The 55244-nt window shown below is 66.2% G+C and carries 58 protein-coding genes and 2 tRNA genes (1 of these 60 cut by a window edge); 39 read left to right on the top strand and 21 right to left on the bottom strand.

Translation table 11 applies throughout. The features are described 5' to 3' along the window. Window positions 1-1653 carry the 3' portion of a DNA topoisomerase VI subunit B gene (locus EGH23_RS03705; protein ID WP_220578668.1) on the top strand. The gene continues 780 nt to the left of window position 1, outside the view, so only the last 1653 of its 2433 coding nucleotides appear in the window; its start codon lies beyond the left edge, outside the window; its stop codon occupies window positions 1651-1653. Window position 1654: 1 nt separating this feature from the next. Next, on the top strand, window positions 1655-2761 hold the full coding sequence (locus EGH23_RS03700; RefSeq protein ID WP_220578667.1) for a DNA topoisomerase IV subunit A: 1107 nt from the start codon (window positions 1655-1657) through the stop codon (window positions 2759-2761). Between the two features lie 47 nt (window positions 2762-2808). Here the strand turns inward: EGH23_RS03700 and EGH23_RS03695 are convergent, their stop codons facing one another. The 4 genes from EGH23_RS03695 to EGH23_RS03680 form a co-directional block, all read right to left on the bottom strand. Next, entirely contained in the window at window positions 2809-3555 is a 747-nt protein-coding gene (locus EGH23_RS03695) for an MBL fold metallo-hydrolase (protein ID WP_220578666.1), read from the bottom strand. A gap of 66 nt (window positions 3556-3621) precedes the next feature. Continuing rightward, on the bottom strand, window positions 3622-5277 hold the full coding sequence (gene ligA / locus EGH23_RS03690) for an ATP-dependent DNA ligase LigA (RefSeq protein WP_220578665.1): 1656 nt from the start codon (window positions 5275-5277) through the stop codon (window positions 3622-3624). 38 nt (window positions 5278-5315) lie between these two features. Then, the gene (locus tag EGH23_RS03685) at window positions 5316-7757 is read right to left on the bottom strand and encodes a type II secretion system F family protein (protein WP_220578664.1); all 2442 of its coding nucleotides are present in this window, start codon (window positions 7755-7757) and stop codon (window positions 5316-5318) included. 1 nt (window position 7758) lies between these two features. After that, on the bottom strand, window positions 7759-9381 hold the full coding sequence (locus EGH23_RS03680; protein ID WP_220578663.1) for a type II/IV secretion system ATPase subunit: 1623 nt from the start codon (window positions 9379-9381) through the stop codon (window positions 7759-7761). A gap of 716 nt (window positions 9382-10097) precedes the next feature. Between EGH23_RS03680 and EGH23_RS03675 the strand changes: the two genes are divergently transcribed. From EGH23_RS03675 to EGH23_RS03665, 3 genes are read left to right on the top strand one after another with little or no spacing between them, the layout of a single operon-like run. Beyond that, window positions 10098-11159 (top strand): tripartite tricarboxylate transporter substrate binding protein, encoded by a 1062-nt coding sequence (locus EGH23_RS03675; RefSeq protein ID WP_220578662.1) that lies wholly within the window; start codon window positions 10098-10100, stop codon window positions 11157-11159. An 11-nt stretch (window positions 11160-11170) separates the two neighbouring features. Then, entirely contained in the window at window positions 11171-11674 is a 504-nt protein-coding gene (locus EGH23_RS03670) for a tripartite tricarboxylate transporter TctB family protein (protein WP_220578661.1), read from the top strand. Next, window positions 11674-13188 carry a tripartite tricarboxylate transporter permease gene (locus EGH23_RS03665; RefSeq protein ID WP_220578660.1) on the top strand — a complete coding sequence of 505 codons (1515 nt, stop codon included), beginning with the start codon at window positions 11674-11676 and terminating at the stop codon, window positions 13186-13188. The genes EGH23_RS03670 and EGH23_RS03665 overlap by 1 nt, the downstream gene beginning before the upstream one ends. A gap of 361 nt (window positions 13189-13549) precedes the next feature. Here the strand turns inward: EGH23_RS03665 and EGH23_RS03660 are convergent, their stop codons facing one another. Beyond that, complete coding sequence (locus EGH23_RS03660; RefSeq protein ID WP_220578659.1) at window positions 13550-14050, bottom strand: TIGR04206 family protein; 501 nt, start codon at window positions 14048-14050, stop codon at window positions 13550-13552. Between the two features lie 121 nt (window positions 14051-14171). Between EGH23_RS03660 and EGH23_RS03655 the strand changes: the two genes are divergently transcribed. After that, window positions 14172-14597, top strand: a complete 426-nt coding sequence (locus EGH23_RS03655) for a DUF5793 family protein (protein ID WP_220578658.1) — start codon at window positions 14172-14174, stop codon at window positions 14595-14597. Window positions 14598-14603: 6 nt separating this feature from the next. Here EGH23_RS03655 and EGH23_RS03650 read toward each other — a convergent pair whose 3' ends face one another. Continuing rightward, window positions 14604-15380: an NAD-dependent protein deacylase gene (locus tag EGH23_RS03650; RefSeq protein WP_220578657.1), complete on the bottom strand. Its 777-nt coding sequence runs from the start codon at window positions 15378-15380 to the stop codon at window positions 14604-14606. Between the two features lie 212 nt (window positions 15381-15592). Between EGH23_RS03650 and sucC the strand changes: the two genes are divergently transcribed. The 4 genes from sucC (at window position 15593) to EGH23_RS03630 (ending at window position 19068) form a co-directional block, all read left to right on the top strand. After that, entirely contained in the window at window positions 15593-16741 is a 1149-nt protein-coding gene (sucC, locus tag EGH23_RS03645) for an ADP-forming succinate--CoA ligase subunit beta (RefSeq protein WP_220578656.1), read from the top strand. Next, window positions 16738-17610 carry a succinate--CoA ligase subunit alpha gene (sucD, locus tag EGH23_RS03640; protein ID WP_220578655.1) on the top strand — a complete coding sequence of 291 codons (873 nt, stop codon included), beginning with the start codon at window positions 16738-16740 and terminating at the stop codon, window positions 17608-17610. The genes sucC and sucD overlap by 4 nt, the downstream gene beginning before the upstream one ends. A gap of 39 nt (window positions 17611-17649) precedes the next feature. Then, window positions 17650-18651 (top strand): sensor histidine kinase, encoded by a 1002-nt coding sequence (locus EGH23_RS03635; RefSeq protein ID WP_220578654.1) that lies wholly within the window; start codon window positions 17650-17652, stop codon window positions 18649-18651. Between the two features lie 180 nt (window positions 18652-18831). Further along, the gene (locus EGH23_RS03630) at window positions 18832-19068 is read left to right on the top strand and encodes a transcriptional regulator (protein ID WP_162316317.1); all 237 of its coding nucleotides are present in this window, start codon (window positions 18832-18834) and stop codon (window positions 19066-19068) included. A 24-nt stretch (window positions 19069-19092) separates the two neighbouring features. On the opposite strand, the gene EGH23_RS03625 is transcribed toward EGH23_RS03630, so the two are convergent. Beyond that, window positions 19093-19530: an SRPBCC family protein gene (locus tag EGH23_RS03625; RefSeq protein ID WP_220578653.1), complete on the bottom strand. Its 438-nt coding sequence runs from the start codon at window positions 19528-19530 to the stop codon at window positions 19093-19095. 60 nt (window positions 19531-19590) lie between these two features. On the opposite strand from EGH23_RS03625, the gene EGH23_RS03620 reads away from it, so the two are divergent. From EGH23_RS03620 to EGH23_RS03605, 4 genes are all read left to right on the top strand, one after another. Further along, entirely contained in the window at window positions 19591-20493 is a 903-nt protein-coding gene (locus EGH23_RS03620; RefSeq protein WP_220578652.1) for an ABC transporter ATP-binding protein, read from the top strand. Beyond that, entirely contained in the window at window positions 20494-22392 is a 1899-nt protein-coding gene (locus EGH23_RS03615; protein WP_220578651.1) for an ABC transporter permease, read from the top strand. After that, complete coding sequence (locus EGH23_RS03610; protein ID WP_220578650.1) at window positions 22385-23473, top strand: ABC transporter permease; 1089 nt, start codon at window positions 22385-22387, stop codon at window positions 23471-23473. The genes EGH23_RS03615 and EGH23_RS03610 overlap by 8 nt, the downstream gene beginning before the upstream one ends. A 66-nt stretch (window positions 23474-23539) precedes the next feature. After that, a complete protein-coding gene (locus EGH23_RS03605) occupies window positions 23540-24517 on the top strand; it encodes an aldo/keto reductase (protein WP_220578649.1) in 978 nt (325 codons plus the stop codon). Between the two features lie 152 nt (window positions 24518-24669). On the opposite strand, the gene EGH23_RS03600 is transcribed toward EGH23_RS03605, so the two are convergent. Both EGH23_RS03600 and EGH23_RS03595 read right to left on the bottom strand, forming a co-directional pair. Next, a complete protein-coding gene (locus EGH23_RS03600) occupies window positions 24670-24954 on the bottom strand; it encodes a DUF8145 family protein (protein WP_236044603.1) in 285 nt (94 codons plus the stop codon). Beyond that, a complete protein-coding gene (locus EGH23_RS03595) occupies window positions 24951-25451 on the bottom strand; it encodes a macro domain-containing protein (RefSeq protein WP_220578648.1) in 501 nt (166 codons plus the stop codon). Before EGH23_RS03595 ends, EGH23_RS03600 begins: the two co-directional genes overlap by 4 nt. A gap of 85 nt (window positions 25452-25536) precedes the next feature. On the opposite strand from EGH23_RS03595, the gene EGH23_RS03590 reads away from it, so the two are divergent. The 7 genes from EGH23_RS03590 to EGH23_RS03560 all read left to right on the top strand — a co-directional run bounded on the left by EGH23_RS03590 (window position 25537) and on the right by EGH23_RS03560 (window position 29124). Continuing rightward, window positions 25537-26232 carry a DUF2071 domain-containing protein gene (locus EGH23_RS03590; protein WP_220578647.1) on the top strand — a complete coding sequence of 232 codons (696 nt, stop codon included), beginning with the start codon at window positions 25537-25539 and terminating at the stop codon, window positions 26230-26232. Window positions 26233-26279: 47 nt separating this feature from the next. Further along, a complete protein-coding gene (locus tag EGH23_RS03585) occupies window positions 26280-26921 on the top strand; it encodes a DUF998 domain-containing protein (RefSeq protein ID WP_220578646.1) in 642 nt (213 codons plus the stop codon). Next, window positions 26918-27109 carry a hypothetical protein gene (locus tag EGH23_RS03580; protein WP_220578645.1) on the top strand — a complete coding sequence of 64 codons (192 nt, stop codon included), beginning with the start codon at window positions 26918-26920 and terminating at the stop codon, window positions 27107-27109. The genes EGH23_RS03585 and EGH23_RS03580 overlap by 4 nt, the downstream gene beginning before the upstream one ends. 37 nt (window positions 27110-27146) lie before the next feature. Then, window positions 27147-27941 carry an HAD-IIA family hydrolase gene (locus tag EGH23_RS03575; protein WP_220578644.1) on the top strand — a complete coding sequence of 265 codons (795 nt, stop codon included), beginning with the start codon at window positions 27147-27149 and terminating at the stop codon, window positions 27939-27941. A gap of 90 nt (window positions 27942-28031) precedes the next feature. Then, window positions 28032-28622, top strand: a complete 591-nt coding sequence (locus tag EGH23_RS03570) for a DJ-1/PfpI family protein (RefSeq protein WP_220578643.1) — start codon at window positions 28032-28034, stop codon at window positions 28620-28622. 99 nt (window positions 28623-28721) lie between these two features. After that, window positions 28722-28955 (top strand): zinc ribbon domain-containing protein, encoded by a 234-nt coding sequence (locus EGH23_RS03565; RefSeq protein WP_220578642.1) that lies wholly within the window; start codon window positions 28722-28724, stop codon window positions 28953-28955. Between the two features lies 1 nt (window position 28956). Continuing rightward, complete coding sequence (locus EGH23_RS03560; RefSeq protein ID WP_220578641.1) at window positions 28957-29124, top strand: DUF8143 family protein; 168 nt, start codon at window positions 28957-28959, stop codon at window positions 29122-29124. A 41-nt stretch (window positions 29125-29165) separates the two neighbouring features. Here the strand turns inward: EGH23_RS03560 and EGH23_RS03555 are convergent, their stop codons facing one another. Further along, window positions 29166-30485: a PQQ-dependent sugar dehydrogenase gene (locus EGH23_RS03555; protein ID WP_220578640.1), complete on the bottom strand. Its 1320-nt coding sequence runs from the start codon at window positions 30483-30485 to the stop codon at window positions 29166-29168. Window positions 30486-30606: 121 nt separating this feature from the next. On the opposite strand from EGH23_RS03555, the gene EGH23_RS03550 reads away from it, so the two are divergent. Next, the gene (locus EGH23_RS03550; RefSeq protein ID WP_220578639.1) at window positions 30607-30855 is read left to right on the top strand and encodes an MTH865 family protein; all 249 of its coding nucleotides are present in this window, start codon (window positions 30607-30609) and stop codon (window positions 30853-30855) included. On the opposite strand, the gene EGH23_RS03545 is transcribed toward EGH23_RS03550, so the two are convergent. Further along, the gene (locus tag EGH23_RS03545; protein ID WP_220578638.1) at window positions 30852-31352 is read right to left on the bottom strand and encodes a metal-dependent hydrolase; all 501 of its coding nucleotides are present in this window, start codon (window positions 31350-31352) and stop codon (window positions 30852-30854) included. The genes EGH23_RS03550 and EGH23_RS03545 overlap by 4 nt on opposite strands. 99 nt (window positions 31353-31451) lie before the next feature. Between EGH23_RS03545 and EGH23_RS03540 the strand changes: the two genes are divergently transcribed. The 11 genes from EGH23_RS03540 (at window position 31452) to EGH23_RS26980 (ending at window position 42187) form a co-directional block, all read left to right on the top strand. After that, window positions 31452-31613 (top strand): hypothetical protein, encoded by a 162-nt coding sequence (locus EGH23_RS03540; protein WP_220578637.1) that lies wholly within the window; start codon window positions 31452-31454, stop codon window positions 31611-31613. Window positions 31614-31677: 64 nt separating this feature from the next. Beyond that, window positions 31678-32367, top strand: coding sequence for a metal-dependent transcriptional regulator (locus EGH23_RS03535; protein ID WP_220578636.1), 690 nt, complete (start codon window positions 31678-31680; stop codon window positions 32365-32367). Beyond that, on the top strand, window positions 32364-33071 hold the full coding sequence (locus EGH23_RS03530; RefSeq protein ID WP_220578635.1) for a TMEM165/GDT1 family protein: 708 nt from the start codon (window positions 32364-32366) through the stop codon (window positions 33069-33071). The genes EGH23_RS03535 and EGH23_RS03530 overlap by 4 nt, the downstream gene beginning before the upstream one ends. Before the next feature lie 42 nt (window positions 33072-33113). Further along, on the top strand, window positions 33114-33704 hold the full coding sequence (locus EGH23_RS03525) for a winged helix-turn-helix transcriptional regulator (protein WP_220578634.1): 591 nt from the start codon (window positions 33114-33116) through the stop codon (window positions 33702-33704). A gap of 132 nt (window positions 33705-33836) precedes the next feature. After that, a complete protein-coding gene (locus tag EGH23_RS03520) occupies window positions 33837-36464 on the top strand; it encodes a heavy metal translocating P-type ATPase (protein WP_220578633.1) in 2628 nt (875 codons plus the stop codon). Window positions 36465-36513: 49 nt separating this feature from the next. Next, complete coding sequence (locus EGH23_RS03515) at window positions 36514-38247, top strand: ABC1 kinase family protein (RefSeq protein WP_220578632.1); 1734 nt, start codon at window positions 36514-36516, stop codon at window positions 38245-38247. 332 nt (window positions 38248-38579) lie between these two features. Then, window positions 38580-39053, top strand: a complete 474-nt coding sequence (locus EGH23_RS03510) for a YeeE/YedE family protein (protein ID WP_236044601.1) — start codon at window positions 38580-38582, stop codon at window positions 39051-39053. Window positions 39054-39088: 35 nt separating this feature from the next. Further along, window positions 39089-39523, top strand: a complete 435-nt coding sequence (locus EGH23_RS03505; RefSeq protein WP_220579217.1) for a DUF6691 family protein — start codon at window positions 39089-39091, stop codon at window positions 39521-39523. A gap of 82 nt (window positions 39524-39605) precedes the next feature. Beyond that, on the top strand, window positions 39606-40307 hold the full coding sequence (locus EGH23_RS03500; RefSeq protein ID WP_220578630.1) for a DUF2270 domain-containing protein: 702 nt from the start codon (window positions 39606-39608) through the stop codon (window positions 40305-40307). A 619-nt stretch (window positions 40308-40926) separates the two neighbouring features. Continuing rightward, on the top strand, window positions 40927-41262 hold the full coding sequence (locus tag EGH23_RS03495) for a hypothetical protein (RefSeq protein ID WP_220578629.1): 336 nt from the start codon (window positions 40927-40929) through the stop codon (window positions 41260-41262). 265 nt (window positions 41263-41527) lie between these two features. After that, window positions 41528-42187 carry a plastocyanin/azurin family copper-binding protein gene (locus EGH23_RS26980; RefSeq protein ID WP_220578628.1) on the top strand — a complete coding sequence of 220 codons (660 nt, stop codon included), beginning with the start codon at window positions 41528-41530 and terminating at the stop codon, window positions 42185-42187. A 257-nt stretch (window positions 42188-42444) separates the two neighbouring features. Here EGH23_RS26980 and EGH23_RS03485 read toward each other — a convergent pair whose 3' ends face one another. Beyond that, window positions 42445-43845 (bottom strand): MEDS domain-containing protein, encoded by a 1401-nt coding sequence (locus tag EGH23_RS03485; protein WP_220578627.1) that lies wholly within the window; start codon window positions 43843-43845, stop codon window positions 42445-42447. Between the two features lie 181 nt (window positions 43846-44026). On the opposite strand from EGH23_RS03485, the gene EGH23_RS03480 reads away from it, so the two are divergent. Beyond that, window positions 44027-45262, top strand: coding sequence for a GAF domain-containing sensor histidine kinase (locus tag EGH23_RS03480; protein ID WP_236044600.1), 1236 nt, complete (start codon window positions 44027-44029; stop codon window positions 45260-45262). Window positions 45263-45882: 620 nt separating this feature from the next. Here the strand turns inward: EGH23_RS03480 and EGH23_RS03475 are convergent. From EGH23_RS03475 to EGH23_RS03465, 3 genes are all read right to left on the bottom strand, one after another. Then, window positions 45883-45956: transfer RNA gene (locus tag EGH23_RS03475), tRNA-Arg, on the bottom strand. Between the two features lie 65 nt (window positions 45957-46021). Continuing rightward, entirely contained in the window at window positions 46022-46342 is a 321-nt protein-coding gene (locus EGH23_RS03470) for a twin-arginine translocase TatA/TatE family subunit (protein ID WP_236044599.1), read from the bottom strand. A gap of 148 nt (window positions 46343-46490) precedes the next feature. Beyond that, window positions 46491-46727, bottom strand: a complete 237-nt coding sequence (locus EGH23_RS03465) for a hypothetical protein (protein WP_220578625.1) — start codon at window positions 46725-46727, stop codon at window positions 46491-46493. A 204-nt stretch (window positions 46728-46931) separates the two neighbouring features. Between EGH23_RS03465 and EGH23_RS03460 the strand changes: the two genes are divergently transcribed. Genes EGH23_RS03460 through EGH23_RS03450 form a run of 3 tightly spaced genes read left to right on the top strand, consistent with a single transcriptional unit; the run spans window position 46932 to window position 48717 of the window. After that, a complete protein-coding gene (locus EGH23_RS03460; protein WP_220578624.1) occupies window positions 46932-47405 on the top strand; it encodes a redoxin domain-containing protein in 474 nt (157 codons plus the stop codon). Window positions 47406-47451: 46 nt separating this feature from the next. Further along, the gene (locus tag EGH23_RS03455; protein ID WP_220578623.1) at window positions 47452-48264 is read left to right on the top strand and encodes an HD domain-containing protein; all 813 of its coding nucleotides are present in this window, start codon (window positions 47452-47454) and stop codon (window positions 48262-48264) included. A gap of 57 nt (window positions 48265-48321) precedes the next feature. After that, window positions 48322-48717 (top strand): hypothetical protein, encoded by a 396-nt coding sequence (locus tag EGH23_RS03450; protein ID WP_236044598.1) that lies wholly within the window; start codon window positions 48322-48324, stop codon window positions 48715-48717. Window positions 48718-48755: 38 nt separating this feature from the next. Here the strand turns inward: EGH23_RS03450 and EGH23_RS03445 are convergent, their stop codons facing one another. The 3 genes from EGH23_RS03445 to EGH23_RS03435 form a co-directional block, all read right to left on the bottom strand. Next, the gene (locus EGH23_RS03445) at window positions 48756-49028 is read right to left on the bottom strand and encodes a hypothetical protein (RefSeq protein ID WP_220578622.1); all 273 of its coding nucleotides are present in this window, start codon (window positions 49026-49028) and stop codon (window positions 48756-48758) included. Window positions 49029-49206: 178 nt separating this feature from the next. Continuing rightward, window positions 49207-49277 (bottom strand) — tRNA-Gly (locus EGH23_RS03440). A 125-nt stretch (window positions 49278-49402) separates the two neighbouring features. Next, on the bottom strand, window positions 49403-50059 hold the full coding sequence (locus EGH23_RS03435) for a class I SAM-dependent methyltransferase (RefSeq protein ID WP_220578621.1): 657 nt from the start codon (window positions 50057-50059) through the stop codon (window positions 49403-49405). Window positions 50060-50286: 227 nt separating this feature from the next. Between EGH23_RS03435 and EGH23_RS03430 the strand changes: the two genes are divergently transcribed. Further along, window positions 50287-51297: a right-handed parallel beta-helix repeat-containing protein gene (locus tag EGH23_RS03430; RefSeq protein WP_220579214.1), complete on the top strand. Its 1011-nt coding sequence runs from the start codon at window positions 50287-50289 to the stop codon at window positions 51295-51297. A gap of 47 nt (window positions 51298-51344) precedes the next feature. On the opposite strand, the gene EGH23_RS03425 is transcribed toward EGH23_RS03430, so the two are convergent. Together EGH23_RS03425 and EGH23_RS03420 are read right to left on the bottom strand one after the other, a co-directional pair. Then, the gene (locus EGH23_RS03425; RefSeq protein ID WP_220578620.1) at window positions 51345-52391 is read right to left on the bottom strand and encodes a tyrosine--tRNA ligase; all 1047 of its coding nucleotides are present in this window, start codon (window positions 52389-52391) and stop codon (window positions 51345-51347) included. Window positions 52392-52451: 60 nt separating this feature from the next. After that, window positions 52452-53102 (bottom strand): DUF4013 domain-containing protein, encoded by a 651-nt coding sequence (locus tag EGH23_RS03420; protein ID WP_220578619.1) that lies wholly within the window; start codon window positions 53100-53102, stop codon window positions 52452-52454. A gap of 118 nt (window positions 53103-53220) precedes the next feature. Here EGH23_RS03420 and asd point away from each other — a divergent pair, with 118 nt between their 5' ends. Beyond that, window positions 53221-54258, top strand: coding sequence for an aspartate-semialdehyde dehydrogenase (gene asd / locus EGH23_RS03415; RefSeq protein ID WP_220578618.1), 1038 nt, complete (start codon window positions 53221-53223; stop codon window positions 54256-54258). Window positions 54259-54273: 15 nt separating this feature from the next. Here the strand turns inward: asd and EGH23_RS03410 are convergent, their stop codons facing one another. Next, window positions 54274-55227, bottom strand: a complete 954-nt coding sequence (locus EGH23_RS03410) for a D-2-hydroxyacid dehydrogenase (RefSeq protein WP_220578617.1) — start codon at window positions 55225-55227, stop codon at window positions 54274-54276. Window positions 55228-55244: the final 17 nt, after the last annotated feature.

Raw genomic sequence — 55244 nt, 5'->3', positions numbered from 1 at the left:
ACGGACTCCTACTCCGTCTCCGGCTTCCTCCAAGAGGAGTTCACCCGCGTCGGCGGGAAGACCGCGCGGAGCGTCGTCCAGAACTTCAACGACCGCCACTACGGCCGCGGGATGGCGTGGCAGCCGCCGAAGGTACAGGAAGACGTCGACGTCGCGTCGGCCGTCGAGGACGCCGTCGCCAACAAGGGCGCGACGGCCACCAGCGAGTTCGCCGAGGCCATCTCGGATGCCGTCCACGATCGCGACCGAGTGGCTCATCACGAGATCGAGGCCATCGTCGCCGAGGCGGCCGAGTCGGTCGAGGCCGACCACGGCACCACGTTCGGCGAGACGGTGCGGGGGAACGCCGTCGCCGCCGCGTGGTCGGTCGTCACCGACGAGCGGGCGAGCGACCTCTACGAGCTGGTCGACGCGGCGACGACAACCCGGAAGGACGACGCCGTCGTCGAAGGACTGGCGAGCCGACTGGCCGACAAGTTCAGCGAGGCGCTACGGGCCTCGGAGAGTCGGACGAAGTCCGACGGAACGGAGAGCCGCCACCGTCTCACCCGCGACGAGTTCCGCGAGTACGTCGACCGCGCGGCCGACATGACCGAGGAGCAGGACGACGCCACCTTCGGCGAGACGGCCAGGGAGAACGTCGTCGACCAGTTGTGGGACGCGGCCGTGCGGGTCCCCGACGACCCGCCGAACGTCTCGGCGGTGGCCGACGACCGCGACACGGCGAGCGAACTCCTGACCGCGATGCGGCAGACGGACATCATGTCGCCGCCGACGGACTGTCTGGCCCCGATCACCGCTGAACTGGTCGAGTCCGGGCTGCGAAAGGAGTTCGACGCGGACTTCTACGCCGCTTCGACGCGCGACGCGGCGGTCCACGGCGGCGACCCGTTCATCGTCGAGGCGGGCATCGCCTACGGCGGCGAACTCAAGGCTGAGGGGAGCGTCGAGGTGATGCGCTTCGCTAACCGCGTCCCGCTGGTCTACCAGCGCGGCGCGTGTGCGACGACCGACGTCATCAAGACCATCAACTGGCGCAACTACAACCTGGACCAGCCCGGCGGGTCGGGCGTTCCGAACGGCCCGGCGGTCATCATGGTCCACGTCGCCTCGACGAACGTCCCCTTCACCAGCGAGTCGAAGGACGCCATCGCCAACGTCCCCGAGATGGAAGACGAGATCGAACTCGCCATCCGGGAGGCCGCCCGCGAACTCAAGAGCTACCTGAACAAGCGCCGCTCGATGCGCCAGCGCCGCGAGAAGCAGGACAAGCTGGCGACCATCCTCCCGGAGATGGCCGAGAAGTTGACGCAGGTCACCGACAACGAGGAGCTGAACATCGACGACTCGATCGCGCGCATCATGAACAACGTCCTCGTCGAACGGGAGGTCGAGGACGGGACGGTTCGCCTCGTCGTGGAGAACAACGACGACGTGAACGCGGACGTGGACCTGACCGACATCGTCACGGCCCGCCCCGAGGTGAGAAACGGCGCGAACGTCGTGGAGATGGACGGCGAGTGGTTCGTGAAGTGGTCCGCGACGGTCGAGCCGGGCGAGACGGCGGTACTGGAGTACAGCGTGGCAGACGACGCCGAGTTCACCGTCTCGGTCGACGGCGTCGAAGACGAGAAACTGACGGTGGACGCCTGATATGAGCACAGAATCAGACACCCCACAGAAAGAGGAAGAGGCCCGCCAACAACTCATCGACCTCGCGGCCGAGTTCTACGACCAGTTCGCGGAGGGCGACGTGCCGCGGATGACCCTGCCGACGCGGACGAAGTCCAACATCGAGTACGACGAGGACAAGGACGTCTGGGTGTACGGCGACCGCACCTCCACCCGGTCGGCGAAGTCGGTTTCGGGCGCGGAGAAGCTGCTGAAAGCGACCTACACCATCGACTTCCTCGCCCAGCAGTTAGAGGAGGACCGCTCGTCTACCCTGCGTGAACTGTACTACCTCTCGGAGTCCTGGGACCTAGAGGAGGCGCAGTTCAACAGCCAGGACGAGTCCAACGACCTCGTCGAGGACTTAGAGATCGTCTCGGAGGTCACCCGAGAGGACTTCCACATGCGCCCCGAGGAGTCCGGCGCGACGCTCATGGGACCGCTGCAGATCCGCGAGCAGACCCGCCGCGGCGAGCGCGAGATCCACTGTCAGGAGGACGTCGGCGAGGGCGGTTACCAGATTCCGAACAACCCCGACACCATCGAGTTCCTGGACCACGACGCCGACTTCGTCCTCTGCGTGGAGACCGGCGGGATGCGCGACCGGCTCGTCGAGAACGGCTTCGACGAGGAGTACAACGTCATCGTCGTCCACCTCAAGGGCCAGCCCGCGCGGGCGACCCGCCGCATCACCAAGCGACTCCACGACGAACTCGACCTACCCGTCGTGGTCTTCACAGACGGCGACCCGTGGTCGTACCGCATCTACGGCTCGGTGGCCTACGGCTCTATCAAGTCCGCGCACCTCTCTGAGTACCTGGCGACGCCGGAAGCCGAGTTCGTCGGCATCCGCCCGGCCGACATCGTGGAGTACGACCTGCCGACCGACCCGCTCGGCGACTCGGACATCAACGCGCTCGAATCCGAACTGGAGGACCCCCGCTTCCAGACGGAGTTCTGGCGCGAGCAGATAGAGCTCCAGCTCGACATCGGGAAGAAGGCCGAACAGCAGGCGCTGGCCTCCCGCGGTCTCGATTTCGTCACCGACACGTACCTGCCCGAGCGGCTGACCGAGATGGACGTCATCTGAGGGCCGTCGCGTCCGGACGCGAACGGGCATCGGGCGGCGAAGGGCGCTCAGTCGCGGTCTAAGACGACCGGAACGCGACGGCGGGCGACGTCGGCGGCGAACGCCTCGTCGTCGGCCTCCAGCGAGCCGAACGTGTTGTAGTGCATCGGGAGGACGAGGTCGGGGTCCATCGCCTCGGCCAGTTCGGCCGCGTCGTAGCGGTCCATCGTGTAGCTCTGAGAGATAGAGGGGACGAACAGCGAGACGTCGAGTTCGGAGTGGCCCGGGAGGACGTCCGAGTCGCCGGTCCAGAACACCCGCACGCCGTCCACGGAGAGCAAGAATCCGCAACCGAACCCCTTCGGGTGAATCGGGTCGCCGTTACCGTCGACGTTCGGACCGTCTTCGCGGTTGTACGCGGGGACCGTCCAGACGGGGACGTCGTCGACGACGAGTTCGTCCTCCATCGACACCTCTCGAACGTCGTAATCGAGGTCCGAGAGGCGCTCTAGGTCGCGGCTGGAGTCGCGAACGTTGATACCTTCGAAGGCGACGATCGTCGCGTCGTCTTTCGCGACGCGGCGGATGCCGTCGGGGTCGTAGTGGTGGACGTGCGTGACACAGACCACGTCGCCGTCGTTCGGGGCGTAGTCGCGCGTCGCCGGATGACCGACGCCGGGCGTGTCGGGCTCCCACTCGCCGGTGAGGACGCCGTACCGACCCGGATCGAGGTAGACCACGGTGTCCTCGCCCTCCAGTCGGAGCGTCGCGTAGCCGAGCCACTCGGCCGTGATGCCGTCGTGCCTGATGGTCATACTCCGGGGTACAGACGGCGGTGGTATACGCGTACTGGTCGCGGAATCGTTCCGCGGGCGAGCGGCTCACTCGCTCTCGGCCAGCCGCGTCACGCGGTCAAGCGAGTCGGCGGCGTCGGGCGACTTGTCCTCCCGAACCGCGAGAAAACGCGGGAACCGGAGCGCGTAGCCCGACTCGTAGTTCGTCGAGGACTGGATCTCCTCGTAGCCCACCTCGAAGACGAGTTCCGGGGAGAAGGTCACGTCGCGGCCCTCGCTCGCGGTGACGTGGGGTTCGAGTCGCTCGGTCAGGTCGTCCAGTTCCTCGTCGGTGAGGCCGGTGGCGACGTTGCCGACCGTCGCGTAGCCGTCGTCGGTCCGCACCGAGAGTTCGAACGTCCCGAAAACGTTCGCTCGCCGCCCCTCGCCCCACTCGCCGCCGGTCACCACGCAGTCGAGCGTCTCCACGTCGGGTTTGCGCTTGCGCCAGTTCTTCCCGCGCTTGCCCGGCGTGTAGGCCGCCTCGGGGTCTTTCAGCATGATGCCCTCGTGGCCCGCGTCGAGGGCCGCGGCCTCGATATCGGCGACCTCGTCGGCGTCGTCGGTGAGCCACAGGTCCGAGACCGTCTCCTCGGGAACGATCGAGTCGAGGGTCGCGTGGCGCTCCCGGAGCGGCGCGTCCAGTAAGTCCTCGCCGTCGGCGTGCAGGCAGTCGAAGAGGTGGAGGCGAACCGTCACGTCCTCGCGGGCCGCCGCCACGTCGTGTTTCCGGCGGAACCGGCGGAGCACCTCCTGAAAGGGGAGCGGGTCGCCCGCGTCGTCGACGGCGACCACCTCGCCGTCGAGGATGGCCGGCGCGTCGAGCGACTCCTCGACGGTGGCGACGACTTCGGGCAGCGGGTCGGTCACGTCCTCCATGTTGCGCGAGAAGAGGGTCGCCGACTCCCCGTCGAAGTGGACCTGCACGCGAGCACCGTCGTACTTCCGCTCGACGGCCGCTTCCTCCCAGTCTTCCAGCGCGTCGCTGACGGTGCCGGCCTGTGCGAGCATGGCCTGCACGGGCCGACCGACTTCGAGGTCGACGGCGTCGAGTCCGGCCTCCCCTTCGTCGCGAGCCACCTCTGCGACGTGGCCGTAGTCGTTCGAGACCTGCAGGGCGCGCTCGACGGCTTCGACCGGCACGTCGAACGCGTCCGCGATCGCGTCCCGGACGGTGCCGTCGCCGACGCCGATGCGCATCTCCGAGAGGACGAGTCGGGCGAGGTAGCGGGCCTCCTCGGCGTCACAGCGATTGAACAGGCCGAAGAGCATGTCGACCTTCGTCTCCTGGCTGCCGTCGCCGGAGACGGCCGCGAGGTCCGACAGCTCGCGGTCGACTCCCGCGACGGTGAGGGCGTCGCTCCCGCTGCCCCCGCCGAAGGCGGTCAACCCCTGCTGACCGCCGAAGTCGTAGCTCGCCGCCACGTCGCCGATCTCGCCCCGTTCGGCCAACCGCTCTTCCACGTCGTCGCCGCTCACGTTCTGTCCGGCGGCCCGCGCGATGGCCTCGTAACAGAGGCGCGGGCCGATATCGAGCGTCCGCGACGCGTGGGCGGGAAACACCCGCCCCTGCGCGAAGCGAGCCAGCGTGTCGAGGTCCTCGTCCGCGTCGGCGAGCAACGCCGTGACGGACTCGGTGATATCCGTATCGGCGCTCTCGGCTTCGATGGTGGCGGCGCGGTCGGCGAAGGCGGCGAAGTCCATCAGCCGTCCCTACCGGACAGGTGACCGTAAACCCAGCGTCAGCCGAGTTCCACCTCGACGGCCACCGCGTCGCGCCGACCCGACGCCGCGTACGGCCGGTCGAGTTCGCCCGGCGACCGGAAGTCGTAGCCGAGCCGCTGGTCGCCGTTCGTGTCCCGATGCGCGACGAGGACGACCGACCGGCCCTCCGCCGGCACCTCGTCCAGCCGGATAGTCACGTCGTCGTGCGAGCCGGGTTCGAGATAGCCCGAGACGCCGAGCACCTCGCCGTCGGCGTCGTCGGCGCGGACGACGACGAATCCGCCGGTCGAGAGCGACGCCTGATCGACGGTCAGCTGGCCGCCCTCGGCGGTCGGCTCCGTCACCGTCATCGACGCCACGGGCGAGGAGAGCAGGACGAACGCGACGTAGGCGACCCCGAGCAGAACGGCCGCGTGTTTCGCGCCGTCTCTGAGCGTCCCCTCGCCCAACTGCCCGCCGATGAACCCGGTCAGCACCGCCTGCACGAGCGCGGTGTGGAAGAAGACCAGCGTGTACGCCGCCTTGTCGACCCGTCCGAGCCGCGCGAACTGGTCGACGCCGACGCCGAGTCGGTTCGAGGATTCCGGGACCGGCACGGAGGAGGGGAGACTCGGCACGAGCACCTCCTGTACCGCGACGATGATGACCAGAAACACCAGAAAGGAGACGTAGATGACGACGAGATAGGTGAGCATCTCCTGTCGGCGGCGACGCCGGAGCCGGCGGTCGGCGCGGGACTGCGAGGCGGCGATCCGCAACACCGGACCGAGTTCGCTGGAGGCCCGAATCGAGTTGGTCAGCAGCGCCACGACCCGAGAGATGGGCGTCGTCCGAATGCGCTGGCCGAAGCGGACGAGGGCGTCGTCGGCGTTGGCCCCCATGCTGATGTCCGCCCAGATCCGGTCGAGTTCCGTCGAGAGGACGCCGACGTCGCTCTCGCGAACGCGCCGGAGGCTCTCAACGAACGTCATCCCCGCCTCGTTGAGGCTCGCCAGCCGTTCGAGCAGCTCCGGCGTCGCCGCCTCGATACGCCTGATGCGGCGGGCGTAGACGGTGCGGACGACCGCGAACGAACCGAGGACGAGGAGGACGGACTGCACGACGAGGTCGTCCAGGAGTCTGATATTCACCGTCTCGGTCTGGAACGCGGCCGGTGCGCGAAGGGCGAAGAGCACGAGAGCGACCGGAACGGCCACGTAGAGAACCCGCGTGGGGTGCCAGATCAGCGACCGCATCGGCGACCGAAGTCCGCGCTTCAACCACCTCAGTCGGTCGTAAAACCGGAGGCGGGCCGCGGTGGCCTGTTCGCCGGGAACGGCCCCGCCGTCGGCGAGGCCGGTTCGGGACCGCGTCGCGGTCGGCCGGCCGAACGTCGCCGTCTCGTGGTCGTCGAAGCTGTCGCTCGTCCCGGAGTCGCCGATGCCGAGCGAGTCGAGTTTCTGACCTAAGAAGACCATGAATCCCAGATTGCCCAGCGGGATAGCGAGGTAGGCGAGCAACTGGAGGAGCGCGAGCGTATCGGCCGTCGTCAGGCCGAACACGAGCAGTATGGTGATGAGGAACAGGACCCCGGCGACGAAGATGGTGACGTACCCCTCGGCGATGGTGGCCAGCGACTCCAACAGGTCGGCCTGCCGCTGTTCGGCCTCCTCGTGGTGGCGCTCGTACTGGTCGCGGAGGAACGTCGGGAGCGACTGCCCGCTCTGGAGGACGCTCCCGAGGTTCTCCGAGAACGTCTTGAACTGCTCGCTCGGCGTCCGCCGGGAGACGCGTTCGAGCGCCGTGATCACGTCCCGGCCGAACAGGTCCATCTCGCGGACCGCGACGCTGATCTCGCGGGCGGTGTCGCCGTAGATCTCGTCGTTCCGAGCGAGGACGCCCATCACGGCCGGGAACGCCATCCCGCCCCGGGAGAGCGCGTACATGAACGCGATGGTGCGGGCCATCCCCTCGTCGATGTTGCGCTGGCGCACCTCCGCGGTGCTCTTCGGCATCTCCCACCGCATCGAGTAGGTCAACGCCGCGACGAGGACGCCGAAGAGCACACCGCCAGCGATCAGGATGGCGAGCGTCTGCGTCGGACTCAGGATCAGCTCGAACCCGACGAGCCCGACCGCGCCGGTTATCGTCCGCGGCAGGCCCATCGACAGTTCGACCAGCGTCGGGACCGACAGGAGGAACCCGCCGACGGTGTAGGCCCCCGCGATCGCGCCGCCGACGGCGGCCAGCCCCGTGAACAGGAGCGTCCGCGCGGCGTAGCCGCGATAGGTTCGGCCGATGTAGGCGGCTTCCAGCCGGCGTTCGCGTTCCGGCGATGCCCGGACGTACCGGCCGAACAGCCGGCGCGCGAGGCGCGTCAGTCGGTCGTCGACCCCCTCGTGGACCATCCCGAGACCGACGAGCGCGAGGATCGCGACGACGACGGCGAGCGGTGCCAGCCCGAGCGGGTTCAGCGCCATGTCAGACGGTCACGTCGTCCCCGATACTGGCCACGACTTCGTCCCTGTCCGCGTAGTACTTGTTGACCATCGCCGTGAACCGGCGGAAGTCGTCGACGCCCTCCTGCTGGAGATACCTGAGGAAGCGCTGTCGGTCGTTCATCTCGCGGAGGAGCTCCGCGCGCTTCCAGCCTCGCTCTTCCCGAATCTCGTCTAAGAGGTCGCTGTTGCGCTCCTCGAAGCGGTCTTCGGTCGGCTGCCACGAGTACGTGTTCGAGTAGTCGAGTTCGCCGGTCCGCTGGTCGATACCTTCGATCTCGGCCAGCGTCTTCGCCCGGCGGACCCGCTCGTCGCCCGAGCGCCCGAGCACCTGCACGCAGAGGATGTCCAGGCTCTGGACCATCGGGCGCGGGACGTTGATGGGCTCGTTCTCCAGTCGGTTGATGACCGTCTGTACCGAGTCGGCGTGCATCGTCGAGAACGTCGTGTGTCCGGTGTTCATCGCCTGAAACAGCGTGATGGCCTCCTCGCCGCGGACCTCGCCGACGACGATGTACTCCGGGCGGTGGCGGAGCGCCGACCGCAGGAGGTCGTACATCGTGATGTCCGAGTCGTCCAGTCGCTCTCGCGTCACCGACGAGAGCCAGTTGTCGTGGTACAGCGACAGCTCGCGGGTGTCCTCGATGGTCAGCACCTTCGACCGGGGCGGGATGAACATCGCCAGCGCGTTCATCGAGGTGGTCTTGCCCGCGGCCGTCCCGCCGGCGAAGACCAGCGACTTGTTGGACTCGATGGCGAGCCAGAGATACGCGAGCATCTCCAGCGAGAACGTCCCGTAGTTCAGCAGGTCGATGGGGGTGAACGGCTCGTCGGCGTACTGCCGGATCGTGAACGCGGACCCGCGGGGGGTGACCTCCTCGCCGAGGGCGAGTTCGATGCGCGACCCGTCGGGCAGCGTCGTCGAGACGACCGGGTCGGAGACGGAGACGTGCCGCCCCGAGCGCTGAGCGAGTTGGACGACGAAGTTGTCCAGTTCCGTCTCGTCGAAGACGACGCTCGAAGCGATGTCGGTGTACTCGTCGTGATAGACGAACACCGGGAGGTTCGGTCCGTCACAGGAGATGTCCTCGATCGCGGGGTCGTGCAGCAGCGGGTCGATGTGGCCGTAGCCCAGAAACGAGCGATAGAGGTAGTAAAAGAGGCGGTAGAACGTCTCCGCCTCCACGACGACGCCGTACTCTTCCAGTCTGCGGCGCACCTCCGCCGCGAGCGCGCCCTCGGGGTCGTCCTCGACGTCCTCGCGGTAGATGAGCGGGCCGCGGACGTCCTCGAAGAGGCGGTCCAGCAGTTCGGCTTCGACGTCGGTCAGCGAGGGCTCGACGACGTGGTAGCGATGCTCGTCGCTCTCGGGGTCGCGGTTGATGGAGACGAACGCGAAGGGTGCGTTGAGCCAGTAGCGCTCGACTTCCTCGTACCCCGCCAGCCCGTCGAACGCCACCAGACTGTCGTGGCGGGCGGGATCGTAGTTCGATTCGGGCACCGCCGACCCGGACAGCAGCGTCGCCGTTCGGGAGAGCCACCCCTGTATCGCGTCCAGCGGGTCGGTCAGCGCGTCGCCGGCGTCGGGGGAGTCGGAATCAGACATCGGTGGCGGAAGGCGGGGGCGTCGATGCCCCCGGGTTACCTGCGATTTCGCAGCCACCTACTTAAAATTCGCTCGCCAGTTCTCAGTCTTCGTATTCCCATTTTCGGATTGCGGGGCTATCGGTGAGCGCTGGTTCTTCGACGCTTTTGCTACTGGCTTTGTTGAAACCCCTGACAGATGATGGATACTCGCTTAGTGTGGTCGATGTAGGGAGTCTACGTATCGAAGACGAACTCGCTATCTCTTCGCACTAACAGGGCATGTGTACGTCTGACTAGTTTTGGAAACTCCTCCTGTACAACAAATAACGAGTAATGGAAACGCAACGGATCGTCAACGATCAGACTAATCGCTCCGGTCTGTTGGTTAGCCATCTCTCGAACACCACTGCCACATGCTGATAGCACATCATAGCGGACACTCAGCGAGTGGTATCCCACGTTTCGCGAGAACGTCTTTCGCCTTCCAGACAGCTATCATCTGGCCGTCAGTTTAATCCACTTGGCGTCGGTGTCCGCTATCGCATTAATCAGTTCGCTGGTTCAAATTCATTCGACTATTTATCATCTGTAAAGTCACTCGCCACTTTTTGTGCTGTTTATCATTTACCAACGACATATATGGGTGAAAAGCTCAGATATTTAAGATAATACTGCACCTCCTAAGGTCAATAATGGAAAATACTATAAATGGACCATATATAATGATGGATGTCTATGCTAGAAGAGCCCAAGCGAAGGAGGCAGTTCCTCAAGAGTGTGGGTGGAACAGCGTCCATCGTCGCACTAACAGGTTGTCAAGGCGACAGCGATGGCGGCGACGGATCGACAACTACGGATGAGAGCGGAGACGGTACGGCAACCGATGGGTCGGGCAACGGTGGCGGCGGCAGTCTCCCCAATGAGATCGAGATGATTTGTCCATGGGCATCCGGCGGCGGAACCGATCGGACTGCCAGAAAGTTGGCCTCTTTAGCCGAGGAACAGTCCGATTCCTCGTATTACGTGAGCAATGTGACGGGCGGTAGTGGGAGCGCAGGCTTCCGGCGAATCGCCAACGCCGAACCAGATGGGTCAACAGTCGGTGTCCTAACTGTCGAGGTGTGTACTATTTCGCATCTTGACATTTCCGATATTACTCCCGAGGATTTCAAAGCGGTCATGCAGTATAATTTCGACCCCGCTTCGCTGACTGTTCACGAAGACGCACCGTACGATACGATCGAGGGGTTCGTTGAGCACGCCAAGAATAGTGAGGAACAAGTCCGGATATCGAACTCTGGTATCGGTGCTATCTGGCACCTCTCGGCTGCACGATTCGCCCAAGCCGCCGGTATCCCGGATCAGGTCAATCATATCGGATATGATGGTGGTGCACCAGCAACCACGGCGGTCGTCAACGGTGAAGTCGACGCTACGACGGCTAGCGCCGCGGAAGTCGCTTCACAAGTGGAAGATGGACCGCTCAAAGTACTTGGCGTCATGGGCGAGGAACCGGTTGACATCTTCCCTGACACGCCCACTTTCCAAGAAGCGGGCTATGACATCATTGTCGGTGCTTGGCGAGGACTGGGTGTTCCGGCCCAGACTTCCGACGAGACCGTTTCCACACTTCACGACACCTACAAGTCTGTCTATGACTCTGACGCCTTCCAAGAGTTCATGGATAACAACGGCTTCGGACTTGTATACCGCAGCCCCGATGAATTCGACCAGTTCATGAGTCAACAGTATGGGGAGTTTGAAGACCTAATTGCGAACCTCAATCTCGAAGGGTAATCCGGCAACTGATGGAACTACGTATCTCACGGACTGACGAAGTTGCTTCCGGACTGCTCATAGCGTTCGCCGTGAGTGTGTATATCGTCAGTAGCGACTTTCCTAGTGGTGTCGCTGGAACCCCTGGGCCAGCACTATTCCCGCGGTTTATCGCTGGCGGCATTGCGTTGCTTGCGGTGCTCCAGTTTGTCAACGCTATCGTATCGCAGGACTCAAAGAGACAGTCCGTAACCACCGACGATCTCGTCCAGTTCGGTGTCCCGGTTGCGTTTCTTATCGGATACGCAATTGTGCTCCCGATAACGGGCTTTCTACTTACGACTATCGCGTTTTTGACCATCGTTATGTATTATTCTGGAGTGCGTGACCTCAAAGTGGGAGTACCGCTCGCGGTCGGAATCAGTATCGTTCTTCAGAACGTCTTTGTGGGCTTTCTACATGTGCCGCTGCCGGAAGGCCCTCTTGGACTCGGTGGTCTCGTCTCTCTCTTTATCGGTGTAGGGGGTCTCCTCTAATGAGCCTCGGTGAGAACCTGTTAGGCGCTGCTGGTGCTGTGACAGAGCCGATGACACTGCTCCTACTAGTCACAGGTGTCCTCATCGGTATCATTATGGGCTCGCTCCCAGGGATGACAGCGACGATGACCGTTGCGGTGTTAGTATCGTTTACATTCGGGATGGATCCGATACCCGGAATGATGCTTTTGCTTGGCATCTACGGGGGCGCGTTGTACGCGGGATCAATCCCGGCAATACTCATCCGGACTCCTGGGACACCTAGTGCTGCCGCTACTGTCTTCGATGGATTTCCGCTGGCTAAACAAGGTAAAGCCGGTCAGGCGATCTCCGTTGCAACGGTTGCTTCGTTCGTCGGTGGCGCAGTAAGCGTCTTGCTATTGACGTTCGTGTCTCCACAGATTGCGGCCTTCGCTTTGGAGTTTGCCTCACCGGAATACTTCGCGTTGGCGGTGTTCGGCCTATCAATCATCGCCAGTGTGAGCGGAGACTCGCTGATTAAAGGGCTCATCTCGGGTTTGCTTGGGATGTTTCTAGCGACAGTCGGTCTAGATCCGGTGATGGCCTCACCGCGGTTCACGTTCGGATACGAGGTACTTACATCCGGGATCCAGTTCATCGCAGTAATGATTGGCCTGTTTGGTATTGCTGAAGGATTGTACCGATATCAGTCGAGTCTGAGCGACAACGAAGTTAGTCAAGATATCTCGGATGTGATGCCTGACAAAGGGACACTCGCCAAAATCCTCCCGCTCTCGATGGTGTCAAGCGTTGCAGGAACCATCGTTGGCGCAATCCCTGGTGCGGGAGGTGACATCGCTTCCTTCGTCACGTATAATGAGTCGAAGCGGTGGCTCGACGACGGTACGTTTGGAGAAGGGGACGTTCGGGGGGTAGCAGCCGCCGAATCCGGCAACAATTCCTCGACTGGCGGGGCATTGATACCGACGCTCACGCTCGGGATACCCGGTGATTCCGTGACTGCAATTCTCATCGGAGCGCTAATGGTTCATGGCATCCGTCCTGGCCCCGACCTCTTCCAGGAAGAGCCCGAACTCGTCTACTCTGTCTTCGTTGGGTTCTTTCTGGTGTACATTGTCATCCTAATTGTTGGTCTCTTGGGGGCACGCTATTGGGCGCGTATCATCGACTTCCCGCCGAAGTACCTGTGGCCCGTCATCTTCATTCTCTCGCTGGTTGGTGCGTACGCACTCCGAGGAAACCCCCTAGATGTCTGGACTGCTATCGGAGCTGGTGTGCTCGGATATATCATGCGCGTTGAGGACTACCCGCTGGCCCCGATGGTGCTTGGGTTGATACTCGGACCGATTGCAGAAGTGAACCTTCGCCGATCGCTGAAGCTCTCCGGCGGAGAACTGAGTATCTTCATCGACAGTCCGCTCACGATGGTAATCCTCGGTTTGAGTTTGATTTCGCTGGCATATCCGATCGTCCAGCGCTTTCGCGAACGTCGAGCCGCGGGAGAGGGCGGTAATCAGTCGGGGCCTCCTTGACGAGGGTCCCCGAGTTACAAGCGATCAACTTCCACTTCTTTGGCTCTATCGAAATCCTACTGACTCGGCACCGTTTCTACCGACACCGCCGTTAGATAGGTGCGCTTACTGATTCGTTTCATCTCTACCCTCAACGGTGATTTCCCCGATGGAATCGCGCTTCACCTGCTAACAATCGGAATTATGACTGTCGTCGCAGGTTTCTTCTTCCTCTTCTCCCTCGTCAGGTTGGTACTCTAACAGTCGGTTCAACTCGAAAGCACGCCTTTTCGCGCGGGGTGGGCGAGGGTCAGACGCAGCGCCGCTTCGAACTCGTTGCTAACTGGTGAAACCGCGCGCCGACTGCCGGCGAGGATACCACTCAGGTCCGGTCGATGGTGAGAAGCAGATACGCGAGCACGGCGGCGACGGCAGCGCCGACGGGGAGCGTCGTTCCGGGGAAATAGCGGAAGAACAGCGCCGTCGCCGCGAGCGTGAGGAGGGCGACCAGTCCGAGCAACCCGCCGAACAGGCGAACCGGGTCGGCGGGCAGCGCCGCCGCCACCCGCTCCTCCTCGAAGTAGTAGTAGAGGCTGAGCGCGAACGGGAACGCGAACACGACGAGGGCCGCGAAGCCGAGGTCGCCGGCCAGCGAGAGCCCGGCGGCCGACTGGAAGTCGGCGACCTGCCACGCCCAGAGGAACGGGCGTTCGTTCGGGAGCGTCGCGCCGAAGATGAACTGGAAGCGAAAGGGGAGAAAGCGAAGCGCGACGACGGTCAGCCCCGACACCTCGAAGACGGAGGCCGACCACGGCGCGAGCGCGACCAGCCACGTCGAGAGAACGGCAAGTTCGCCAGCGTACTCGGATTTGACCCACGCCATCCTGTCACCAGCACCGACAGGCACCGGGTAAAAGCTACCGGAAAGACGGTGATAAGAGCGTTGCGGTGCTGCCGTCGCCGTTACGTTCATTGCGACGGACTACCAACCGTCACGTAGCCGAATGAGGCGCGACCACTTCACCGTCGACGTAGAGAGCGACCACGACGGCACTCCGACCATCAGTATCGACTACGACGGCCCGGCGGACGGCCTTCGAGAGCGCCTCACGACAGGGACAGACGGCACGCTCGACGCCGGCGAGATCGACGTCGTCTTCCGCCGACAGGCCGACAGCGACGGCGGCGTCCTCTCGCTGACGAACCGCCTGACCGGCGAGTTCGTCCTCGAAGTGTCCGCGGACACGGACGACGTGACGGCGCTCGTCAGCGCCGCGGAGGGCCGCGAGGACGACGGTCAGTACGAAGTCAGACTCACCGACAGCGACGGCGAGTCGCTGGTCTACGGGAAGCGGACGCTGCTCGTCTACGACCACGACGGCAGCCTGCTCCGCCAGCGGAGTCTCATCCCCGGCGGCGTCGAGCTCTGAGCGCGGTCACAGCCGCGATTCGACCGCCGGCAGGACTTCCGTCACGTCCGCTCGGAGGACCCATTCTGCGGCGTCGTCTTTCGGCGTTTCCTCGTAGTTGACGACGGCGAGCGTCGCGTCCGACTGGGTGGCGACGTCGGGGAGCATCGCCGCCGGGTTGACCGACAGCGACGACCCGACGGCGAGGAACACGTCGCTCTCGCGGGCGAGTCGCTGTGCCTCGTCCATCGCCACGTCGGGCAGGGCTTCGCCGAACAGCACCACGTCGGGGCGGTAGACGCCCCCGCAGTCACAGCGGGGCGGCACCTCGCCGTCGGCGGCGCGGTCGAAGGCCTCGTCGGCGGGCAGTCGGTCCCCGCAGCCGTCACAGCGGACCCTGCGGTGGGTCCCGTGGAGTTCGACCACGCGGCCGGTCCCCGCGTCGTCGTGGAGGCCGTCGACGTTCTGCGTGAGCACGGCGTCGAGGTGGCCCGCCGCCTCCATCTCGGCGAGGGCGACGTGAGCCGCGTTCGGTTCCGGGTCGCGGCCGCCGTATAGCTCTTCTCGGAGGTCGAGTCGGTCGCGCCAGAACCCCTCCGGGTCGGCGTCGAGTCGCCGCCGGTGGAAGGCCATCGGGTCGAAGCGATCCCAGACGCCGTCCTCGCCGCGAAACGACGGGATACCCGACGCCGTCGAGACGCCCGCGCCGGTCAGGGCGACGACGCTGTCGGCGGCGTCGACCGCGTCGGCGACGGCGTCGAGACGTCGTTCGGAAACACCGACTCCGTCGGCGTGTTCGTCCATACGTGCGGGCACGGGCCGACGAAGTAAAGTTCGCGCGGTCGGAGCACGGACGCCGAACCGCCGCGCCTTCCACTCCGTCGAGGTCACGTGTCGGATCGTCCGCGTCGCGAAGAAATTCTTCGACGTTCGGAAACGTCTCGACGGTCGAGGTTCCGGCGGGGCGAACCGATACAGACGGATTTAAACCGCCACCGCGCCCCACTTCGCATGACATGCGCTTACACGAGTATCAGGCGAAGCAGGTCTTCGCCGACGCGGGAGTCCCCACGCCCGCAGCGAAACTGGCCGAGACAGTCGACGAGGCCGTCGAAGCGGCCGAGGAGATCGGCTATCCGGTCGCCATCAAGGCACAGGTTCACGTCGGCGGCCGCGGGAAGGCCGGCGGCATCAAGCTCGTCGAGGACGAGGAAGAGGCCCGCCAGGCCGCCGAGGACATCATCGGGATGGACCTCAAGGGCTACCACGTCTCGACGGTGCTCGTCGAGGAGGCCGTCGACTTCGTCGACGAGCTGTACGTCGGCGTGACGATGGACCGCGGCGAGGGCAGGCCGGTCGCCATGGTCTCGACGAAGGGCGGCGTCAATATCGAGGAAGTGGCCGAGGAGGACCCCGACGCCATCGCCCGCGAGCACATCGACCCCGCCTTCGGGATGCACCCGTTCCAGGCCCGGAAAGTCGTCTACGAGGCAGGCGTCGACCGCGACGTAGCCAACGACGTGGCCTCGGTGCTGACGACGCTCTACCAACTGTGGGACGACCGCGACGGCAGCGACGTCGAGGTCAACCCGCTGATGATCACGAGCGACGACGAGGTCATCGCCGCCGACGCGGTGATGAACGTCGACGACGACGCCCTGTTCCGTCAGCCCGAAATCGCCGAGATGGGCGAGGAGGCCGCGGAGGGCGACGAACTCGAACAGAAAGCCGACGAGTACGGCTTCGACTACGTCCGGCTCTCGGGCAACGTCGGCATCATCGGCAACGGCGCGGGCCTCGTGATGACGACGCTCGACCTCGTCGACCACTACGGCGGCTCGCCCGCCAACTTCCTCGACGTGGGTGGCGGCGCGAAAGCCGACCGCATCGCCAACGCCCTCGACATGGTGTTCTCCGACGAGAACGTCGATTCGGTCGTCTTCAACATCTTCGGCGGCATCACCCGCGGTGACGAGGTGGCACAGGGTATCAATCAGGCCCTCGAACAGTTCGACGAGATTCCCAAGCCGGTCGTCGTCCGCCTCGCGGGGACGAACGCCGAGGAGGGGATGGAGATCCTGAACGAGGACCTCGTGACGGTCGAGCACACGCTGGAGGACGCCGTCCAGCGCGCGGTCGAGTACGCACAGGAGGTCGAAGCATGAGTGTTCTAGTCGACGAAGACACGCGCGTCGTGGTGCAGGGTATCACCGGTGGGGAAGGGAAGTTCCACACCGAACAGATGATGGAGTACGGGACCAACGTCGTCGCCGGTGCCGTCCCCGGCCGAGGCGGGCAGGAAGTCGCCGGCGTACCGGTCTACGACACGGTCCAGCAGGCCGCCCGCGAGGAGGACGCCAACGCCTCCGTCGTGTTCGTCCCGCCCGCGTTCGCGGCCGACGCCTGCTTCGAGGCGCTCGACGCGAAGGGACTGGACCTCGTCGTCGCCATCACCGAGGGCGTCCCGACCCAGGACATGGCTCGGGTCTACCGCAAACTGCAGGAGACCGACACGCACCTCATCGGGCCGAACTGCCCGGGTCTCATCACGCCCGGCGTCGCCAAGCTCGGCATCCTGCCGGGGAACATCTTCTCGTCGGGTAACGTCGGGCTGGTCTCCCGGTCGGGCACGCTGACCTATCAGGTCGTCGACAACCTCACCGAGCGCGGTCTGGGGCAGTCGACCGCCGTCGGTATCGGCGGGGACCCCATCATCGGAACGGACTTCATCGACGCGCTGGAACTGTTTGAGGACGACCCCGACACCCACGCCGTCGCGATGTGCGGCGAGATCGGCGGCGAGGACGAGGAGGAGGCCGCCCGCTACATCGGCGAGCACATGGACACGCCGGTCGTCGGCTTCATCGCCGGCCGCACGGCCCCGCCGGGCAAGCGCATGGGTCACGCCGGCGCTATCGTCTCCGGGAGCGGCACCGGCACCGCCGAATCGAAGATCAACGCGCTGGAGGACAACGGAGTGCCCGTAGGCGACACGCCGGAGGAAGTCGCCGACCACGTCGAGGACCTGCTGTAACCCGCCCTTTCTTATCCTCGCTTTTCGTACGTGCGCTGAATGACCGAGCAGGGGACTCCGTGGACCGTCGTACTGACCGGGTTCGAATCGGTAAGCACGGCCGAGTTGCCGACGGCGCTGGGTGAGTTCGACGACCTGCGCGCGGAGCGCGTCGGAGACGAGGCCCTCCTCGACCGACTCGACTCCGGCGGCGTCGGCGCGGTCGTCGTCGGCGATGGACCGCCGGTACAGGACGCCGTCGAGACGCTCGACCGCGTCCGCGAACACGGCGCGTCGCTGCCGGTAGTGGCGGTCGGGACGGACATAGACGCGGAGCGGATCGAGACGGCGCTATCCGCCGGTGTCAGCGACTACGTCCGCTGGCGCGACGAGGACAGCGCCGGTGAACTGGCCGCTCGGCTCCGCGCGCTCCGCCGAACGCCCTCGCGCGATGGGGTAGCGGCGGCCGACCGCTGGGAGCGTCTCGTCAGGGGCGTCGCTCACGACGCGAAGAACCCGCTGAACGTCGTCAGCGGCCGGCTCGAACTGCTCGACGTCGAGGAGACGCATCGAGACGCGATGGCGCGCTCGGTCGGCCGCATCGAGGCGCTGCTGGACGAGCTTCGGGCGGTCGCGATCGCCTCGGGGCCGGTCGACCACGTCGAGTCTGTCGCCCTCGCCGACGCGGCCAAACAGGCGTGGACCGGAATGAGTGCGAACGAGGCGACGCTCCGCGTCGAGACGGACGGGAGCGTCGAGACCGACCCCGATTCGCTCCGGCTCGTCTTCGAACGCCTCTTCGAAAACGCCCTCGTCCACGCCGGTCCCGACGTGACCGTCACGGTCGGCGACGCCGACGGCGGCTTCTCCGTCGCCGACGACGGGCCGGGGATCCCCGCAGCGGACCGCGACGAAGCGCTCGAACAGGGATACAGCACGGTCCCGGGGAACGAAGGCTACGGCCTGTTCGTCGCCGCTCGGGTCGCGGCCGAACGCGGGTGGACGCTCGACCTCACCGAGAGCGAGTCGGGCGGGGTGCGCGCCGAGGTGACTGTGCGCTGACGAGTGCGTCGGTAAGACCGTCTGAACCGGTCCACCGCTCGCCCGCCGACCGGCGAAATCGGGACGAACAAATGGACAGATGAGCGGAAAACCGCCGGACGTGGCGGTTTTTCGGCGGAACGAACCGAGTGACGTGAACGTTCCGGTGTAGCTATAAGGCCAGAATATGAACGTTCGCATATGCCCCACACCTGCCGGAACTGCAAGCGGACGTTCAGCACGGAACTCGAACTCGAACTCCACCTCGACACCTGCTCGGACGGGCAGCTGTACTGTGACGACTGCGGCGACCGGTTCGCCGAGCGAGCGGCCACAGAGGACGGCTGGCACTATCGCTGCCCGAACGAGGACTGCGACGGGAGCGGTATCGACGACGACATCCACCGCGTATCGGACGCGCGCATCGTCGAACAGTAGACCCGGTTCCGACGGCGAGGTGGGTCACTCGCCGTTCCGGGCGGTCTTCGCGACATCGGCCAGCCGAGCGCACGCTCGGGCGCAGACCGGCACGTAGCCGGCGGCGAGGACGGGGAGTTCGAACCCGACGACGGAGCCGTCTTGGTGTGGATCGACGAAGTGACCGGTCGCGGGGACGCGCGCGACGGTCCACGTCCACCGGTAGTTCTCGCAGGTCTCGATCTCGAAGGGTAGCCAGAGTCCGCCGACGACTCTGACGCGTCCGGTCGTTCCGGCGCGGACGTGTCGGTCGTCGCAGTCGACGGCGGTTATCGAGGGCCCCCACTCCGGCCACCGCTCGGTGTCGGTCAGCGCCTCCCAGACCGCTTCGACCGGCGCGTCGACGACCCGGCGGACGACGAGGCGGCGTCCGTCCGGCGTCGACGTCAGTTCGACCGCGGTGTCTCCCAGTGAGCACGCCATTATCAGACGAGATAGGACGGGACCAAGGTATAGGTTGGTCCGGTCACAACCGCCGGCAAGATGATAGAGGCCCGCGAATTACGGAAGGAGTACGGCGACTTCGTCGCCGTGAAGGGGAGTTCGTTCTCGGTGGGGAGAGGCGAAGTGTTCGGCGTCATCGGACCGAACGGGGCCGGGAAGACGACGACGCTGAAGATGCTCGCCGGTCTGCTGGAACCGACCGCCGGCGACGCGGAGATAGCCGGACTGGACACGGAGACGACGGAGATGCGGGAGCGACTGGGATTTCTGCCCGAGGAGTCGCCGCTGTACGAGGAGATGACCCCCGTCTCTTACCTCTCGTTCTTCGCGGACCTCTACGACGTGCCCGGCGACGTCGCCGAGGAGCGGATGCACGAGACGCTCGACGAACTGGACCTAGAGCACCGCGAGCGGAAACTCGGCGACATGTCCAAGGGGATGAAGCGGAAGGTGGCCATCGCCCGCTCGCTCATCAACGACCCGGACGTGCTGATCTACGACGAGCCCGCGTCCGGACTGGACCCGCTGACGACGAACTACGTCATCGAGTTCACCGAGCAGTTAGCGAGGGAGGGGAAGACAATCGTCTTCTCGGCGCACAACCTCTATCACGTCGAATCTATCTGCGACCGCGTCGCCATCATGAACGAGGGTGAGATCGTCGCCCGCGGGGACCTCGATACCCTGCAGGCCGAGTACGGCGAGACGCGCTATCACGTCTACACCACCGTCGAAGTGCCCGACGCCGCGAGGGAGAACGGCCGCTACTGTCGCGTCGTCGAGAGCATGGAGGCCGTCGAGGAGACCCGCGCCGCCGCCGAGTCCGCGGGCGGCGACGTCGTCGACATCCGCACCGAGGAGTCCAGTCTGGAGGACGTGTTCCTCAACGTCGCGGAAGCGGGGACGGCGGGGAGCCGCTACGTCGGGGAGGACGCGGCGTAGATGCGGTGGGAGAAGGTCCTGCGCGTCGCGCGCTGGGAAGTGACGAAGAACGCGGGCGGCGTGGATAAACGGACCGTCGCCATCACGGCGCTCGCCATCGTCTCGATGGGCGCGGTCGCCGGTCTCTCCGTCGCCGGCGGCGCGACGGGACTGGACGCCGGGATCTACCGCGTCGGCGTCGAGGAGTCGAGCCCGTACTACGGGGTCGCGGCCGACGACGGGAGCTTCCGCGTTCAGAGCCCGGACCTACGGGCCGTCCGCCGAGGCGAGCAGGAACTTGCCTTCGACGGGGCCCGGCGCGTAACCGAGATCCGTTCGGCGAAACAGGCCGCCGCGCTCACGGCGTTGCGCGACAGCACCGAGCGGTACAACGACCGGCGACTCGCCCGCGACGACAACCGGACGGCGGCGTTCCCGGTGGCCGTGACGCTCGTCTACGCCGAGCAGGACGGCGTGGATTCGCTCGGCGGCGACGGGACGGCCGGCGGTGCGACCGGTGGAGCCGGCGATGGCGGTACGAACGGTGACGGCAGTGCTGGTAACGGTGGCAGTGGCACTGGTAGCGGTGACGGGAGCGCAGATGGCGGCGCGGGAACCGGCGGGGGCGGCGCAGCCGGCGACGGCGCGGCGGGCGGGGGCGGTGCGAACCTCGGCGGTCTCGGCGCGCGACTGACCGGCGACGTGCGGGGCGGGACCCCCTCCGATATCTCGCCGCCGTTCCCCTTCGAGTCGCTGGTGCTCGCCTTCCTCTACATCGTCCCGATGAACTTCGTCATCCAGGCGTACGGGTCGTCGATGCTCTCGGAGCGGTTGAACCGCCGGGGCGAACTACTGCTGGTGACGCCGGCCTCGCGCGGCGACATCATCACGGGCAAGACGCTGCCGTACTTCCTCGGCGCGATGGCCGTGGCGACGGCCATCACGGCGACGCTCTTCGCGACCGGTATCGCGCCGAGCGCGAGTCCGATCGCGGTGCTCGCGGTGTTGCCCATCGCCCTGCTCTTCCTCGCGGCGACGTTCTGCGGCGCGATGTTCGCCCGGTCGTTCAAGGAGCTCACGTTCGTCACGGTCACGATAACCGTCTCGCTGACCTCCTACGCGTTCGTGCCGGCCATCTTCACCGACGTGACGCCCATCGCGCTCATCTCGCCGCTGACGCTCGTCGTGATGGACCTCACGGGGCAGTCGGTGGGCCTCGCGGAGTTCGCGTTCTCGGCGGTACCGCCGCTGCTGACCGCGCTCGTGCTGTTCGGTCTCGGGGCGGGTCTCTACCGCGAGGAGGACATGTTCACCCAGCGCCCGATCCCGCTGAAGGTGCTCGACTCGCTCTCGGGGCGCATCTCCTCTCGCGGGAGCGCGGCGAAGATGAGCGCCGTCCTGCTCCCGTTCGTCGTCGTCGCCGAACTGACCGCCGTCGCGTTCCTGTTCGTCCTCGATTCGGTCTCGCTGAACGTCTTCGGGACGAACCAGACGCTCGGGATCGTCCTCGTCCTCCTCGTCGTCGCGCTCATCGAGGAGGTGGCGAAGAGCCTCCACGTCTACGCGGGCTACGTCAACGCCCGCTACGAGCGCACGCTTCGCTCCGCTATCGGTCTCGGCGCGCTCTCGGGACTCGGATTCTTCCTCGCGGAGAAGGGCCTGCTCATCGCGCGCCTCTCGAACTTAGAGGAACTGCCCATCGGTAACGCCGCTCTTCAAGGCGCGACGCCGCCCGCCGGCGTCCCGCTCTGGCTGGTGGCGCTCCTCTTCCTCCTCGCGCCGCTGGCGCTGCACGCGGTGACGGCGGCCATCTCCTCGGTCGGTGCCCAGCGGGGCCGGACCGCGTACGTCGCCGGTGTCGGGGTGGCCGTTCTCGTTCACTTCACCTACAACCTCACGGTGGTGACCGCCCTTGTCTGAGGGCCGCCCGTGGTACCGCGACCCGCGACTCGTCGTCGCTCGCCGGGACGTTGCCTCGCTCTCCCGCGAGAAGACAATCGTCCTCGCGCTGCTCATCCAGTTGTTCGTCGCGGCCTTTTCCTCCTTTCTCGTCGTCGGGCTCACGTCGCTGTACGACCCCGGTTCCGTCTCGACGGGCGAGGTGGAGATGGCCGTCACCGGCGAGGCCCACGACGCGCTGCTGGACGCAGCGCGCGAACGGGAGGGCTCGAACGCGGTCCACTACGAGAACCCCACCGAAGCCGAACTGGCGTTTCAGGAAGGTCGCGTGGACGCGCTGTTACAGGCCGAGTACGTAGATAGCGCCGGTGGCGGCGGCCAGCGCGTCGCCGTCACGGCGCGCGTCCCGGAGGGGTCGATCCGCTCGACGCTCGTCGTCGTCGAGGTGCGCCGCGTGCTGAACACGCTCGAACGACAGGTGCGGGCCGACAGGGTCGAGTCGCTCGACGAGCCGCCCGTTCCGCTCCCGTCCGAAGTCGCCGCCAGCCCGTACTTCGGCTTCACCTACACCGTGTTGATTCCGCTGCTGCTCTTCCTCCCGCCGTTCATCAGCGGGTCGGTGGCCGTTGACACCGTCACCGAGGAGATGGAGCGCGGGACGCTCGAACTGCTGCGCGTCGCGCCGGTGTCGCTCGTCGACGTCGTGGACGGGAAGGCGCTCGGTATGGTGCTCATCGCCCCGTTACAGGCGCTGCTGTGGGTGGCGCTGCTCGCGGCTAACGGCATTCCGGTGGCGAACGTCTCGCTGTTGCTCCTGTTCGTCACCGCCATCGCGGCGGTCGTGGTCACGCTCGGCGTCACGCTCGGCGTGTCGCTGCAGCGTCGTCGACCCGCGCAACTGCTCTACTCCGTGCTGACCCTCGTCGTGTTCGGCGCGGCGGTGGTCCTCCCCGAGCACCCGACGACGACGGTGGCGAAACTGGCCGTCGACAGCCCGACGCTGCTGACCTACGGCCACGTCTTCGGGAGCGTCGCGCTGGCTATCGCGGCTTACGCGGCGGCCCGGCGCTACGTCGCGGGCGTGAACGCCGACGCGCTCTGAGCGCCACGCCGCGCCTTCGCTCTCGACCGCCCCGTCACTTTTGTCCGAAGCGGCCCGCCTTTGCGTATGGAGTACACCACCCTCGGTTCCACCGGCACGGAGGTCAGCCGCCTCTGTCTGGGCTGTATGAGCTTCGGCACTTCGGAGTGGCGCGACTGGGTACTGGACGAACCCGAGAGCCGCGACATCATCGAGCGCGCCATCGACCTCGGCATCAACTTCTTCGACACCGCGAACATGTACTCGCGGGGCGAGTCCGAACGCGTCCTCGGCAACGTTCTCGCGGACTACGAGCGGGATTCGGCCGTCGTCGCCACGAAGGGGTTCTTCCAGATGGACGACAGCAATCCCAACTCCGGCGGGCTCTCGCGGAAGGCCTTAGAGCAGGAACTCTCGAACTCGCTGGAGCGACTCGACATGGACACCGTCGATCTCTACCAGATACACCGCTGGGACTACGACACGCCGATCGAGGAGACGCTCCGCGTCCTCGACGACGCGGTGCGGCGCGGCGATATCCGCTACCCCGGCGCGTCCTCGATGTGGGCGCACCAGTTCGCCGACTCGCTGCGGGTGAGCGAGCGGGAGAGCCTCGAGCGGTTCGAGACGATGCAGAACCACTACAACCTCCTGTACCGGGAGGAAGAGCGGGAGATGCTGCCGCTGTGTGATAAAGAGGGCATCGGCGTGATGCCGTGGAGTCCGCTGGCGCGGGGCTACCTCACCCGGCCCCACGAGGAGTTCGAGGCGACCGCGCGCGGCCAGTCGGACGACTACGCCCGCGAGCACCCGTACTTCGAGGGCGGCGGCCGCGAGGTGAACGAGCGCGTCCAGGAACTCGCCGACGAACTCGATGCAACGATGGCCCAGGTCGCGCTGGCGTGGCTCCTCGATAAGGAGTGGGTCGACACGCCGATCATCGGGACGACGAGCATCGAGCACTTAGAGCAGGCCGTCGAGGCGCTCGATATCGACCTCGATTCGAGCGACGTGAAGTGGCTGGAGGTGCCCTACGAGGCTGTGCGGGTGTCAGGGCACGAATAGCGAGGGGCGCGACCAACGGGAGCGGCCCTCGGCGGAGCGGTGACCGCAGGGAACCGCGGAGCAGTAGCGAGGGTCAGAACGGAGTGAGGACCCTCGACAAAGCGCAGCGGGGAACGAAGTGACCCGCGAGCAGGCGATCTCTCGGAGCGATCTCAGGGGACCCGCCCGCCCGGCGTGCCGGACTGCCCGGTCCCGGCCTGTTCGTGCGTGTGGTGGAAAAAACGGACCAGCGGGGTCCCCTCGTCGTCGCTGACCGGCTGGAAGCAGACCCGCTGGAACCGGTCGTTGTCGAGGAGGTTGACCATCACGCCCTCGTCGTGGATGGAGACCGACTCGAAGTCGGCACCGCAGATCGGGCAGACGACCGGCCGGTCGGCGTCTTCGGTGTCGCCGCCGTTGCTCGTCCGGTCGTCTCTCTCCGGTTCACCGTCGCTCACTCGCGCACCTCGTCGGCGATGCGGCGCATCGCCTCGTAGTCGGTGTCGTCGTAGGCGACGAGCCGCACGTCGGAGAGCGAGTCGGGTTCGAACGCGGCGATCTCCTCGCAGATGATCCGGACGCCGGAGTCGAAGTCGAAGCCGGCGATGCCACAGCCGATCGCGGGGAGGACGACCGACTCACAGCCCAGCGCGTCGGCCTCCGCGAGCGCGTTCCGGGCGGCGTCGCGGATGCTCTCGCCCGTCGACTGGCCGCCGGGCGGCATCGCGGCGGCGTGGATGACGTACTCCGCGTCCAGTTCGTACGCGTCGGTCGCGGCGACGCCGCCGAGGCCGACCGGACCCTTGCTGACGGCCTCTTTGTCGAGGCCGCCTCCCGCCGCGCGCTTGAGCGCGCCGGCGACGCCCGATCCCATCCGGAGGCTCGTGTTCGCGGCGTTGACGAGTGCGTCCGCCGACTGTGCGGCGATGTCGCCCTGAATCACCTCGAACTCCATGTCCGAACGTGCGGCCGACTTCCACATAGAATTACGGGCCGCGAGGCCCGGCAGACTGATTATCTCGGCGCGCCGAGTTCGTCCCGTGCTTTCGGTGACGCCGCTCTCCGCGACGGTAACTGACGCTTGTTTCTGTCACTGGCCGGTCGAGGCCGACGCCCTCTCGCGGTCGCTACCCGACTGGCTCACCGTCGAAACGGCCGACGGCGACGCGTGGGTGACGGCGCTCGCCCACACCGTCAGCGGCGTCTCGTCGTTCGGTTTCGAACTGACCCGACCGGCCCACGCGGTCAACGTCAGAACCTACGTTCGCGGCCCGAACGGTCAGCGCGGCGTTCGCTTTCTCGCGCTGTTCACCGACGACGCGTTCACGACCGCGACGGCCGCGCCGGCGCTCCGCCTCCCGTACCGCGACGGCGCGCTCACTCACGAGGCGGACGGTAGCGAGTCCCCCTCGCGGCGGACCCTCGACGTGGACGGTCAGCGGGCGCTCGACCTCCGATACGCGCCGACCGACGGCGAGGCGACGACGGCCCCGCCGGACTCGCTCGCTTCGTTCCTCGTCGAGCGACAGCGGTACTTCGCGGCGGACCCCCTCGGCACGCGCCTCGTCGGGAGCGTCGGTCACGACCCGTGGCCGCTCCGGACCGTCGACGCCGACGCGAGCGGGCCGCTGTTGCGGACGCTCGGCCTGCCGGACCCGGCGGGCGACCCGCTGTTTCACTACAGCCCCGGCACCGAGTTCGCCCTCGCGCCGCCCCGGCCGCTGTGGCTGGACTAACCCTTTCCAGAATCCTTACAACTGACTGGGCGTGGATAGTTGATATCGTGAGCGAATCAGACGATACCCTGGATCGGTTCGGCGGGTGGGCCGGCGTCGCGTCGGTGGTCCTGACGAACGCCGCGATAGCGGGCGCGACGCTCGCCTCGCCGTCCTTCGCGTGGACGGACCACGCGCTGTCGAACCTCGGGCAACCCGGCGACCCCGTGGCGACGCCGGTGACGACGCTGCTGTTCGACGGCGGCCTCGTTCTCGGCGGACTCGTGGGTCTGCTGTTTTCCTACACGCTCTGGGTCGAGAGCGCGAACCTCGCGGAACGGCTCGCCGCGCTTCCGCTCTGCGTCGCGCTGCTGGGGATGGTCGGCGTCGGCGTCTTCCCGTACGCGCAACCGCTTCACGGCCCGGCAGCGATCACGCTCTACCTGGCGTCGATGGTGACGATGGCACTCTACGCCGTCGGCAACGCGCTCGCCGGCGCGATCGGGCGAGCCGCGGGAACCGTCGCGCTGGTGGCGCTCCACGTCGGCGTCTGGTGGTGGTGGCTCTCGGGCGGCGGGCTGTCCCGCGGCGGGCTCGCGGTCCCCGAACTGTTCGGCTCACTGCTGTTCAGCGCGTGGGTGCTCTGGACCGCCCACTGGCACCTCCGCGGCGGGCGAGCCGGCGGGCACGACGCCCGGCTTCAGCGATGATTGACGGCATCGGTATCGCCGCGTCGGCGGCCGTCTTCGGGATGGGGGAGTCCGCAGGTGAGGGAACCGGTATCGGTCTCGCCGTCGTCTGGCAGGTCGCACGGGCCCGCGGGTGGTCCGTCGAGTTGGCCGAGAGCGAGCGCGGCGGCGCGCGCTTCGAGTTCGCCGGCGTCGAACTGATCGAGTGAGGCGGGGTTTTTGCGTCTCGGCTCCCTACGTCGGTCGATGACACTCCGGGGCGTGATTCTGGACCTCGACGGGACGGTATACCACGACGACAACCTGTTGCCCGGGGCGGCCGACGCCGTCTCCCGCATCCGCGACCGGGGTCTCTCGGTCTGTTTCTTCTCGAACAACCCGCTCCACGACGGCGCGGAGTACGTCGAGCGACTCCGGTCGCTGGGCGTCGACGCCCGCGAGGGAGAGGCCTGCTCGTCGGCGGAAGTCACGCGGGAATACCTAGACGAACACCACGGCGGGGACGGCGTCTTCGTCGTCGGGTCGCCGTCGCTCCGCGAGCGGATTCGAGCGACCGACGCCGTACTGGTGACCGACCCCGGCGGCGCGGCGGACGTGTTGCTCGCGTCGTGGACCGACGAGTTTCACTATCGAGACATGCACGACGCGCTTCGCGTCCTCGACGACGACACCGCGTTCCTCGGGACCGACCCCGACCGGACGTTTCCCGACGCCGACGGGAATCCGATACCGGGGTCCGGCGCGATAATTCGAGCCGTCGCGGGCGTCGTCGAGCGCGACCCCGACCGCGTCCTCGGCAAGCCCTCCTCCGTGGCCGTCGACGCCGCGCTCTCCCGGATCGGTTGCGACCCCGAGGAGTGTCTGGTCGTCGGCGACCGACTCGATACGGACATCCGAATGGGCGAGCGCGCGGGGATGACGACGGCGCTCGTCCGATCGGGCGTCAGCGACGACGCGGCCCTCAAACGGAGCGACGTGACCCCCGACTACGTCCTCGACTCGCTGGCCGACGTGGACGAGGTTCTCGACGCCGTCCGCTGACGCGGCCGAACGTCGCCCGTCACAGCCGTTCCTGTTGGCTGGCCTACGCCTTTATGCCGCCGCCGACCGTAGCTCCGTGTGGTGATACCAATGGGCAAAGACATCCTCATGATCGTCGGCGACTTCGGCGAAGACTACGAGATAATGGTCCCGTACCAGACGCTGCAGACGGTGGGCCACGAGGTAGACGCCGTCTGTCCGCAGAAGGAGGCCGGCGACACGATCAAGACGGCGATCCACGACTTCCGCGGCGACCAGACCTACATGGAGAGCCGCGGCCACAACTTCGAACTGAACGCGACGATGGCCGACGTGAACCCGAGCGACTACGACGCCCTCGTCGTCCCCGGCGGCCGCGCCCCCGAGTACCTCCGCACCCACGACGAGGTCATCGAGGCGGTCCAGCACTTCTTCGAGGCGGACAAGCCCGTCGCGGCGCTCTGTCACGGCCCGCAGATCCTCGCCGCCGCCGACGTGCTGGACGGCTACGAGATGACGTCGTACCCGGCCTGTCGCGCCGAGTGCGAGGCCGCCGGCTGTTCGTGGGTCGACGGCGTCGTCACCGACCGGAACCTCGTCACCGGGCAGGCCTGGCCCGACCACCCCGAGTGGGTCGCGCAGTTCATGGACCTGCTGGGCGACGAGGTGAGCCACGGCGAACCGGTCGCCGCCGACGACTGAATCCCGGCGAGCGGCGTTCCGGCGGCCGATTCCCGACGGGTGAGAGGGATTTCCACGGGGGAATAGATTTGTAAGGGGGCCACGCGAATTCGAAGACGTATGGTCCCCGATACGCCCTCCGACGACAGCGATAGCGACGGCGGTTGCCCGAAGTGCGGTCACACCGGCACCGACGTCGGTCGCATCTCCACGACCGGCGGCGGCATCTCGAAGATGTTCGACGTCCAGACCAACGAGTTCCGCGTCGTCTCGTGTACGAACTGCGGCTACTCGGAGCTGTACCGAGACACCGGGTCGGCGGCGAGCGACCTCGCCGACGTCTTCCTCGGCTGAGATGGCGACCGGACTGGTCGCGCTCGTCTCCCTGGTCCTCGCGCTCGCCGCACCGCTCGCGCTGTTTCTACTGGTGCGTAGCGAGGGCGAACAGCGGGTCGAAACCGACCGCGAGTCGGCCGAACGAATGGCGCGCCGGGACACGGACGAGGGTCGGCGGTCGCGCTGACCTGATCGCCGCCTTCACTCGTCCGTGCGGTTCCCCGCCTCTCAGGCTCCCCGTAGCCGATGGACCGCGCCGGTCGAACCCGAGAGGCCGCCCTCGTCCGTCGAGCAGACGAGGAGTTCCCCGCTCGGCGTCCGACCGAACGAGAGGACGTTCGACCCCATCTCGCCGTCCGTGACGGGGACCGCCGTCACCGACCACCGCGACTCGCCGGTGTCGGTGCCGACGAACAGGTCGCCGTTCGCCCGCCAGTCGGCGAAGACGTAGCGGTCGGTGAGCGCCGGAACGGCGTCGCCGTCGTACAGATAGCCGCCGATGACGGAGATGCCCGACACCGCGCCGCCGTCGTGGGGATACTGGATGATCGGCGACCGAAGGAGCGTCCCGTCTGGCGTCTCCGACGGGCACTCCTCGGCCTGATAGCAGCTCCGGCCCTCGCGGACGTTCCAGCCGTAGTTGCCGCCGGCCTCGACGACGTCTACCTCCTCGTAGCGCGACTGGCCCACGTCGGCGACGAAGAACCTCCCGTCGGGGCCGAAGGAGAACCGCCACGGGTTCCGAAAACCCCACGCGAACTGCTCGTCGAGTCCCGACCGGCCGACCAGCGGATTGTCATCCGGAATCCCGTAGGGCCGACCGTTTTCGCCCTCGCTATCCACGTCGATGCGGAGGATGCTCCCGAGTAAGTTCTCGGTGACGTCCTGTCCGTTGCCGCCGTCGACGGCGTCGTACCAGTCCTCGACGTGACCGGTCCCGACGTCGCCGCCCCCGCCGCCGTCGCCGACGCCGACGTAGAGGTAGCCGTCCGGCCCGAACCCGACCGACCCCGCGTTGTGGTTGGACTGCGGTTCCGGGATCTCCAGTATCGGCCGCTCGCTGTCGGGGTCGAGCGCGCCGTCGGAAACGGCGAACTCCGAGAGGACGAACGTGTGCGAGTAGTTCGCCGGCGTCCCCTCGCGTCGGGGCGCGCTGTACCTGACGAACGCCCGCCCCGACCCGTCGTAGTCGGGATGAATCGCCATCCCGAGGAGGCCCCGCTCGTCGTAGCCGCTCACGTCGACCATCCGATCGGCGACGTCGAGCGCCGGCGTCGGTTCGTCGGCGTCGGGACCGAGATACGCTATCTGTCCGGCCTGATCGACGACGAAGTACTCGTCTTCGCGCGGCGCGACGACGTCTACCGGCGCGGTGAACCCCGAGGCCACCGGGTCGACGCCGAGTTCGATGGCCGACAGCGAGTCGTCCGGGGTCCGCGTCGGCGTCGCCTGCCCGCCGGCGCCGTCACCGGGACCGGTGCAACCGGCGAGACCGGTGAGCGCGAGTCCAGCGCCGGCGAGGAACTGACGGCGAGTGGGGCCATTCATACGCGAGAGAGGGCGTCGACGAGCAAGAAAGTTCGCCGCCCTCGAATAAACTCAGAACAACGGGAAAGTGTACCGATGTCGAACCCTTTATGAAACGGCTTGTGCAATGGGTCAAACGATTATGGTCGATAGAGACGAACTCCGCGAGCAGTTCACCGAGGCCTTCGAGGACGCCGACTACCCCATCTCCAGTCCGATGGGGCTCATCCCAGCGCTGCCGAACGGCCCCTCGACGAAGTTCGAGTCGGGCGACTTCTCGATGACGGCGATGGAACTCAACACGAAACTCGACGGCGACTTCCCCTACGAGAACGTCGATTCGCTCGTCGACGACGTGATGGCCTCCTTAGAGAGCCGCGACCTCATCTAAGCGGGCGGGAGCGCCGGGCGCGAGACGGAGACGACGAGCGCGACCGCGAACACGCCGAGTGCGAGCAACAGGTAGTTCGCTATCGCGTTGTCCGCACGGGCGAGCCGAAGCGTGTAGTTCCTCCGCGAGAGCGGCCAGAACGGGGTTATCCCCATCGGCGTGATGACGTCGGCGAGCAGGTGCGAGAGGATGGCGACGGTACCGACGACCCCGCCGAACGCCGCCAGTCGCCTCGCCGTCTCGACGCCTGCCCCGGTGCCCGCGACCCATCCGACGGCCCCGAGGACGCCACCGACGACGAGGGCGAACAGGAGCGTGTGAGTCACGCCGCGGTGCCTGATCAGCGGAATACGCTGATCGAGGTCGGGGACCGGTGCGAGAGCGAGCGAGAGCGCGCCGCCGAGCACCGCGAGGCCGGGGAGATCGAACGACAGGAGCGCGAATCCTAACGGCGCGTAGGCGAGCAGCGCCGCGCCGTAGTGACCCGGTCGGTACATGGCGCAGCGTTCGTCCGCCGGTGGCTTGTACCTGCCGAGTAGTCCGCATCCCCGTCTCGCATCCTCGTCGTTTATCCGTCGGGCGTCCCAATCCGGCGCATGGCCGTCACGTCGGGACTCGACTTGCTGGTGCGAACGTTCGGACCGTTTCTCATCCCGGCGACGGTGTTCGCCCTCGGTGCTATCGGCTACCTATTCCTCTGGTTGCTGACCCGGAACCGCCGGCAAACGTACCGCGCCGAGGACGAGAAACGATGGTAGCTCTCCGCGAAACTCACACTTAGCCTGCGCCATCCTTTTGTGTTAGACACGGCTAAAACGGCGTATGCTGAGTGCGAAGATGGAGGACTATCTGAAGGCTATCTACCGCCTCGAACGGGAGGGTGACCCGCCCGTGGCCACCTCGACCATCGCGGAGACGGTGGGCGTGACGCCGCCGACGGCGACGAGCATGGTCGAGAAACTCGAAGAGCGCGACCTGGTCGAACGCGAGAAGTACAAGGGCGTCACCCTCACGCCGGAGGGTGAGACGATCGCGCTGGAGGTCATCCGTCACCACCGTCTGCTGGAGACGTTCCTGACCGAGGAGTTGGGCTACGACTGGTCGGAGGTCCACGAGGAGGCCGAGATTCTCGAACACCACATCAGCGAGGAGTTCGAGCGACGCGTCGCCGCCGCGCTGGACGAACCCACCGTCGACCCTCACGGCGATCCGATCCCCAACGACCAACTCGACCCCATCGACGACGTTCCGGCGGCCGTGCTGGCCGACCACGGCGAGGGCGCGCGCCTCGAAGTCGTCCGCGTTCGCGACCGCGACGCGGAGGAACTCACGTATCTGGACCGGGTCGGTATCACGCCGGGGACCGACCTCGCCGTCGAGGAGGTCGCGCCCATCGGCATGGTGACGGTGCGCTTAGCGGACGGTGAGACGGTCTCGTTGCCGGACCACATCGCGGACGCGATTCAGGTCCGGAGCCGCGACGACGCAGTCGCCGAGGTGAGCGGTGCGTGAGCGAGGCGACGTGGCTGACGGTCGTCTTCATCGCGGCCGGCGCGCAACTGGCGGTCCTGCCGGGCGAGAAGGTCCAGTTCATCATCGCGGGCCTCTCGACGCGCTTCAACCCGTACATGGTCGTCGCCGCGGCGGGCACCGCCTTCGCCGGGTGGACGGCGGTGGAGATCTGGCTCGGACAGACCGTCACCGAACTGCTCCCGGGAATCTACCTCGACGCCGCGACCGCGGCGCTGTTCGTCGTCTTCGCGTACCTGCTGGTGCGGACGGCGCCCGAACCGGGAGCCCCCGATAAGGAACCGGCGAGCGGCGTCCTGACCGACGGCGGCGAACTCGACGTTCGCGTGCCCGTGCTCGACTGGCGGGTCCCCAACAAGATGGGGGGCTTCCTCCCGATCTTCGCCCTGATGGCCTTCGGCGAGTTCGGCGATAAGACCCAACTCATCACGATATCGCTGGCCGCCCAGTACGCCGCGTTCCCGACGGCCATCTGGACCGGAGAGATGCTCGCCATCATCCCAGTGAGCATGGCGAACGCGCTGTTCTTCTATCGCTTCTCGCACGCCTTCGACCTCCGGAAGGCCCACTTCGCGGGGGCGGCGCTGTTCGGTTTCTTCGCCGCCGACTTCGCGATGAGCGTCCTGTTCGGCTTCTCGGTCTGGGAGACGGTCGTGGGGGCCGTCGCCGCGGGCCTCCCGTTCTGAGCGACAGGGACACTAATTAGTCTCCGCCGAGGAGCCACGGACATGCGAGGACTCGACGACACCGACCGCGAGATACTCAGACTCTTGCTCGCAGACGCGCGCCGCCCGTTCAGCGACATCGCCGAACAGGTCGACCTCTCGGCACCCGCGGTCTCCGACCGCGTCGACCGCTTGAGCGAGATGGGCGTGATCCGCGGGTTCACCGTCGACGTCGACCGGTCGCTCCTCCACTCCGGGGTGCCGGTGCTGGTCGAGATCGACGCCGAACCCGGCCGCGCGGGCGCGATACGCGACGCGCTCGCCGACGTCGAGGCGGTCGAACACGTCTTTCGAACCGCCGACAGTCGCGTGACGCTCACCGCGACGGTGCCGCAGTCGGCGGTGCCGAGCTTCCTCGATTCGCACCTCGACTTCGAGGACGTCCAGCGGTACGACGTGCGACTCGTCGCCGACACCGAGTGGACGCCCGGTCTCGGCACCGCCGACTTCGCGCCGGACTGCGCCGAGTGCGGCAACACCGTCGACGAGGAGGGCGTCCGCTCGACGCTCGACGGCGACCCCTACTACTTCTGCTGTGGCTCCTGTGAGGCGCGCTTCGTCGAACAGTACGAGACGCTCAAGGAAGAAGCGTAACGTCCGAGCGCGGCCCGACACGAATCAAATATTTCACCCCGTTGCAGTTTCGATAGTTCCGAATGGGTTCGAATTGACTTCAGGTTCTAAGGGAAAAGGCGCATCAAAGAGTAGCCCGTACTAGACACCACCATGAGTGAGCGAACCGTTCGGCTCGAACTGACCGGCATGAGCTGTGCCAACTGTTCGGCCACTATCGAGGAGGCAGTCGGCGGGATAGACGGCGTCGAGAGCGTCGACGCCAACTACGCCACCGACGAGGGGAGCGTCACGTACGACCCCGACGCGGTGTCGCTCGGCGAGGTCGTGGCTGCCGTCGAGGACGCGGGCTACGGCGTCGTCACGGAGACGGCGAGCGTCGGCATCACCGACATGTCGTGCGCGAACTGCGCGGAGACCAACGAGGACGCCCTCGAACGGACGCCCGGCGTCGTCTCGGCGGACGTGAACTACGCCACCGACGAGGGGCACGTGACCTATCTCCCGTCCGCGGTCTCTCTCTCGGAACTCTACGACGCCATCGAGTCGGCCGGCTACACGCCCGTTCGGGAAGACGAGGGCGGGGCAGACGGCGAGGGCGGTGACGGCGAGCAGTCGTCCGACCGGCGCGACGCGGCCCGCAACGCCGAAGTCCGGAAGCAGCGCCGCCTGACGCTGTTCGGGGCGGCGCTGTCCCTGCCGCTGCTGCTCTTCATGACCGACCACCTGCTCTCGCTCGGCCTGTTCGAGGGGACGCTGTTCGGCGCGCCGTTGGGGTGGGTGCAGTTCGCGCTCGCCACGCCGGTCCAGATCGCGCTCGGCAAGCCGTTCTACGAGAACGCGTACAAAGCGCTCGTGAAGAACAAGCGGGCCAACATGGACGTGCTCATCGCGCTGGGCTCCTCGACGGCGTACGGCTACTCCGTCGTCGCGCTGCTCGACCTCATCGCCAGCACGGGGCTGTACTTCGACACCGCGGCGTTCATCCTCGTGTTCATCACGCTCGGGAACTACCTCGAGGCCCGCTCGAAGAGCCAGGCCGGCGCGGCCATCCGCCAGCTGCTGGAGATGGAAGCCGACACCGCTACCGTCGTCCGCGAGGACGGCTCCGAGGAGGAGATCCCGCTCTCGGAGGTCGAGGTCGGCGACCGTCTGAAGGTCCGGCCCGGCGAGAAGGTGCCGACCGACGGCGTCGTCGTCGACGGGGATTCGGCCGTCGACGAGTCGATGGTCACCGGCGAGTCCGTCCCCGTCGAGAAGGGCGAGGGCGACGAGGTCATCGGCGCGACGGTGAACCAGAACGGCGTCCTCGAAGTCGAGGCGACGAAGGTCGGCTCGGAGACGGCGCTCCAGCAGATCGTCGAGCGCGTCAAGCAGGCCCAGTCCCGCCAGCCCGCGATTCAGAACCTCGCCGACCGCATCTCGGCGTACTTCGTCCCGGCGGTCATCGCTAACGCCCTGCTGTGGGCCGCCGTCTGGGCGCTGTTCCCCGAAGTGCTGGCCGGGTTCGTCGGCGCGCTCCCGATGTGGGGGCTGGCGGCCGGCGGTCCCGCGACGGTCGGCGTCGCCGAGTTCGCCGTCGTCGTCTTCGCCTCGTCGGTGCTCATCGCCTGTCCCTGCGCGCTGGGGCTGGCGACGCCCGCAGCGACGATGGTCGGGACCACCATCGGGGCGCGCAACGGCGTCCTGTTCAAGGGCGGCGACGTGCTCGAGACCGTCCGCGACGTCGACACCGTCGTCTTCGACAAGACCGGGACTCTGACCGAAGGCGAGATGGAACTGACCGATGTGGAGGTCGTCGGCGCGGCGGCCGACGGCGGTGCGCCAGAAACCGCGGCGGACGGCGGCGCTCTCCGCGAGGCTCCCGAACTCACCGAGGAGTACGTCCTCGAACTCGCCGCGAGCGCCGAGAGTGGGAGCGAACACCCGCTGGCCCAGGCCATCGTCGAGGGGGCGCGCGAACGCGGCATCGACGTGGCCGACGCCGAGGAGTTCGAGAACGTCCCCGGCCACGGCGTGCGCGCGACGACGCCCCACGGCGAGGTGCTCGTCGGCAACCGCAAACTGCTCGAAGACGAGGGGGTCGACACGGCCCCCGCCGAGGAGCAGATGAACCGCCTCGAACGCGAGGGGAAGACGGCGATGCTGGTCGGGGTCCGAGACACCGGCGACGAGTTCCGACTCGCCGGCGTCGTCGCCGACGCGGACACGGTCAAGGAGAGCGCCGTCGCCGCCGTCAGCGGCCTCCGCGAGCGCGGGCTGGACGTGTGGATGATCACCGGCGACAACGAGCGGACCGCCCGCGCCGTCGCCGAAGAGGTCGGCATCGACCCCGAGAACGTGATGGCCGGCGTCCTGCCCGACGAGAAGGCCGAAGCCCTCGAAGACATACAGTCGGATGGAACGCGGGCGATGATGGTCGGCGACGGCGTCAACGACGCCCCCGCGCTGGCGACGGCCGCCGTCGGCTGTGCCATCGGCTCCGGCACCGACGTGGCCATCGAGGCCGCCGACGTGACGCTGCTGCGGGACGACCCGGCGGACGTGCTGAAGGCCATCCGCATCTCAGCGGCGACGCTCCAGAAGATCAAGCAGAACCTCTTCTGGGCGCTCGGGTACAACACCGTCATGATCCCGCTGGCCTCGCTGGGGCTGCTCCAACCGGCGCTGGCCGCGGCGGCGATGGCGGCCTCCTCGGTGTCGGTGCTCGCGAACAGCCTCGCGTTCCGGAAGTACACGCCCGATACGGACTACGAACTGCTCGGATCCCTCCGGCCCTGAGCGGGGGGTTCCAGTACACTCATCTGGCGTGAACTCCGACAGTAGGGCAGTGAGCGACTCGCAGCGACCGACCGGCGACCCGTCCGCGGAGGCCCGACATCCGACGGGTCTTCGCGTCACGCTCCGCGCGTTGTGGCGGGTCCTCGTCGTCGGCTGGCAGTTCCTCCCGTTCGCGGTCGCGTGGGCGCGCGACCGCAAGCGGTTCGTCGTCGTCGGTCGGTCGCGCTCGGTCACGAGCGAGGACCGGACCCAGCGCGCCCGCCGACTGAAGGCGACGTTTCTCGACCTCGGTCCGGCGTTCATCAAGCTCGGGCAGATGCTCTCGACGCGGCCCGACGCGCTCCCGCGGGAGTACATCGACGTGCTCGCCGAACTGCAGGACAAGGTGCCGCCGGACCCGTGGGCCGACATCGAACCGCTGCTCGAACGCGAACTGGGCGGCCCGGTGGCCGAGCGGTTCGACGAGTTCGACACGTCGCCCATCAGCGGCGCGTCGCTCGGACAGGTGTACGAGGCCGAACTCGACGGTCAGCGGGTCGCCGTGAAAGTGTTGCGACCGGACATCCGCGAGCGCGTCGAGTCTGATCTGCGCGTGCTGTCGACGCTGACGCCGATTCTGACCTACGGGGCCGACCCCGCACAGGCGTTCACGCTCGAGAACCTCACCGAGGAGTTCGCGGCGACCATCCGCCGGGAGATGGACTACGCCCACGAGGCGCGGATGCTCCGGGAGATCGGCGAGAGCTTCGCGGACACCGACGACGTGGCGATTCCCGACGTCGTCGAGGGCCACTCGACCGACCGCGTGGTGACGATGAGCTACGTCGACGGCGTGAAGATAGACGACGTGGCGAGACTGGACGAGTTGGGCGTCGACCGCGAGCGACTCGTCCAGCGCCTCGAAGAGGTGTACATCCGGATGATCGTCGAGGACGGGCGCTTCCACGCCGATCCACATCCGGGGAACCTGGCGGTCCAACCCGACGGGACGCTCGTCTTCTACGACTTCGGGATGACCGGCCACCTCGGTTCGCGGACCCGCGAACAGCTGATGGAGTTCTACGTGGGCCTGGCGACCGACGACGTGAACCGAGTGATGGACGCCTTCGTCGCGATGGGAGCGCTCGATCCGATGGCCGATCGCGAGGTGATGCGCGAGGCGTTCGAGATCGTCATCCGGCAGTTCCGCGGCGAGGACATCAGCGAGTACCGCATCGAGCAGCTCGTCGGGGAGTTCGAGAGCCAGCTGTACGAGTTCCCGATGCGCCTTCCGCAGGACCTCGCGCTGGTCGTCCGGGTGACCACGGTCTTAGAGGGCGTCTGTCGCACGCTCGACCCGGAGTTCGACTTCATCGAGGTCATCACCGACTACGTGATGGAGCAGGGAGCAACCGGCGCGGGTGGCGCGCTCCGCGAGGAGATACGGGAGACGGTGACGCAGTCGGCGCGGTCGAGCGTGACCGCGCTCCCGCGCGCCGAAGCGGCGCTCGACACCGCCGCGCGGGACGAGCTCGTCTTAGAGACGCTACTCGAAGACAGCGGGGGACTGGCCCGACAGATGGCGGTACGGCTCCTGCTGGGCATCGTCGCCGCCGCGGGGATCCCGGTGGCGGCGTTCCTCTTCGTGACGACGACTATCGAAGCGACCGCCCTCGCGGTCGCGGTCACGGTTCTCACGCTCGGCGTCATCGGGTGGTCGTTCCGCGGACAGCGGCGGGCGGCGCTGACGACGCCGCAGTTCACGCGCCACGAGATGCGGCGACGGCGCGAGGACGAGCGATAAGTCCATAGCGCCCACCGCGGTCGTGAAGTAGGGCTTTCGGTCACGCGAGTATTGTCCCTTCGCTACTACTTTGCCCCGGCAGAGAGGACGGCCGTCTATCTAGATGTACACAGAAATCGATTTGGGTCGGGAGTGTGAGAGTTTCTTCGATAGTAGGGGACGCTGTCGTGCGCATATTTTGCAATACTCCAGCAACCCTTTTGTATCTCCGTCGGGTACGTCGAGGTACAGAATGACCGACGATCTCTTCCAGTTCCCAGACGGCGGTGTCGCTATCGACCAGAGAGAGGCGAACGAGCGCTTCGGACCGGACGCCACGACGAGGGACTGAGATGGTCTTCGAGACGCTGCTCCCGAACGGCTGGGTTCACTATCTGCTCGGCGGGCTACTCATCGGGGCGGGCACGGCGATCATCTACCTCTCGACGGGGATTATCGCCGGGGCGAGCACGTTCTTCGAATCGACGCTGTCGTACGTCTCCTCGAAGTCCCGCTTCCAGCAGTTCCGCTTCCGGTCGTCCCGCGACTGGCGTGTCGTGTTCACGCTCGGCATCGTGCTGGGCGGTGCCGTCTACGGCCTGACGTTCGGCGAGTTCGGTTGGACCACCGAGGTTCAGTGGTGGCGACTGCTCGTCGGCGGCCTCCTCGTCGGCGTGGGGACGCGACTCGGCAAGGGCTGTACCTCCGGTCACGGCGTCTGTGGCGTGGGGTCGCTCTCGGAGACCTCGCTGCTGAACGTGGCGACGTTCGTCGGCGTCGCCGTCGGGACCGCACAGATAGTCGCGGCGCTGGGGGTGACGCCGTGAGCGACGCGAGCGACGCCGGTCGCCACCCGCTGTTCATGCCGGCTATCCTGCTCGGCGGCGTGGTCTTCGGCTTCGGCCTCGGACTGAGTCAGATGTACCGCCCGGAGGTCGTCCTGCGCTTCCTCCAGTTGTCGGACCTCGGCCTCTTGCTGGTGATGGGCGGGGCGAGCGTCGTCGCCGGCGTCGTCTTCGCGCTCGGGTCGCGAACCGACCGGACCGCGCCGCTGACCGGCCGCGAGTTCGGCAAGCGCGTGAAGTCGATGGACCGAAACGTCCTGCTGGGCGGCGGCATCTTCGGCGTCGGCTGGGGGCTCTCGGGCATCTGTCCCGGCGCGGCCTACGCCAGTCTGGGCGTCGGTAACGTCACCATCCTCTACGCCGTCGTCGGGATGTTCGCCGGCGCGTACCTGCAGGGATATCTCCGCTCGGAGACCGGCGCAGCGGAACGAACGGCGGAGGAACCTGCGTGACTGGGACGCCGACGTACCGAGAATACGCGCAGAGAGAACAGTTCGTCTGCGAGATCCGCGAGAAATCCGACCAACGAGAAACATGACCGATCGAGAGTTCGACCCGAGCGGCGAGCGCGAACGGAGTCTCGGCGCGGGCCTGTTCGAACGGGAGATGGGACCGAGTTCGTCGATGGCCCACCTCTACCGCGGCGAAGTCCACCGAATGACCCGGTGGCGCGAGCGACTCGACCGCACCACGAACTGGGCGGTCACGGTCATGGCGGCCATCCTCACGTGGTCGTTCTCAGACCCCAGTAACCCCCACTACCTCGTGTTAGTGGGACTGGTCACGCTCGGCGCCTTCCTCGGTATCGAGGCCCACCGTTACCGCGGGTTCGACGTGTGGCGCTCGCGGGTGCGTCTCATCCAGCAGAACGTCTGGTCGCACGGGCTCGATCCGCGGGAGGACGTCGACGACGGCGCGTGGCGGCGGAAGCTGAGCGCGGACTATTACCGACCGACGCTGAAAGTGCCCTTCGAAGAGGCCGTCGCCCACCGACTGCGACGGGTGTATCTGGCGCTGTTCAGCGTCGTGACCGCCGCGTGGTTCATCCGCGTCACGTCGTTCGCCCAGTCGGGGCCGTGGCCCGAGAGCGCCCGCATCGGAGCCGTCCCCGGCGTCGCCGTTACCGCTGTCGTCGTCGTCGCGTATCTCGCCAGCGTCGCCGTCGCGTTCCGCCCGCGGACGTGGCATTCACGGTCGGAACTGCGGGAGTGTCAGGTGGACGATTGGCGGGAGTAGCGAGATTCCGGCCGATGGTCGGACTTCGACGGAACGGAGAGACCGAAGGTCCCTCAAGCAGTCGGGCGGCCGTGCCGCACGACGACGGCGACCGCAGGGAGCCGTAGTCGCGAGGCGCGCGACCGAAAGGAGCGCGGTCCTCGAAAGCCACAGGGCGATCGGTAGAACCGCGGAGCGATAGCGAGGGTCCGACCAGAGGGAGCACTGCGAGATGGTCCTACAGATGTCGCATCGCGCCGAACAACAGCGACGGTGTCGTAGGAGAGAGTAGTTTTCGCGTCCGATCAGGGAGAACAGGTTCGTTCGGCCGACGGGCGATCTAGCTCCAGCCACGGACCAACTGCTCACCACATATCCGGAGCGACACGATCGGAACCGCGCATTTCTGGCCGGCTTCGGGCGGACTCGTAAGCGATAGTCCGGATCGTATCGGCATTCCGAACGTATCGAACAGGAGTGTATTTATTCGTATGTTTATATACCAGACCATACCGCTCTATACATCTCGCGCGATAAAACAGCATAATCGAACATACCGGTAGATGAACACGCATATTCTTTAATAATGTATAGAAACGGCCAATGGACTTTAGTTTCTTTGTCCCCCAGTTCGGCTTGCATGTCGGACAACCTGGATAGACGATCCTTCATCCGTCGTACAGCTGCTGTCTCAACCGTCGGTCTGCTGGCTGGCTGTGGCGGCGACGGCGGAAGCGGCGAGTCTGAAGGAACGGACGCTGGTGACGAAGGCGGCGAAAGTGGCGGAATGGGTACCGAAACCGAGGAAGGAATGGGTACCGAAACCGAGGAAGGCATGATGGGCAACGAGACGTCCACCGAGGAAGGCATGTTGGGTAACGAGACGTCCACCGAGGAAGGCATGATGGGCAACGAGACGTCCACCGAGGAAGGCATGTTGGGTAACGAGACGTCCACGGAAACCGACAGCGTCTAATCCACTAATCCAAACGCGAGCATCGCCGACGGAATCGGCGACGAATCCGTCGATACAGGTGGGGGTTGGGGCCGTTTTACTCCGGAACTCGGCACGGAGACCCGTCTGTATGCAGACGGAGATCGTGAACGATCAGGATAGGCGACTGGAGTGCCTCGTTTCCGTCGCGACCCGGTGGAGATCGACGGAGTCGTAGGTAACGTGCCCGTCGAACTGTCATACAGCCACCATCAAGATTTAACTAGAGGGAACAGAGATTACGGATGTGAAACGGCGTAACTTTGTCCGCACTACCTGTATCGGTCTCGTCGGGGCGATCGCTGGCTGTAACGGACCGGATACAGAGTCTACGCCGACGGATGGTACAGAGACTCCGACCGAGGCGGCGACCACGGCTCCCGCCGCGACGGAGTCCCCGACCGAGACGCCGACCGAAACCTCCACCGCGTCGTCGACTGAGACGCCGACCGAGACACAGACCGAAGCCGGCACCGAGCGACCGTCTTATCCCCTGCGGCAACTGACCGAGGAGCAGAAGCGGAAACTCGACTCCGGGCAGACGTACGACGGTTCGTTCGCCGACAGACGCGGGAGCGGGACCGTCGCCGTCGCCGTGGGTCAGACCCCCTCGAACGCCCTCTTCGAACCGCCCGCCATCTGGATAAATCCGGGCCAGACAGTCCACTGGGAGTGGCGCGACGGCGAACACGAGCTCACGCACACGAACGGGGACGCGTTCACCGAGAAGACCCCTACCCCTACGCAGACGGTCACCGGGACGGCCACCGCAACGCCGGGCGGTAGCGTCTCACACACGTTCGACGAGCGCGGCGTCTACATGTACAAGTGTACGAACCACGCGTCGGTCGGCGCGTACGGCGTCGTCGTCGTCGGCGGTCCCCGGACGACGGCCACCGCGAATTGATTGTTTCCATACGAGCGAACGTACGCTTCGCTCGCAGGTGGTTTTTGCTCTGTTGCTTCCCTCATTGAGACATGCGAGCACTCAAGCCCGAAAGCGATCGGTACGCGAAACAGGTTAATGACGCAACCATCCGGGTAATACGCCGCAATTTTGCGTAAAATCCAGACTGAAATCCGCCCACGTATCGATCAGTCAGGTTCTCTCAGCCCCCGGAGTATCTCCGGCATCTGGGATGTCTGGCGCGGAATACACTTCCGCTAATCGTCGGACGTGATTTCCACGTCGCGAAACTCGAACCGAGCGCCCCCATTCGCGCTATCCGTTAGCGTGAACTCCCAGCCGTAGGTGTCGGCGATCTGTGCGACGAACGTTAGGCCGAGACCTATCGCGTCCGTGTCGGTCGAGTAGCCCGCTTCGAGGACCGCCTCGCGCTCGGCCTCGGGAATGCCCGGGCCGTCGTCCTCGACGTAGAAGCCCGTCGGCAGGTCGCCGACCCGAATCACGATGTCCTCGTCGCCATGCTCGATGGCATTGACGAAGAGGTTCTTCAGGAGATGTCGGAGGTGGGTGACATCGCTCTCAATGGTGTGCCCGGCCTTAATGTCGATGGTCGCGGTGTCAGGCAACGAGATGTTCCCCCACGCGTCGGCGGCCACGTCGGCGAGCGCGACTGGCTCCCAGTCGATGACCGAATCCGACCTGCGAGCGGTCACGAGCAGGACGTCGATCATCTCCTCCATCCGATCCAGCGCGGTCGACAGTTCGGCGGCGGCGGGGTCGTCGTCGATGGTCGCCCGTTGCTGGTAGATTTTGGCAATTTGGAGCGGGTTCCGGAGTTCGTGGGCCAGCATGCTCGCGAAGCTCTCTAGACGCTCGTTCTTCTGCTGGAGTTCCTGTTCGCGTTCTCGGAGGTCGACCGTCGCCGTCGTGCGGTCGTACAGCGAGTTCAGCATGCGCTCGACCTCGTGTTCGGGTTGGTCGGGCCCGAAGAACTCCTCGGGCGGCGTGTAGTAGTTGTTCTGGCAGACGACGTTGTCGTAGATGAGGTGGGGGTGAGTGCGGATGACTTCCCGGATGACCGTCGCGGGGAACCGATCGCGGTTGTACTCGCACAGTGCGGTGCAGGCCGTTCGGCCGAACAGCTCGTTAACTTGCTGTTCGTACGCCATGAACGTCTCGATGTCGGCTTCCTCGCCGAGGATCCACGTGGCCTCCGAACCGATGCGGAGTCCGGTGTACTCGTCGAGAGTATCCTCGATCGTCTCTTCGAAGAACGCGATCATCTCGTCAGGGTCGAACTCGCCGTTCCGATAGTAGGTGTCCTGTTTGGTGTGGAAGGTTAGCGCCCCCGAGTCACAGGCTGCCTCGACGTCGACGCCCTCCGTCCGCATCACGGACACGATCTCGTCTTTAGTGTGTTCGTCGGCGATGTACATACACCGCTCGCCGCGTTCGAGACCCTGTTCGACGAATGGGATCGCGGCGGCGAACTTTTCTTCAGGGGTCTGGTGAATAAGGGCGATGTGGTCGTTAGAGTCGTGCCCCTCGTGCGGCTCGACCGGGCCGCGGAATGAGGGGCTCGACCGAAGCGCTTCGAGACCGCTCTCCACGCCGAGCGTCTCGGGTTGGATGGAATCTGACGGTGAATTCTGGCTCATACTTGCTCACTAACAGAGGTCGAAAGACCGCTCACAATCTTCAAGCGATGTTGAAGTTGCAGTCGAGATACGTAATAGTTACGTAGCAGTTTTAGGGCAAACGGGACGGAACTCGCTACCAATGGTAAGTTACTAAGCCGCCAAAAACACTTTCTCAGTGGGCCGTCTACGAAGTATCAGTATGTACTTTTCTACGCCTCAGAATCGAATCACTGCCGTCCTCCATAATCTATTCCCACGTGAGAATCAGATTAATCCAGTAGCCTGCGCCGGCGAGAGGGGCTCGAACTCGACCCAGCAACACGTATTAGCGGAGATCGCCCAATCAGCGCTAGACAACTACCCACTCGACGACTTATTTGACGAAACGGTTGAACGTGTGGCAAACACACTCGATCACGACTACTGCAAGATCTTGGAACTTCGGCCGGCCGATGACGAGTTGCTACTTCGGAACGGCGTGGGGTGGCACGATGGCCTTGTCGGGACGGCGACGGTCGAGACCGAAGAGAACTCACAAGCGGGGTACACCCTCCTCGAGGAAGAGCCCGTGGTCGTCACCGACCTGCCGGCCGAAGATCGGTTCACTGGGCCGGAGTTACTCACGTCCCACGACGTGAAAAGCGGTATCAGCACTATCGTTGGAACGCCTGACGATCCATGGGGGATTCTGGGCGTCCACAGCACGACCCCCGAAACCTACACCGACGAGGATGTGGAGTTCGTCCAGAGCGTCGCCAATATCCTGTTCACCGAGATTCGACGACGAAAACGTGAAGCCGAACTGGAGGCGCAAAACGAACGCTTGGACGCGTTCGCGAGCATGCTGGCCCACGAACTCCGCAATCCCCTCACCGTCGGCCAGATGTACAGCCAGCAGCTCTCGGAGGATCCGGAGACGGACGCCGCAACGCACGTTCGAGAGGCGTTCGACCGTATCGACGATATAATTGACGTCCTACTGATACTGGCCCGCGGTCGTGACGAAGTCTGCGCGAACGGTACAGTTGTTCTTGCGGACGTCGCCCGCGAGGTGTGGTCGCGCATGAACGCTCCAGGTGCGACGCTAGAGGTAGACACCGACCGTGTTCTACGGGCTGCAGACACGCACGTTCGGCATCTTCTCGAGAACCTGTTCGAGAACGCAGTCGAGCACGGCGGGGGTGACGTGACCGTCACGATCGGGAACCACCCGACCGGATTCTACGTCGCAGACGATGGAATAGGGATTCCAACAGAGAATCGAGACGATGTGTTCGATATTGGCTTCACGACGGCTGCTAAGGAAGGAGGAACCGGGTTGGGGTTAGCGTTCGTGCGGGAACTGGTGGACGTGTACGGCTGGACGTGTACGCTGACCGAGAATATAGCTGGCGGGGCCCGGTTCGAGTTCGAGAACGTTGGCCTCGTCGAATAAAGTAACTGAGCGGTTGACATCGTCTACCACCCCTACAGTAAACGGAACGTAGCGGACTGCGACACGGGAGAGCTCCCGATCTGAAAGGCCCACAGATTCCGTCGAGAGGTAGCTCCCAGTGCATCAGCGTGTTCAAATCCGAGATCAGGCGGTCGCTGCTCGATTTGGTGCAGCTAACTACATCCAGTTTCCCGTGATGAGGTGGATATCTCGGCGAATGAGGACACTCGCGCGGATAGGAAGACAGTCGATCCCCCTCGGCGACCGGATTTATTATCTCGGTACGGAAGAAGGTCCTCGAACCGCGTGATGGCTCGCCACCCCAACCCGCTCCGGGTTCGAACCGCAGCTCGGACCGAGCTATGGCTTAAATATGGAATCCCGAAAGCTCGCCACCGTCTGACGAGATGTCGAAAACTTCGAGAGCGAACGGCCGTGGCGGGACTGAGCGGAATCGAAGATTCCGCGAGGGTCGTCACGGTCGCGAACGAGCGAAGCGAGTGAGCGGGCGTGGCGGGATTCGAACCGGAGCAAGACGGTCGCCTCACTGCGTTCGGCGCTGCGACTTGCAGGGTTCGAACTCCGTTCCCGTTCGCTCGTCGCGTCCGCTCCTCGCAGAACGGGCGTGGCGGGATTCGAACCCGCGCTCTAGGGGTTAGGAACCCCTCGCCCTCGTCCACTAGGCCACACGCCCTGCCGGAGGGTCACGGGACTACTGAAAAACGCTTTCGTTCGCGCGAAAAGCGGAAGAAGCGAGAGTCAGTTGTTCGTTTCGGTCGCCGTCTCCTCGGACGTCGAGGTGGCGGTGTCGGTGCTCGTCTCGGTGGCCGACGTTTCGGTGGTCGTCTCCGTGGTGGCGCCGGTCTCCTCCGATTCGGGTGAGACGCCGTCGCGCATCTCTTCGAGCTCTTGCTCGACTTCTTCGCGGCCTTTCTGGAACTCACCCATCGCCTCGCCCGTCGAGCGAGCGAGTTTCGGAATCTTGTTTGCGCCGAACAGCAGGACGGCGATGAGGAGGATGACCATCATCTCCATCCCGCCCGGGAACCCCGGGAATAGCGGTACGAATGTCCCTGACATTGTGTCCAAATTTTACGTGGTTGCTATTATAACCTTTTTGCTCAACAGCGCCCCGTCGAGCCGCCTTATAGGCTTTTTCCACTGTTTGGGAAACAAGCTGATCCGAATCTGGTGTGTTACGGACTGTCACAGCTCGTAACGGGAGAACTCACTGCTGTATCAGTCGGGCAGTCACGTCGTCGAGCCAGGGGGGCACGTCGAGATCGGCGAGCGTTCCGTCGCGCCAGGTCGTCACGACTTCCGTCTCACCGTCGCGCGTCAGGTCGATGCGCCACTTCCGTCCGTCGTCGGCGGTGATGTCGAAGCGCGCGCCGCCGTTCGCCAGCGAGTCGACGTGGGCGACGGTCACCTCAGTCCCGTCGTGAACTTCCATCGTGTCGGGCATATCTGTCCGAACGGGCGCGGATCACTTAAACGGGCTTCCCGACGCGACCGTTCACGACGAGTCGTCGCCGAAGTAGTCGAGAGTGATACCGAACGACGGCGTCGTCACTCTCGTCGACGAACCGCGGTCTATCGCGAGATAGTTCGAACGCTGGCGGACCGCATCGGTCACAAGGGATTTGAATCGTCACCCGATAGGCCGGGTATGGTCTCTGTCGGCGACGAAGCTCCGGACTTTACCGCACCGCTCGCAAACGGCGACGTAGACGAGGTCACGCTGTCCGACGCCGTCGACGACGGCCCGGTCGTCCTCGCCTTCTTCCCGGGCGCGTTCACGAGCGTCTGCAGCGACGAGATGGAGACCTTCGACGACAAACTGGGCGAACTGGCCGACGCCGGCGCGACGCTCTACGGCGTCAGCATCGACACGCCGTTCGCTCAGAACGCCTTCCGCGACGACACCGGGCTCACCTTCGACCTGATAAGCGACAACGACCGGGAGATCATCGACTCCTACGAGGTCTCGATGGACTTCGCGGCGCTTGGCGTCCACGACCTCGCCAAGCGGTCGGTGTTCGTCGTCGACGAGGACGGCGTCCTTACCTACGAGTGGGTCAGCGACGACCCCGGCGTCGAACCCAACTACGACGAGGTGCTCGAAGCCGCCCGAGCGGCCTGAGGGATTCAGGCGTGGGTTTTTCTCACTGGCACCGCGTACAATAGCTATGAGCGAGCGAGAAGCAGACACCCGCGGTCGCATCTACGAACCTAACGCCGAACACGCCTTTCCCGACGAGCGAGTCAACGACGTCCTCGACGCGCTCGCGGCCGACGAGGAGGTACAGGCGTATCTCGAAGCCCAGAACGTCAACCCGGTCAAGCGCAAGCGCTACAACGACCACGGGGCGAAACACATCAGCATCGTCCGCCACCGAGCGATGTGTCTGTACGACCTGTTGAAGGCGGGCGACGTCGAGTTCAACGGGGCCGGCGATCAGGGACTCGACGAGGCCGACGAAGCGGTCATCGTCGCGCTCGCCTCGACGCTGCACGACATCGGGCACGTCGTTCACCGGGACGACCACCCCTACTACTCGATCCCGCTCGCGGCGGACCTCCTCGATAAGATCCTCCCCGAGTTCTACGACGTGGGCGACCTGGTTCGGGTAAAGGGCGAAGTGCTCCACGCGATCCTCTGTCACCATACGGAGGAGCAACCGCTGACGCTCGAAGCCGGCGTCGTCAGGGTCGCCGACGCGCTGGACATGGAGCGCGGGCGCTCTCGCATCCCCTACGAGCGCGGCGGGCGCGGCATCAACACCGTCTCCAGTCAGGCCATCGAGACGGTGACGCTCAGCAACGGCGACGACTATCCGGTTCTCGTCGAGATCGAGATGAACAACGCCGCCGGCGTCTATCAGGTCGACAACCTCCTGAAGGCGAAACTGACCGACTCCGGGCTCGAAAGCCACGTTCGCATCGTCGCGCTCAACACCCGCGAGGACGGCAACCAGATCGTCGAACGAATCGAACTCTAGTCGGTCGGATCTGTGAGCGACACAACCGTTTTGTAGCCCCGAAACTTATCCCTGCGTATGAGTCTCACACCCATAGACAAGCAGCGGGGTGATCCGCCCGGCACCGCCCGCGAGGAGGGTGACGACTCCTCACTCGTCGGCCGGGCGTGGGCGCGGACTCGGACGGCCATCGGTCACCTCTCCGGTCGAGTTCGCGCGTGGTTCGACCGCAACCGCCGCGGTCGCTCACAGACGACCCCACGCTCCGACGACGTGCCCGCCCCGGCGGAGTGTCCCCGCATCGCCGGGCTCCCGGAGCGGGACCGACCGTTCACGTACCCCGCACGGGACCACGCGGACGCCAATCGAGCCGACCTCGTCAGCGTCGAGAGCGGCGAGGAATTGACTATCTCGCTCCCCGACAATCCGAACGCGACGATCACTTCGGACGTCTGGGAGTCCGTCGAACCCTGATCTCGTCTCCTCTCGTTCTCTCCTCTGGTGTATCTCCCTCACTCGAAGAACCGATCGGTGCCCGGCACTGCCTCGGCATCCTCCGGCAGTTCCGTGAACCACCCGACTTCAGCCGCCGCGTCTACTGAGTCGCCGCCGTCGGTCGGTAACTCGCCGCCACCATCTTCGCTCGCGGGCGACGCGCCGAAGACGACGAAACGGCGGGTCACGGTCCGATCGCTGCCCGCGCTCGGTGCTTCGTAGCGCCAGACGCCGGCCGCGCCGTCGAGTTCCACGTCGAGACCGGTGTTCACCTCTACGGAAATCCCCATATACAGCATTCGCTGCTCACGATTCGTTCGCAGCAAAATGCGGCGGCCGGGATTTGAACCGAACTCGGACGTGCTCGCTCACCGCTCACGGCTACGCCGTTCGCTGCGCGCGACTGATAGGCTTCAAATCCCGGCCGCTTACACACTCGACGCTCGCGAAGTTGCTCGCGTCGAGAAGTGCGGCGGCCGGGATTTGAACCCGGGCCATGAGCTTGGAAGGCTCAGGTCCTACCACTAGACCACCGCCGCGCGTTCGCTTTGCTCACGCGCGGCGAGGCTCGCAAATCCGATGGATTCGCTCACCACCGCCGCTCGTTTCGATCGAGGCGTCTTCCGACACCGAGCGAACGTACTCGGTCATAGACGGAAGGTGATTAAGGCACTTTCCCTTCGGGACCGACGACCGCGTAGCAGTTGCCACTCGAGAGTTCCAGCGAGTGCAGTTCGAGCCCACTGGCTTCGACGGCGCGTTCGAACTCCGCGGGCGCGTAGATGTGATAGAAGCGCGGGACCGTCTCGCCGCCGGGGAGCGTCCAGTCGACGGTGGTGTCGAACCCCTCCTCGGCGTCCGCGCTTGCGTCGAAGCGGTCGTGGGCGGTGCTCCACGCGCTAACGAGGGCGCGACCGTCGGGCGCGAGGACGCGGGCGAGCTCGTCGAGGCTGGCGCGGCGGTCGGCGGCCGTCGGGAGGTGATGCAGCGTCGCGACGTAGACGGCGAGGTCGACGGTCCCATCCCGAAGCGGGAGAGTCGTCGCGTCACCCTGGACGAGCGAGACGCGCGGGCCGACGCGGGCGCGGGCTTCGGAAAGCAGGGCGCGGCTCGCGTCGAGGGCGATCACGCGGTCGGCGACGCCGGCCAGCAGTTCGGCGTGACGGCCGTTGCCACAGCCGAGATCGAGCGCGGTTTCGGCGGACGGGGCGTCGGCGACGAACGACTCGACCTCGGGCCAGGCGTACTCCCGCGTCTTCGAGAAGTGGTCGCCGATGCGCTCGTAGGTCCGGCGGACGCCGGCCCGGGAGCGGTCTTCCATACGAGCAGACACGACGAACGACGGCTTACCGGTTGTGACTGCGGGACGGTGCCAGTACGGTCGAGAACGCCGGCGTAGAGACTCCCTTCCGCCGTCGGGTTCCGGATCGCCAGTCCTGCGGCGGGTTCAGAGAGCGCCTGATGCGAACGGTATGCGCCGTCTTCGACGGTCGGCGCGGGGAAACCGGTCCATACTAATCCATCTTTGGCTCGACGGTTCGGACGACTATGGGCGAGAGACAGCTCTCACGGCGGACCGTCCTCAAGTACGGGGCCGTCGCGGGGGGACTGACAGCGGCCGGCGGTGCACTGGGTGAAGCAGCGATTTCCGACGACGAGGAAGCGCTCGACCGGCCGGCGGACGAAGCGGCCCTCGCGCAGACGAACGAGTCGACCACCGAAATCCAGTCTGGCTGTGACGCGACGGTCGACGCGAGCGGCGGGGGCGACTACGAGACGATTCAGGCCGCCGTCGACGCCGCCGAGACCGGCGACGCGCTCTGTGTCGCTCCGGGTACCTACGCGGGGACGGTCACCCTCTCGGTCGACGGCGTGACGCTCGCTCCGACCGAACGGGGGGCCGTGACCCTCAGCGGCGGCGACGCGGCGACCGACCCGGTGGTCGACGTGACCGCCGACGGCGTCACGGTGGAGGGCTTCGAGATCACGAACCCGGACGGCGCGCGCGGCGTCCGCGTGGCCGGCGGCCTCGCCGACGTCACGCTTCGCGACAATCGTGTGACCGCCATCGGCCCGGTCGCCGAGATCGAGACGGTCGGCGTCCTGCTGGACGGCGACGTCGAGTCGGTGACGGTGGCGGACAACGAGCTGACCGACCTCGCGGCCGAGGGCGCGGGCGCGACCGCAGAGGGACTCGCCGTCCGCGGCGGGACGAGCGACGTCGTCGTCCGAGGCAACGTCTTCGAGGGAATCACGGCGAGTGATTTCGTCGGCGCGGCGATCGCGGTAGACCGGGGAGCGGACGGCCTCGCCGTCGAGACGAACGACTTGCTGACCGTCGTCGGCGTCGAGAACGCGGCCGACGCGACGGTCACGGCGTCCTGTAACTACTGGGGGATGCGCGACGGGCCGCGACAGGTCGGGACGAACCGCGCCGCGGATAAGGGACCGATGGCCGACGAGCGAAGCGCGGCCATCGGCGACGTCGAGTTCCGACCGTGGCTCGTCCAGTCGATTCAGACCGCGAGCGGCGCGCAGTCCTGTTTCGGCGGGCGCTAGCGCACTCGAAACGGCGTCGGCGTCCGCGAGAAAGCGCGAGCGAGTCGTTACGCCTCGCCGTCGCCGTACGTCTCGGGGTAGGCCTCGGCCAGCAGTTCGGGTCGCTCGTTCAGGCGCGTTCGCACCGGGTCGATGACCTCGGAGACGGCGCTCGCCACGGCGGGTTTCAGGTCGGCGGGGTGGAGCTCCCCGCTGAGGAAGTCCTCCTCGACGGCGTCGTAGCTCTCGTAGACGAGGTCGCCGCCGTACTCATCGGGCCGGGAGACGACGAACGATTCGCCGCCGGCTTCCAGAACCGGGAAGACGAGGTGGTTCAGGTACTCCAGCACGCCGTTGTCTTCGAGCTCGCCCGCCGGGCAGTAGGCCTGTCCGATCTTCTCCTCGACCTCCTCGTCGCTGTCGGTGAGGTTCACCTTCGAGGCGGCGTCGGAGGCGCTCATCTTCCCGCCGGAGAGGCCCGACAGCAGCGGCGCGAAGACACAGACCGGGGACTCGCCGCCGTGGTCGGGCAGAACCTCGCGGGAGAGCATGTAGATGCCGCGCTGATCGACCCCGCCGTAGGCGATGTCGGCGTCGAGCGCCTTCACGTCCAGCGTCTGCATCAGCGGGTAGATGAGACCGCCGAGGTTCGGACTCTCGGATTCGCGGACGACTTCGCTCGCGGCGCGCTGTGAGCGCGCGATGGTCGTCTCCGCGGCCATGCGGTACATCTCTAAGGTGTACTCCTCGTCCAGTTGGAAGTCCGTGCCGCGGACGAACTCGACGTCGTCGGGGTCCGCGCCGGCGGCGTCGATCATCCCCTCGATGGCCGCCTCGTAGTACGTAGAGCGGGCGTCCAACAGATCGAACGGGCTCTTGTTGTCGTCCAGATGGGCGTGGAGGTCGGCGATGAGCACCGTTACCTCGATACCGGCTCGCAGGAAGTCGGCGAGCTTTCGCATCGTCGTGAAGTGGCCGATGTGCATCTCGCCGGTGGGCGCGTAGCCGATGTACGCCGTCGGGTCGCCCGCCTCGAACAACTCCTCTAACTCTTCTTCCGTGACGACCTCCTGGGTGTGCCTGCTCACGAGGTCGATTCGCTCGGCCGTATCCATACCTCGGCTCCCCGCTCCGGCGAGTAAAACGTTCCTGTGTCGGGCCGCGGCCGGGCCACCTCAGTCGTCGCCGGCCGGGCGCTCCATCGGGTCCCGGCCGTCGCCGACCGCCCCCGCGTAGCCGCGCGCGAACAGGTGATAGCCGACGGCCTGTCCGTAGAAGACGAACGCCGCCCCGACGAGGATGAGGACGAAGACGCCGCCGAGACCGGCGATGACGAACAGCGCGACGTACGCCTCGACGATGGCGACGACGTAGATGGGGCGGCGGGCGGCCTCGGCGATCGCGCGAACGTCGAACGCCGCGGCGAGGCGGTCGGTCGTCGCCAGCCGAGCGAGCGCCGCGGGGAGCGCCACGGCGACGACGGCACCGACGAGGCCGGCTATCGCCAACAGGAACGTCCCCGCCTGGGAATACCCCAGCGCCGGCGCGAGCACGGCTCCGAGCACCAGCATCACCGGGGCGAAGACGTAGGCGACCTGAACGGTGATGGAACGCGCGCCGTCGAAGAAGAGGTCCCCCCAGTCCGAGAACTTCGGCGGGTTCGGTCGCCCATCGGCCGTCGAACGGACGACTCTGAGAAGATATCCCTGAACCGGGATGAGCGGGACGAACAGCACGACGCCGACCAGCGTCAGCAGGCTCCCGGTAATCACCGTCCAGAGCCACCCCGGTCCCCGCTGTGGATAGGAGAGCGCGTCACGCAGCATTGCCCGGAACTGTCCCGGCGCGGTACTTATAGTTCGACGGTCCGTTACTGTCGCCGGTCTGCCACACAGCACCGAGACCCAAACTGTTTTGCGTCACCGAAGCAGACGGAGCACCACAATGTCTGTACGCGTAGGCGTCCTCGGAGCCACCGGGGCTGTCGGACAGCGACTCATCCAACTCATCGACCCGCACCCGGAGTTCGAGCTCGCCGCGATGACCGCGAGCGAGTCGAGCGCCGGCAAGAGCTACAGAGAGGCCGCCAAGTGGCGCGTAGACGCACCGATTCCCGACGACGTCGCGGAGATGGAAGTCGGCGCGACGACGCCAGAGGACGTCCCCGACGACGTGGACCTCATCTTCTCCTCGCTCCCGTCGAGCGTCGGCGCGGAGGTCGAACCCGACTTCTGTCGAGCGGGCTACGTCGTCTCCTCGAACTCCTCGAACGGCCGGATGGACGAGGACGTGCCGCTGGTCATCCCCGAGGTGAACGCGGACCACATCGACCTCCTCGAGGTCCAGCGGGACGGACGCGGCTGGGACGGCGCGCTGCTGAAGAACCCCAACTGCTCGACGATCACGATGGTCCCGCCGCTGGCCGCTCTCGACGGGGCGTTCGACCTGACGGACGTGCGCGTCTCGACGCTGCAGGCCGTCTCCGGCGCGGGCTACGACGGCGTCACGTCGATGGAGATCATCGACAACGCCATCCCGCACATCGGCGGCGAGGAGCAGAAGATGGAGAGCGAGTCGCGGAAACTGCTCGGTACCTTCGACGGCGCGGAGGTCGAACTCCACGGGATGGACGTCGCCGCCTCCTGTAACCGAATCGCCACGCTCGACGGTCACCTCGAGAACGTCTGGGCCGACGCCGAGGAGGACGTGACCGTCGAAGCGGCCGAGGACGCGATGGCCGAGGTCACCGGCATCGACCTGCCGTCTTCGCCCGAGCAGCTCATCACGGTGTTCGAGGAGCCCGACCGCCCGCAGCCGCGGCTCGACCGGAACGTCGAGGACGGCATGGGCGTCGGCGTCGGCGGGTTCCGCGAGACGACCGACGGCGTCCAGTTCAACTGCCTCGCCCACAACACGATGCGCGGCGCGGCCGGCGCGAGCGTCCTCAACGGCGAGCTGCTCAACCAGCGCGGCTACCTCTGAGACAGCGGGGCCCGGTCACGGCTCGATCTGGTTTCTCAGTCCGCTCCACTCGCCGCTCTCGGCACCGCGGCGGACGTTCTCGGCGACGATGTCGGCCAGCCGCTCGTAGTACTTCGGCGTGTGCCCGGCGTTGTGCGGCGTCACGAGGACGTTCTCGAAGTCCCAGAGCGGGTGGTCGCTCGGCAGCGGCTCCGGGTCGGTCACGTCGAGCGCGGCCGCACCGAGGTGATTCCGCCGGAGGGCCTCGACCAGCGCGTCCGTCTCGACGACGGGGCCGCGGGCGACGTTGACGAGGGCGGCTTCGGGGTGCATCGTCCCGAGGACGTCGGCGTCGAACAGCCCGCGAGTCACGTCCGTGAGCGGGCACGCGATCGCGACGTATCGCGCGTCGGCGACGGCCTCGTGTATCTCGTCGTAGCCGTACACCTCGTCGGTCGGCCCGCCCTTCTCCGGGGAGTGACGGACGCCGACGGTCTCGACCCCGAAGCCCGCGAGCCTATCGAGTATCGCCTCGCCGATCGCGCCCATGCCGACGACGCAGACGCGACTGCCCGCGAACTCCGACGCCCGGAAGGAGTGCCAGGCGTGCGCTTCCTGCCGCCGCCTGGCCGTGAAGAACTCCCGGGTGAACGAGAGCCACGCGCCCAGGACGTACTCCGCGATGTTCGGGCCGTGGACGCCCGACGCCGTCGTCACCGCGACGCCGCGGTCGGCCAGCTCGGAGAGCGGGAGGTGGTCGTACCCGGCGCTGCTGGCGGCGAACAGCCGGAGGGAGTCGGCGCTGTCCAGGAGCTCGGTCGAGATCGAACCGCCCGCGACCACCGTCGCGTCGGTGACGTGTTCTCGCTCCAGTGCGGGCGTCCGAGCGAGGACCACCTCGTGACCGGGAAGCCGCTCGCGGAGCGCGGTCGCGTACTGATCGGCGGGCATCCCGTGAACGCTGTAGTTCCGGACGAGGACTTTCACCATATCACCGCTGGCCGCGG

This window comes from Haloarcula nitratireducens, from assembly GCF_019599505.1.
The sequence above is the reverse complement of the archived record's forward strand: the minus strand, read 5'-3'. Positions and strand labels throughout refer to the sequence as shown.

Excerpts from the sequence above, each read along its gene's own strand:
- EGH23_RS03700 (WP_220578667.1), top strand. The coding sequence starts at position 1,655 with ATGAGCACAGAATCAGACACCCCACAGAAAGAGGAAGAGGCCCGCCAA.
- EGH23_RS03695 (WP_220578666.1), bottom strand. The coding sequence starts at position 3,555 with ATGACCATCAGGCACGACGGCATCACGGCCGAGTGGCTCGGCTACGCG.
- ligA (WP_220578665.1), bottom strand. The coding sequence starts at position 5,277 with ATGGACTTCGCCGCCTTCGCCGACCGCGCCGCCACCATCGAAGCCGAG.
- EGH23_RS03685 (WP_220578664.1), bottom strand. The coding sequence starts at position 7,757 with ATGGCGCTGAACCCGCTCGGGCTGGCACCGCTCGCCGTCGTCGTCGCG.
- EGH23_RS03680 (WP_220578663.1), bottom strand. The coding sequence starts at position 9,381 with ATGTCTGATTCCGACTCCCCCGACGCCGGCGACGCGCTGACCGACCCG.
- EGH23_RS03675 (WP_220578662.1), top strand. The coding sequence starts at position 10,098 with ATGCTAGAAGAGCCCAAGCGAAGGAGGCAGTTCCTCAAGAGTGTGGGT.
- EGH23_RS03670 (WP_220578661.1), top strand. The coding sequence starts at position 11,171 with ATGGAACTACGTATCTCACGGACTGACGAAGTTGCTTCCGGACTGCTC.
- EGH23_RS03665 (WP_220578660.1), top strand. The coding sequence starts at position 11,674 with ATGAGCCTCGGTGAGAACCTGTTAGGCGCTGCTGGTGCTGTGACAGAG.
- EGH23_RS03660 (WP_220578659.1), bottom strand. The coding sequence starts at position 14,050 with ATGGCGTGGGTCAAATCCGAGTACGCTGGCGAACTTGCCGTTCTCTCG.
- EGH23_RS03655 (WP_220578658.1), top strand. The coding sequence starts at position 14,172 with ATGAGGCGCGACCACTTCACCGTCGACGTAGAGAGCGACCACGACGGC.
- EGH23_RS03650 (WP_220578657.1), bottom strand. The coding sequence starts at position 15,380 with ATGGACGAACACGCCGACGGAGTCGGTGTTTCCGAACGACGTCTCGAC.
- sucC (WP_220578656.1), top strand. The coding sequence starts at position 15,593 with ATGCGCTTACACGAGTATCAGGCGAAGCAGGTCTTCGCCGACGCGGGA.
- sucD (WP_220578655.1), top strand. The coding sequence starts at position 16,738 with ATGAGTGTTCTAGTCGACGAAGACACGCGCGTCGTGGTGCAGGGTATC.
- EGH23_RS03635 (WP_220578654.1), top strand. The coding sequence starts at position 17,650 with ATGACCGAGCAGGGGACTCCGTGGACCGTCGTACTGACCGGGTTCGAA.
- EGH23_RS03630 (WP_162316317.1), top strand. The coding sequence starts at position 18,832 with ATGCCCCACACCTGCCGGAACTGCAAGCGGACGTTCAGCACGGAACTC.
- EGH23_RS03625 (WP_220578653.1), bottom strand. The coding sequence starts at position 19,530 with ATGGCGTGCTCACTGGGAGACACCGCGGTCGAACTGACGTCGACGCCG.
- EGH23_RS03620 (WP_220578652.1), top strand. The coding sequence starts at position 19,591 with ATGATAGAGGCCCGCGAATTACGGAAGGAGTACGGCGACTTCGTCGCC.
- EGH23_RS03615 (WP_220578651.1), top strand. The coding sequence starts at position 20,494 with ATGCGGTGGGAGAAGGTCCTGCGCGTCGCGCGCTGGGAAGTGACGAAG.
- EGH23_RS03605 (WP_220578649.1), top strand. The coding sequence starts at position 23,540 with ATGGAGTACACCACCCTCGGTTCCACCGGCACGGAGGTCAGCCGCCTC.
- EGH23_RS03595 (WP_220578648.1), bottom strand. The coding sequence starts at position 25,451 with ATGGAGTTCGAGGTGATTCAGGGCGACATCGCCGCACAGTCGGCGGAC.
- EGH23_RS03580 (WP_220578645.1), top strand. The coding sequence starts at position 26,918 with ATGATTGACGGCATCGGTATCGCCGCGTCGGCGGCCGTCTTCGGGATG.
- EGH23_RS03575 (WP_220578644.1), top strand. The coding sequence starts at position 27,147 with ATGACACTCCGGGGCGTGATTCTGGACCTCGACGGGACGGTATACCAC.
- EGH23_RS03570 (WP_220578643.1), top strand. The coding sequence starts at position 28,032 with ATGGGCAAAGACATCCTCATGATCGTCGGCGACTTCGGCGAAGACTAC.
- EGH23_RS03565 (WP_220578642.1), top strand. The coding sequence starts at position 28,722 with ATGGTCCCCGATACGCCCTCCGACGACAGCGATAGCGACGGCGGTTGC.
- EGH23_RS03560 (WP_220578641.1), top strand. The coding sequence starts at position 28,957 with ATGGCGACCGGACTGGTCGCGCTCGTCTCCCTGGTCCTCGCGCTCGCC.
- EGH23_RS03555 (WP_220578640.1), bottom strand. The coding sequence starts at position 30,485 with ATGAATGGCCCCACTCGCCGTCAGTTCCTCGCCGGCGCTGGACTCGCG.
- EGH23_RS03550 (WP_220578639.1), top strand. The coding sequence starts at position 30,607 with ATGGTCGATAGAGACGAACTCCGCGAGCAGTTCACCGAGGCCTTCGAG.
- EGH23_RS03545 (WP_220578638.1), bottom strand. The coding sequence starts at position 31,352 with ATGTACCGACCGGGTCACTACGGCGCGGCGCTGCTCGCCTACGCGCCG.
- EGH23_RS03540 (WP_220578637.1), top strand. The coding sequence starts at position 31,452 with ATGGCCGTCACGTCGGGACTCGACTTGCTGGTGCGAACGTTCGGACCG.
- EGH23_RS03535 (WP_220578636.1), top strand. The coding sequence starts at position 31,678 with ATGCTGAGTGCGAAGATGGAGGACTATCTGAAGGCTATCTACCGCCTC.
- EGH23_RS03525 (WP_220578634.1), top strand. The coding sequence starts at position 33,114 with ATGCGAGGACTCGACGACACCGACCGCGAGATACTCAGACTCTTGCTC.
- EGH23_RS03520 (WP_220578633.1), top strand. The coding sequence starts at position 33,837 with ATGAGTGAGCGAACCGTTCGGCTCGAACTGACCGGCATGAGCTGTGCC.
- EGH23_RS03510 (WP_236044601.1), top strand. The coding sequence starts at position 38,580 with ATGGTCTTCGAGACGCTGCTCCCGAACGGCTGGGTTCACTATCTGCTC.
- EGH23_RS03505 (WP_220579217.1), top strand. The coding sequence starts at position 39,089 with ATGCCGGCTATCCTGCTCGGCGGCGTGGTCTTCGGCTTCGGCCTCGGA.
- EGH23_RS03500 (WP_220578630.1), top strand. The coding sequence starts at position 39,606 with ATGACCGATCGAGAGTTCGACCCGAGCGGCGAGCGCGAACGGAGTCTC.
- EGH23_RS03495 (WP_220578629.1), top strand. The coding sequence starts at position 40,927 with ATGTCGGACAACCTGGATAGACGATCCTTCATCCGTCGTACAGCTGCT.
- EGH23_RS03485 (WP_220578627.1), bottom strand. The coding sequence starts at position 43,845 with ATGAGCCAGAATTCACCGTCAGATTCCATCCAACCCGAGACGCTCGGC.
- EGH23_RS03480 (WP_236044600.1), top strand. The coding sequence starts at position 44,027 with ATGTACTTTTCTACGCCTCAGAATCGAATCACTGCCGTCCTCCATAAT.
- EGH23_RS03470 (WP_236044599.1), bottom strand. The coding sequence starts at position 46,342 with ATGTCAGGGACATTCGTACCGCTATTCCCGGGGTTCCCGGGCGGGATG.
- EGH23_RS03465 (WP_220578625.1), bottom strand. The coding sequence starts at position 46,727 with ATGCCCGACACGATGGAAGTTCACGACGGGACTGAGGTGACCGTCGCC.
- EGH23_RS03460 (WP_220578624.1), top strand. The coding sequence starts at position 46,932 with ATGGTCTCTGTCGGCGACGAAGCTCCGGACTTTACCGCACCGCTCGCA.
- EGH23_RS03455 (WP_220578623.1), top strand. The coding sequence starts at position 47,452 with ATGAGCGAGCGAGAAGCAGACACCCGCGGTCGCATCTACGAACCTAAC.
- EGH23_RS03450 (WP_236044598.1), top strand. The coding sequence starts at position 48,322 with ATGAGTCTCACACCCATAGACAAGCAGCGGGGTGATCCGCCCGGCACC.
- EGH23_RS03445 (WP_220578622.1), bottom strand. The coding sequence starts at position 49,028 with ATGGGGATTTCCGTAGAGGTGAACACCGGTCTCGACGTGGAACTCGAC.
- EGH23_RS03435 (WP_220578621.1), bottom strand. The coding sequence starts at position 50,059 with ATGGAAGACCGCTCCCGGGCCGGCGTCCGCCGGACCTACGAGCGCATC.
- EGH23_RS03430 (WP_220579214.1), top strand. The coding sequence starts at position 50,287 with ATGGGCGAGAGACAGCTCTCACGGCGGACCGTCCTCAAGTACGGGGCC.
- EGH23_RS03425 (WP_220578620.1), bottom strand. The coding sequence starts at position 52,391 with ATGGATACGGCCGAGCGAATCGACCTCGTGAGCAGGCACACCCAGGAG.
- EGH23_RS03420 (WP_220578619.1), bottom strand. The coding sequence starts at position 53,102 with ATGCTGCGTGACGCGCTCTCCTATCCACAGCGGGGACCGGGGTGGCTC.
- asd (WP_220578618.1), top strand. The coding sequence starts at position 53,221 with ATGTCTGTACGCGTAGGCGTCCTCGGAGCCACCGGGGCTGTCGGACAG.
- EGH23_RS03410 (WP_220578617.1), bottom strand. The coding sequence starts at position 55,227 with ATGGTGAAAGTCCTCGTCCGGAACTACAGCGTTCACGGGATGCCCGCC.